Here is a 57,671-nt window from a genome sequence, read left to right as displayed (position 1 = left end):
GTCCTCGCCGTACTGCGCGTACGCGGCGTCCACGCAACTGGCGCCCTCGGGCAGGCCCAGCGAGCCGCCGTCGGCCCGGAAGACGGTGATCTCGCGGTCCTGGGCGAGGTCTTCGCGCAGGGTGGACCAGAACGTGTCGGTGTCGGGCGCGGCCTCCTGCCAGTCGAGGAGCCGGGAGAGCCAGCCCGGGCGCGTGGGGTCGGCACGCTCGCCGTCGCCGTCCGTCTGCTCCTCCGAAGGAGGAGCGTAGGGATTGCCGAGCGCGATGACCCCGGCCTCGGCGACCTTGTGCATCTGGTGGGTGCGGATGAGGACTTCGGCGACTTCGCCGTCCGCGCGCGCGACGGCCGTGTGCAGCGACTGGTACAGGTTGAACTTGGGTACGGCGATGAAGTCCTTGAACTCCGAGACCATCGGCGTGAGACAGGTGTGCAGTTCGCCGAGGACGCCGTAACAGTCGGCGTCCTCGTTCACCAGCACGAGGAGCCGTCCGAAGTCGGCGCCGCGCATCCGGCCGCGCTTGCGTGACACCCGGTGCACGGAGACGAAGTGCCGTGGCCGGATGACAACTTCGGCCGGGATCCCGGCCTCGCGCAGGACCCCGCGTACGTCCTCGGCGATCTCCGCGAGCGGGTCGCCGCCGTGGGCCGCGTTGTCGACGATCAGTTCCCTGGTGTGCTCGTACTCCTCGGGGTGCAGGATCGCGAAGACCAGGTCCTCCAGCTCGGTCTTCAGTGCCTGCACGCCGAGCCGTTCGGCGAGCGGGATGAGGACGTCACGGGTGACCTTGGCGATGCGCTCCTGCTTCTCGGGGCGCATGACGCCCAGGGTGCGCATGTTGTGCAGCCGGTCGGCGAGTTTGATCGACATGACCCGGACGTCGTTGCCGGTGGCGACGAGCATCTTGCGGAACGTCTCGGGCTCGGCGGCGACGCCGTAGTCGACCTTCTCCAGCTTCGTGACGCCGTCGACGAGATAGCAGACCTCCGCGCCGAACTCCGTACGCACCTGATCGAGGGTCACTTCCGTGTCCTCGACGGTGTCGTGGAGCAGGGAGGCGGTCAACGTCGTGGTCTCCGCGCCGAGTTCGGCGAGGATCAGCGTCACGGCGAGCGGGTGTGTGATGTACGGCTCGCCGCTCTTGCGCGTCTGGCCGCGGTGCGAGGACTCGGCCAGGACGTATGCCCGGCGCAGCGGTTCCAGGTCGGCGTCGGGGTGGTGGGCGCGATGGGCCTCGGCCACATGGCCGATCGCGTCGGGCAGCCGGTCACGGGCCGTGGGGCCGAGCAGGGCGGCCCGGCCCAGGCGGCGCAGATCGATCCGCGGACGGCCCTTTCTGCGGTGCGACGGGGACGCCCCCTGCTCCAGCGAAGCCGCGAGCTTGGGGGACGGCATCACTGGGCCTGGCGTCGCGGGATTCGTCGCCTCCGCACTCATGGGCACCTCCGGCTGCGTAGACCGGCGGACGGGTGCCCCATGGCGAACACGGCTCAGGGGATGGCTTCATTCCCCCGTCCGGGCCGGTGCTTGATGCTACCGAGCCCACCACGCCCGGCTGACCGCCTCTCGCCGAGCGTGAAACGGATCACCCATTCGAGCGAAGGTTTCGGGGTTTACGGTTTCGAACCACCCGACGGGTCGGCGGGTACGACGTCGGTCTGTACGGCGGTACGACGTCGGTCTGTACGGCGGTACGACGTCACTCTGCCCGGCGGTACACCGGCTCGGCCGCTCGGCGACACCACGACGCGACGACGCGACGGCTCGGCGGCTCGGTCCGTGCTGGAGCCGGGGCGTTCAGTCCTTCGGTCGCGCAGGCGCCGCGGCGCTCACCGCGGCGAGCCACTCCGCGTCGATCTCGCCCTCGGCCACGATCACCGCGGGACCCGTCATCTCGATCTCGCCGTCCGGGCGCTCGGTGATCACCAGCGTGCCCCCGAGAACGTCGACGGTGTACGTCACCGGGGCCCCGGTGAGGGCCGGGTCGGCGCCGTCCCGGCGGGCCGCGGCGACGACCACCGCGCACGCGCCCGTGCCGCACGACCGGGTCTCGCCCGCGCCGCGCTCGTGCACGCGCAGGGCGACGTGCCGCGGGCCGCGGTCGACGACGAACTCCACGTTCACCCCGTCCGGGTACGCCGAGGGCGGGCTGAAGGGCGGCGGGGTGTACAGGTCACCGGCGTCCGCGAGGTCGTCCACGAAGGCGACGGCGTGCGGGTTGCCCATGTTCACGTTGCGCGCGGACCAACTGCGCTCGCCCACGCGCACGGTGACGTCTCCTTCGGGGAGCACGGCCTTGCCCATGCCGACGGTGATGTCACCCTCCGCGGAGCCCTGGGGGCCGGCCTTGGCGATGTGCACGCTCTTCACGCCTCCGCGCGTGGCGACCGCGATGTCCCCCTCGGTCACCAGGCCGGCGCGCTGGAGATAACGGGCGAACACCCGCACGCCATTGCCGCACATCTCGACGGTCGAGCCGTCCCCGTTGCGATAGTCCATGAACCACTCCGCCTCGGGCGCCATCTCCTGGGCCTCGGGGTGCGCCGCGGACCGCACGACGTGCAGCAGACCGTCGCCGCCGATGCCCGCGCGGCGGTCGCACAGGGCGGCGACGGTGGCCGGGGGCAGGTCGATGACGTTCTCCGGGTCGGGGACGATCACGAAGTCGTTCTCGGTCCCGTGGCCCTTGAGGAAGGCGATCCGCGTGCTCATTCCTCGATCGTACGACGTGCCTGTGACAGCCGACCGCTCACGTCCGGCAGGCGGAATGGGGCAGGTCCGGGATCAGCGGAGGCGCGCGACCCGCCATACGGCGAGCACCGCCACCGCGGCGACCAGCACGGTGTACGCGATCACGACGCGCCAGTCCGGCCGGCGTGCGGAGCCGCGCTGCGGCAGGCCCGGCCAGGTGTAACCGACCCGGCGGGCGGCCATCATGCCCCAGCCCGCGGAGCAGGCGCAGATCAGCAGCCCGAGCATGGCGACGACGGCGCCGCCGTCGCCGAACTCGAAGGCGAGCGGGAAGGCGAACATCAGCGAGCCGATCGCCGCCAGGGTCACGATGGGGGCGAGCTGCCAGATCCGCAGGCGGCGCTGCGGGCGCAGCTCGATCTCGACCTCGGCCTGGGCGGACATCTCGTCCGGGCCGGGACCGTCCGCGGTCACACCGCCCGGGGTGTCCTCGGGTCCGTCGGAACTCAGACGCGCCACGCCGGGTTCGACACCCAGCCCGTCCTCGTCCGCGTCGATGCCCAAACGCTCTCCGTCCGGGTCGACGCCGAAGCGATCGCCGTCTGGATCGGTACCCGGACGGTCTCCGTCCGGATCGGTGTCCTGCTCAGTGTCACGTGCAGTGTCGCGAGGGCCGGCCTCCATCGCCACGCGCCCTCCCAACTCGGACTTTCACTGGTCGATCGAAGCTCGATGATGGCACGACGCCAGAGGCCGGGATGACGGCCGGAGCGTCCCGATGCCATGACGTGATCAGGCTGTGACCGGTCGTTCGATCAACGCCAGTGCGAGCTCGGGGAGTTCTGTGAGATCCGCCGCAGCCCCACTGAGCCAGTGCACCCGGGGATCGCGCCTGAACCAGGAATCCTGGCGGCGCGCGAAGCGCTTGGTGGCGCGTACGGTCTCCGCGCGCGCCTGGTCCTCGGTGCACTCCCCCGCGAGCGCCGCGAGCACCTGCTGGTAGCCGAGCGCGCGCGACGCCGTGCGCCCCTCGCGCAAGCCGAGCGCCTCCAGCGCGCGCACTTCGTCGACGAGCCCCGCGTCCCACATCCGGTCCACCCGGCGGCTGATGCGCTCGTCGAGCTCGGGCCGGGCCACGTCGACGCCGATCTGGACGGTGTCGTAGACGGAGTCGTGGCCGGGAAGGTTGGCGGTGAACGGCCGGCCGGTGATCTCGATGACCTCGAGGGCGCGGACGATACGGCGGCCGTTGCTCGGCAGGATCGCGTGGCCGGCCTCGGGGTCGGCCGCGGCCAGGCGGGCGTGCAGCGCGCCGGAACCGCGCAGCGTGAGCTCTTCCTCCAGCCGGGCCCGTACCTCGGGGTCCGTACCGGGGAACTCCAGATTGTCGACCGCCCCGCGGACGTACAGCCCGGAGCCGCCGACGAGGACCGGCCAGCGGCCCTCGGCGAGCAGCGCGTCGATGCGGGCGCGCGCGAGCCTCTGGTACTCGGCGACGCTGGCCGTGACGGTCACGTCCCAGATGTCCAGGAGGTGGTGGGGGACGCCTCCGCGCTCCTCCGGTGTCAGTTTGGCGGTGCCGATGTCCATCCCTCGGTAGAGCTGCATGGAGTCGGCGTTGACGACCTCGCCGCCGAGGCGCTGGGCGAGGAAAACGCCCAGATCGGACTTTCCTGCCGCGGTCGGCCCGACGACGGCGATGACCCGCGGGGCGGGGGGTGCACTGCTCACCGCACCAGTCTCGCAAACATCACGGCCCCTCCTCGAACGAGCTACGTGACACGACGCGCCCGGGGTCGTTGCCTGTTGCGAGGTTTCAGGCGCCGGTTTCGAGAGCCGGTGACCCGGGCGACGCAAACGGACGCACCGGTCAACGCGGGATTTCGCCCGCACGAGTAACGTATGGAGTGGATATGGGCGTTTTTGCACGACTTCTCCGGAGGTCGAAGGCTACGGAGGAGGCGTCAACCGCCGAGGCGGAGGCCGGCACGCTGACGGCTGAAACCGAGGCGGAGGTGGCGGAAGAGGCGAAGGGTTCGTCCGGGACCGAGGGCGAGGCCACGACGGAGGAGACCTCCGGGGCCACCGCGTCCGACGGTGTGGAGATCCCCAAGCAGCAGTCCGCCGAAGAGGCCGCCGACAGTGAGGCCGGCGAGGGCGCCCGCAAGTAACTGCCCCGCGAGGGAAGGTCAACGATGGGTCTCCTGGACAATTTGAAAGCCAAGCTCGCCCCGGCCAAGGACAAGGTCTCCGACCTCGCGCAGCAGCACGGGGACAAGATCCAGCACGGTCTCGACAAGGCCGCGCGGGTGGCCGACGAGAAGACCAAGGGCAAGTACAGCGACAAGATCCAGACGGGGACGGGCAAGGCCAAGGGCGCCATGGACCGACTCGCGCACAAGGACAGTGGCGGCACCGCGACACCTCCGCCGGATGCACCGTCACCGCCTTCGGCCACCTGAACATCCGGATCGATCGGCGGACGGCCGCGGAGCACCTTCGGCTCCCGGCCGTCCGCCGTGTTCACGCCGGGTACGAGGCCGGGACGGGCGCCGGCACGCGCGGGAGCTTCGAGCCCCCGGCACAGGCGCCGACGGCTGCTCCCCCGAGAACCCGCACGCCTGTCAGACGCCCTGCGACGGGCCGCTAGGACCAGGCCGCCACCAGGTACCCCACCCCGTACGGCGCGTCGTCGTACAACAGAGTGCCGGCCAGTCCTGCGCCCTCCGCCGCACCCGCGAGCACCTGCCAGGGTGCCCGGCCCGCCGCCTTCAGCTCGTACGCCAGCTCGGCGTCCAGCGTCTTGAGGGCCGCCACGTCCGCCGCCCCCAGCGCTCGCGCGACCTCCGCGTCGAAGGCCGCCGCGCGCTCGTCCAAGTACCCCGGCGCCTTGAGCGTCCGGCACGCGCTGGCGTCGCCCATCACCAGCAGCGCCACCCGCCCGGCCTGTGCAGCGATGGTCTGTCCTGCTTCAATACACCGCTCGGCCGCGAGAGGTTCCCCCACGCCCAGGCCCTCCACCGGGGCGTCGGCCCAGCCCGTGCGTTCCAGCAGCCAGGCGGCGACGGCGAGCGACGGCGGGAGCTCCCGCTCGGCCGCCCCCGGGTCCGGCCCGGCAGCGCCGAGCGTCACGTCGAGATCGACGCCGAAGCCACGGAAGGAACCCGGCGTACCCGCCGGATGCGGCCCGCGACCGCTCAGGTCGGCCGGTCCGACGACGACCAGCCGGTCGGGGCGCGCGGCCGCGAGCACCCCCAGCGCGTCCGCGCAGGCGGCGCGCGCGGCGCCCAGCTCGGGGGCGGCTCCGGCGGCGACCTCGGGTACGAGCAGCGGCGGACTGGGGCAGACTGCGGCGGCTACAAGCATGATCGGCAGCGTATCCCCGCCGGGTGCCCGAGCGTCACTCCCCGGTCGGCCCACCGCGAGGAGCGGCGCCGCGTCCGAGGGGGGCGACGTACGCAGGGACAGCGCGGCGGCTCGCGGTGCTCACGCCCCGAACCGCCCGCCGCTCGACCGGGGGCCGCCCGTCACGGCGTACCGGACCCTCAGTCTCGGGCGCATCCGCCGGTGGCGACCGGCAGCGGCTCCGGGGCGCCGATCGTCGGGAGGCCCAGCATCACGCCCGCCGGCTTCGCGGCCTCCGCGGCGTTGCGCTTCTCCCAGGCGTCCCCCGCGCGCGTGCGGCGCACGTCCAGGACGGCGCCCTCGGCGAGCAGGTGGTGCGGGGCGGCGTAGGTGATCTCGACGGTGACCACGTCGCCGGGGCGCACCTCTTCGTCGGGCTTGGTGAAGTGGACCAGGCGGTTGTCGGGGGCGCGGCCGGAGAGGCGGTGGGTGGCACCGTCCTTGCGGCCCTCGCCCTCCGCGACCATCAGCTCCAGGACGCGGCCGATCTGCTTCTTGTTCTCCTCCCAGGAGATCTCCTCCTGGAGGGCGGCGAGACGCAGGTAGCGCGCCTGGACGATCTCCTTGGGGATCTGCCCCTCCATCGTGGCCGCCGGGGTTCCGGGGCGCTTGGAGTACTGGAAGGTGAAGGCCTGCGCGAAGCGGGCCTCGCGGACCGCGTGCAGGGTCTGCTCGAAGTCCTCCTCGGTCTCGCCGGGGAAGCCCACGATGATGTCGGTGGTGATCGCCGCGTGCGGAATGGCGGCGCGGACCTTCTCGATGATCCCGAGATACCGGTCCTGGCGGTACGAGCGGCGCATCGCCTTCAGGATCGTGTCCGAGCCGGACTGCATGGGCATGTGCAGCTGCGGCATCACGTTCGGTGTCTCGGCCATGGCGGCGATCACGTCGTCCGTGAAGTCGCGCGGGTGCGGCGAGGTGAACCGCACGCGCTCCAGGCCCTCGATCCGGCCACAGGCCCGCAGCAGCTTGCTGAAGGCCTCACGGTCGCCGATGTCACTGCCGTAGGCGTTGACGTTCTGCCCGAGCAGTGTGATCTCGGAGACACCCTCGCCGACCAGGGCCTCGATCTCCGCCAGGATGTCGCCGGTCCTGCGGTCCTTCTCCTTGCCGCGCAGCGCGGGGACGATGCAGAAGGTGCAGGTGTTGTTGCAGCCGACGGAGATGGAGACCCAGGCCGCGTACGCGCTCTCGCGGCGGGTCGGCAGCGTCGACGGGAACGCTTCGAGCGACTCGGCGATCTCGACCTGCGCCTCTTCCTGGACGCGGGCGCGCTCCAGGAGGACGGGGAGCTTGCCGATGTTGTGCGTGCCGAAGACGACGTCCACCCAGGGCGCCCGCTTCACGATGGTGTCGCGGTCCTTCTGCGCGAGGCAGCCGCCGACGGCGATCTGCATCCCCGGGCGCTTGGTCTTCATGGGAGCGAGGCGGCCGAGGTTGCCGTACAGGCGGTTGTCGGCGTTCTCCCGTACGGCGCAGGTGTTGAAGACGACGACGTCCGCGTCGCCGTCCGAGCCCTCGGGCGCGCGCACGTATCCGGCGTTCTCGAGGAGCCCGGAGAGCCTTTCGGAGTCGTGGACGTTCATCTGGCACCCGTAGGTGCGCACTTCGTACGTCTTGGATTCCTGGACGTCCACTGCCTGGCTCCGGTCGCTGCTGCTCATGTGACAAGGGTAGGCGGTGCCCGGAGTGCCTCCCGTCCCCTGCCCCACAGCGCAGTCCGCCCCGGTCAGCCGCCTCCCCCGGCGCCCCCGTCGGCTCCGGCCTGGTCAGCACGGTGTCCGGGCTGGCAGGATCGCGCGCATGCTCCAGGCACTCACCCCCATCGGCAGGCGGCGCGCACTGCTCGGCTCGGCGGCCACGCTGGTGGTCCTCGGGCTGCTGCTGTGGTGGCTGCTGCCGCTGGGCGAGGAGTCGCCGAGCGGGGAGATCACCTTCAGTACGGGGACGCCTACCGGGGTCTACCAGACGTACGGCGACCTCCTGCAGAAGGCCGCAGCGAAGGACATGCCCCGACTGGACATGCGCCTGCTGATCAGCGACGGGTCACAGGAGAACGTCCAGCGGGTGGCCACCGGGAAGGCCGACTTCACCATCGCGGCGGCCGACGCGGTGGAGACGTACATCCTGCAGCACAAGCCGGGCGCCGGCAGTCTGCGCGGCTGTGCCCGGCTCTACGACGACTACGTGCACCTCGTGGTCCCCCGCTCCTCGTCCGTGCACTCGGTGGCGGACCTGAAGGGCAAGAAGGTGGCCGTGGGCCCGGGTGGCTCCGGGGTGCGGCTCATCGCGAACCATCTGCTGCAGGCCGCCGGCCTCGATCCGCAGAAGGACATCGAGCCGCTGGCCGAAGGCATCGCGACGATGCCCGGGCTGCTCGAACAGGGCAAGATCGACGCGTTCTTCTGGTCCGGCGGCCTGCCGACCGGCGCCGTGAAGAAGCTGTCGAAGGAGTCCGACATCCGGCTGGTCCCGATCGGCAGCGACGTCGTGAAGAAGTTGCAGGACCAGGGCGGCGCGTCCCGCTACTACCGTGCGGCGGTCATGCCGGCCACCGCCTATCCCGAGGCCCAGCAGGGCTCGACGGTGCAGACGGTGGCGGTGGCGAACCTCCTCATCACCCGGGACGAGATGGGCATGGAGCTCACCAAGGAGCTGACCCGCACGGTGATCGACAGCCGCGACTCCATCGGTGCCGAGGTGCACGCGGCACAGCTGGTGGATCTCCGTACGGCCATCTACACCGACCCCCTGGAACTGCACGCGGGCGCCCAGCGCTACTACAGCTCGGTCAAGCCGTAGGCGCCCGGGCGCGTCAGCAGGCCGGCCCCGACCTCGGTACCGTCACCGTCACCTCGAGTCCGTGCGGCTCGTGGCGGGCGTACGTGATCGAGCCGCCGCCCGCGGCCAGCAGCGTCCGGGAGATCGACAGGCCGAGGCCCGAGCCCTTGATGTTCTGATGTCCGGCGCTGCGCCAGAAACGGTCGCCGACGCGGGCGAGCTCGTCGTCGGTGAGGCCGGGTCCCCCATCCGTGACGACGACGGTCGAGACCTCGCCGTTCGAGGACACGGTCACCTGGACGCTCTGGCCTTCGGGCGTGAACTTGAGCGCGTTGTCGATCACGGCGTCCAGGGCGCTGGAGAGGGTGACCGGGTCGGCCCAGGCGGTGGTGGCCGGGCAGCTGCCGGCCAGCCGGACGCCCTTGCTGTCGGCGACCGGCCCCCAGGACGCCACGCGCTCGGCCGTGAGCTCGCCGATGTCGGTCAGCCTCAGGTCCGCCTCCGCGTGCTCGGCCAGGGCCAGGTCGAGCAGGTCGTCGAGAACCTGGGCCAGGCGCTTGCCCTCGGTGCGGACCGAGGCGATCTCCTCGTTGCCCTCGGGCAGTTCGAGGGCGAGCAGCTCGATGCGGAGCAGCAGCGCCGAGAGCGGGTTGCGCAGTTGGTGCGAGGCGTCGGCGACGAAGGCGCGCTGCTGCTCCAGGACGTCCTCGACGTTGTCGGCCATCTCGTTGAACGACCGGGCCAGACGTCTGAGTTCCGGCGGGCCGCCGGCGGCCGCGACCCGGGACTTCAGGCGGCCGGTCGCGATGTCGTGGGTGGTGGCGTCCAGGACGCGTACGGGCCTCAGGACCCAGCCGGTCAGACGCAGCGCGGCGCCCAGGGCGAGCAGCATCGCGGCGATCTCGCCCGCGCCGATGAGGAGCCAGCCGTACAGGGTCTTCGACCGCATCTGTCCGGTGGGCGAGTCGGTGACGACGACCGCCACGACGTCACCGTCGCGGATGACCGGGGACGCGACGACGAGCCGCCGGCGCTGCCACGGCCAGACCTGTTCCGGGTCATGACTGCGCCGCCCCAGGAACGCCTCGTTGAACGCGTCACGGCCTTCGCCCGCCTCGGGGACGTACCAGTTCTCCGGCGCGTTGGCCATCGGCGCTTCGTCGCGGTAGAAGACGCCGGCCCTGATGCCGTAGACGCGGAAGTACGCGGCGAGTTCCTTGCGGAGGGTCTCGCGGCGCTCGTCGGGGGTCGTGCCCACCCGGGAGCCGATGGGGCGGTCGGTGACGAACTGCGCGAGGGCGGCGAAGCGCGCGGTGTCGTCGATGCGGTCGACGACCACCTTCTGCTGCTGGGCGGCCGCCACACTCGCGGCCAGCGGGATGCCGAGCGCGAGCAGCACGGCGGCCATCAGGACGATGAGCAGCGGAAGCAGACGAGTGCGCACCGGAGCACGCTATGCCGCGGGAGCCACGAGCCGGTAACCGACGCCGCGCACGGTCTCGATCAGGGCAGGCATGCGCAACTTCGAGCGCAGAGAGGCGACATGCACCTCCAGAGTGCGGCCCGTCCCCTCCCAGCTGGTGCGCCACACCTCGCTGATGATCTGCTCCCGGCGGAAGACCACACCGGGCCGCTGTGCCAGCAGCGCGAGCAGATCGAACTCCTTGCGGGTCAGTTGGACAACCGAACCGTCCACGCTGACCTGGCGGGTGGGGAGTTCGATGCGTACGGAACCCAGCCGCAGGGCGGTCTCCCCCGGCCCCGAGGAGTCGTCGGAGACGGTGCGCCGGCTGACGGCGTGGATCCGGGCGAGCAGTTCCCCGGTGTCGTACGGCTTGACCACGTAGTCGTCGGCGCCGAGGTTGAGGCCGTGGATCCGGGAGCGTACGTCCGCGCGCGCGGTGACCATGATCACCGGAGTGCTGGTCCGCTTGCGGATCTTGCCGCAGACCTCGTAGCCGTCCTGGTCGGGCAGCCCCAGGTCGAGCAGGACCACACCGAAGCCGTCGCTCTCCGGGACGAGAGCCTGCAGGGCCTCCTCGCCGCTGCGGGCGTGCGTGACGTCGAAGCCGTGCCGCACCAGGATGGCCGACAGAGCGGCGGCGACATGGTTGTCGTCCTCGACGAGCAGCAGTCTCATCCCGGCCCCCTCCGGTTCATCGGTCGTACGGTCCCGGTTCGGTCGCCGGCCGTACGGTCCCTGTCGGGTGATCGCCGTACGACGGTCCCGGTGTGCGAAGTATGCGCACACGGGCGTGCACCATGGCAGTCACCCCGATGGAGAAGGACGGCGTCAAGGGCCCTCGGGTTGCGCGCGGCTTCCGTTATCCAGCCGGTACGCGCGCGCCCGCGCCTGTTACGGGGCGTATCCGGGCGCTATCGGATCGTTATGCTCAATTTCCCCTCAGATGTAATGACGCTGGTCGTGCTGCCTCACTACTGTCCTCCGCAACCGAGGAGGACGGAGCAAGAGGCACATGACCGATGTATCGGTGACCAAGGACGCCGTGCCGACGGCCGACGATCTGGTCGTGCTGAAGGACGTCAACAAGCACTTCGGCGCGCTGCACGTGCTCCAGGACATCGACCTGACCATCGCCCGGGGTGAGGTCGTCGTGGTGATCGGGCCCTCCGGGTCCGGGAAGTCCACCCTGTGCCGCGCCATCAACCGCCTGGAGACGATCGAGTCCGGATCCATCTCCATCGACGGAAAGCCGCTGCCCGAGGAGGGCAAGGAACTCGCCCGGCTGCGCGCCGACGTCGGCATGGTCTTCCAGTCCTTCAACCTCTTCGCGCACAAGACGGTGCTCGAGAACGTGATGCTGGGCCAGATCAAGGTCCGCAAGGCGGACAAGAAGGTCGCGGAGGAGAAGGCCCGCGGGCTGCTCGACCGGGTGGGCGTCTCCGCCCAGGCCGACAAGTACCCCGCGCAGCTCTCCGGCGGCCAGCAGCAGCGTGTCGCGATCGCCCGGGCGCTGGCGATGGACCCCAAGGTCATGCTCTTCGACGAGCCCACGTCGGCGCTCGACCCCGAGATGATCAACGAGGTCCTGGAGGTCATGCAGCAGCTGGCGCGGGACGGCATGACCATGGTCGTCGTCACCCACGAGATGGGCTTCGCTCGTTCGGCTGCCAACCGGGTGGTGTTCATGGCCGACGGCCGCATTGTCGAAGAGGCTGTGCCGGACCAGTTCTTCAGCAATCCCCGCAGCGACCGGGCCAAGGACTTCCTGTCGAAGATCCTTCACCACTGACGGTCTGCGTCTCCTCACTTCTGAAGGCGTTACCGAAGGCCCGCACCTCTTCACCACTCAAAGGATGTTCACCATGAAGCTCCGCAAGGTCACTGCCGCTTCGGCCGTCGTGCTCGCGCTCGCCGTCACCGCCACGGCGTGCGGCTCCGACGACAAGGACGACAGCGGCTCCTCGGGCGGCAACAAGATCACGGTCGGCATCAAGTTCGACCAGCCCGGCATCGGTCAGAAGACGCCGGACGGCTACACGGGCTTCGACGTCGACGTCGCGACCTACATCGCCAAGCAGCTCGGTTACAGCAAGGACCAGATCGAGTGGAAGGAAGCGAAGAGCGCCGACCGCGAGACCATGCTCCAGCGCGGTGACGTCGACTTCATCGCCGCCTCCTACTCGATCACTCCCGAGCGTGAGGCGAAGGTCGACTTCGCGGGCCCGTACCTGCTGGCGCACCAGGACGTGCTGCTGCGGTCCGACGACAACTCGATCAAGTCGGAGAAGGACCTCAACAGCAAGAAGCTTTGTTCGGTGACGGGCTCCACCTCGGCGCAGAACGTCAAGGACAAGCTCGCGCCCAAGGCGCAGCTGCAGAAGTACCCGACGTACTCGGCGTGTCTGTCCGGTCTGCAGAACAAGGCCATCGACGCGCTGACCACCGATGACTCGATCCTCGCCGGTTACGCCGCGCAGCCGAACTTCAAGGGCAAGTTCAAGCTGGGCGGCTTCAAGATGACCAACGAAAACTACGGCATCGGCGTCAAGAAGGGCAGCGACCTCAAGGCGAAGATCAACACGGCCCTGGAGAAGATGGTCTCCGACAAGTCGTGGGACAAGGCCGTGAAGGACAACTTCGGTCCGGCGAACTACAAGAACGAGCCCGCCCCGAAGATCGGCAACGTCGTCAGCTGATGAAGCGGCCGTTGGTGCGCCGCCCTCGGGGGGCGGCGCACCCGGCCCTCGACACACGCGGAAGCGCGGGAGATCGTGTTCGACTTTCTTGAAGGTTACGACCTGCTGGGAGCGTTCTGGGTCACGGTGAAACTCACCGTCCTCTCAGCCGTCGGCTCCCTGATCTGGGGAACCGTGCTGGCCGCGATGCGGGTCGGCCCAGTGCCGCTCATGCGCGGCTTCGGCACCAGCTACGTGAACATCGTGCGGAACATCCCGCTGACCGTGATCATCCTGTTCACCTCGCTCGGCCTCAGCCAGACCCTGGGGGTGAACCTCGGCGCGAACACGTTCGAGTCCATCAACTTCCGGCTCGCCGTGCTCGGTCTGATCGCCTACACCTCGGCCTTCGTCTGCGAGGCGATCCGGTCCGGCATCAACACGGTGCCCGTCGGCCAGGCGGAGGCGGCCCGTGCCATCGGCCTGAACTTCACCCAGGTCCTCACGCTGATCGTGCTTCCCCAGGCGTTCCGTTCAGTCGTCGGCCCGCTGACGAACGTACTGATCGCGTTGACGAAGAACACCACGGTGGCAGCCGCGATCGGTGTCGCGGAAGCGGCGACGCTGATGAAGGAGATGATCGAGAACGAGGCTCAACTCATCCTGATCTCCGCGGTCTTCGCGTTCGGCTTCGTGTGCCTGACGCTGCCGACCGGTCTGATTCTCGGCTGGGTGAGCAAGAAGGTGGCGGTGAAGCGATGAGCTCGGTCCTCTACGACGCCCAGGGCCCGCGGGCCAAGCGGCGAAACGTTCTCTTCACCGTGGTGTTCGTGATCGTGGCCGCGGCGGTCCTGTGGTGGGTGATCACCAGCCTCAACGACAAGGACCAGCTCGCCTGGGAGAAGTGGAAGCCTTTCGTCCACACCGAGGCCTGGACGACGTACATCTGGCCCGGTCTGCAGAACACGCTCAAGGCCGCGGCGCTCGCCATGGTCATCGCGCTGCCGCTCGGCGCGGTCCTCGGCATCGCCCGGCTCTCGGACCACAGGTGGGTACGCATTCCCGTCTCGGTCGTGGTGGAGTTCTTCCGCGCCATCCCGGTGCTGATCCTCATGATCTTCGGCATCGCCCTGTTCTCCGAGTACACGAACGTCAGCTCGGACGACCGTCCGCTGTACGCGGTCGTCACCGGACTCGTGCTCTACAACGCGGCGGTCCTCGCGGAGATCGTCCGGGCCGGCATCCTGTCGCTGCCCAAGGGCCAGTCCGAAGCGGCGATGGCGGTCGGGCTGCGCAAGAACCAGGTCATGCGGTTCATCCTGCTGCCGCAGGCCGTCACGGCCATGCTGCCGGCGATCGTCAGCCAGCTCGTCGTGATCGTGAAGGACACGGCGCTCGGCGGCGCGGTCCTCACCTTCTCCGAGCTGCTGGCCTCGGTCGGCCCGATGAGCGGCTACTACGGCGCCAACACCATCGCCAGCTTCACGGTCGTGGCCCTGGTCTACATCGCGATCAACTTCTCCCTCACGACCTTCGCGAGCTGGCTGGAAGGCCGGCTGCGGCGCGGTAAGAAGTCCACGGGTGCGGTGATTCCGCCGGCGGCGGTCGGGGGCACGGAGTCCACCGGCGCGGGCGGCGCGGGCGGCTTCATCTGACGGACCCTCACCATGCTTGGCCCGTACGGAGGCAGTGGCGTGATCGCCGCTGCCTCCGTCACTTGACGCAAGCACCGGCAATGGGTTGCATACGTTCTGTGATCGTGCACCCCGCTCCACCTGCCTGTTCCCGAACGTCGCCGAGGACACCGCTCCGGGCAGGGGGCACCGCGTCATGGACCCGGTGATCATCGTCGGAGCGGGGCCCGTAGGACTCACGCTCGCCCTTGCGCTGGCGCGCCAGGAGGTCCCTTCGGTGGTCCTCGACGAGGGGCCGGGCAAGGACGAGCAGCGGCTCGCACGGACCGTCGTGCTGCGTGAGGACACCACCGCGCTCATCGAGCGGCTGACCGGATTCCCGCTCTCCACGGCCGGTCTCCGTTGGGCCGGATGGCGGTCGATGCGGCGCAAGCAGGTGATGCGCGAGGTCACGTTCGACACGGAGGGCGCCGGGGACACCCCCGGTGCGGGTGCCCAGGGAGCCGGCGGGACCGGGCACGGTTTCGGGGACACGGGCGGCGGCGCGCTGGACCCGGACGGCGAGGCGCTGCCCGCCCCGCTGCACATCGCCCAGCACGTCCTGACCGCCGCCCTGCGCGAGGCCATCGCGGGCGAGCGGCTCGTCAAGATCGCGGCGAACAGCCGGCTCGACTCCGTCGAACAGGAGACGTCGGGGATCACGGCCCACACCCGCGGCCCCAAGGGCACGTGGTGGCGCGGCAGTTACCTCATCGGCTGCGACGGACCGCGCTCGACCGTACGCAAGCTCCAGGACATCCGCTTCCCCGGCCGTACGGCTGTGGAACGGCACGCGGTGGCGGCCCTGCGCACGGAACTGCCGTGGCCCGGCGAGGCGCTGCTGCACCGGATGCCGCCGTGGCGGACGTCGGGCCCTTCGGCCGGCGAGGTGTCCGGACGCCCTCTCGCGGACGGCGTGTGGCGCCTGGACTGGCTGCTGCCGCCGGGGAAGGACCTGGTCACCCCGGACCTTCTGGTGGCGCGCGTCCGGGAGACCCTCGCGGGCTGGAGCGGCGGCTCGACACCGCCGTACGAACTGCTCGACACCGGGGTCCACACCGTTCACCACCGGCTCGCCCGGCGCTGGCGGGTCGGCCGGGTCTTCCTCGCCGGGGACGCCGCGCATCTGCTCGGCGCGCTCGGCACCCACGGGCTGGACGAGGGCCTGCGGGACGCCGACAACCTCGCCTGGAAACTGGCCCTGGCCTGGCACCACGGACCGCACGAGGCACTGCTCAACAGCTATCAGGCGGAGCGGCGCGCGATCGTCGCGGCCCGGCTGCGCGTCGCCGACCAGGCACTTCCCGGGCTGCGCGGCGGCGCTGGGCTGCGTTCGTACGTGCCCGGATCGGCCCGTGGCCATGACGCGCTGCTCGCGGACGGTCACCTGGGGCGCGGCCCGCTCGGTGCGCCGGGGGCGTACGCCGAATCGCCGCTCGCGCCTCCGTACGCCGATGCGGAGGTCGCCGTGGGTACGCCGCCCGGCGCGCCCGTGGTCGATGTGCGGGTGACCGCGGAGGACGGTTCCTTCGTACGGCTGCGGGAGCGGCTGGGGCGCGGAGTGCTGCTGGTGGTGCTGATCGCACCCGGGACCGGCGTGTGGGAGCGCAAGCACTGGGTGACGGCCGGGGTCATGCCCCGGCTCGCGGCCGCGGTGACCGCGCTGCCGCACTCCGCCGAGCTCCTGGTCGCCGAGAGCTATCCCGGCGCCGCCGCGCACACCGTGCTGCTGATCCGGCCGGACGGTCACCTGGTCACGGCCTTGAGCGGGGTGCGCCCCGCGGACCTGTACGCGGCCGCGGAAGCGACGCTGGGCGGCCCGGCACGCACCGAGGCGGCGGCCGGCCGGAGCTGACGCGCGCGGTGGGGCCAGGCCTGTGCGGTGGTGGACACCGGCCGGAGCGACGGCCACGCCTCCGTGCAGGCCGGATCGGGTCCGGCCGGAGCCGTCATGACCGTATGCCCTGGTGGGGCCCGTGCTCGCGGTGGACTCGGACCGGAGTGAAGGGCGCACCGGCTGTGATCGCAGGCCCGCGCGGGCCTGCGACCTCCTGGGAGCCGGGCATCCACCCTCCGGCGAAGCCCGGGCGTGGTGCCGGCGCGGCGGCGGAGACATGCTGGGGCGACCGTCCTGTGGACGCCGGCGGCCGCCGCCCCGGACCGCATCCGGGGCGTCCACATAGTGATGGTGAGTTGAACAGGCCGCACGGCCATGGTGTACTCCGGATCGTGACCGACACCTGCGTGCACCTGTGGCGGAGGGTCCATATGGACCTCCTCCGCTATGCGGGCTGCGTGTGTCGTCCGTCCCGCTGAATTCGCATCCCTCTCCTTCGCGCGCCCCTCTGTGCGGTGCCGCGCGCTTCCACGCGAAATAGCCCAGGACGGTACCCGTGTCCGTGTCACCCCTTGTCTCCGCACCCACACAAGCTCCCACCCAGGCCGAGTTGCTCGACTTCGTGCGCCGATCGGCAGCCGACCCCGAACTGATCGCCTCCCTCCCGCTCGACCCCGAAGGCCGTACCTGGGTACGTCTGGAAGGCCCCGGGGGCAGCGAGGCCTGGCTCATCGGCTGGCCCCCCGGCACCGGGACCGGCTGGCACGATCACGCCGAGTCCGTCGGCGCATTCGTCACCGCCTCGGGTGAGCTCAAGGAGAACTCGCTCACCGCGCGGCTGCCCGCCGACGGCTGGCGGACCCTGGAACTCGCCGACGGTGTGGACCGCAATCGGCGGCTGCCGGCCGGCAAGGGCCGCGCCTTCGGCCAACACCACGTGCACGAGGTGCTCAACGAGTCCACCGATGAGCACGCGATCTCCGTCCACGCCTACTACCCGCCCCTGCCGCAGATCCGCCGCTACAGCCGCACGGGTCAGGTGCTGCGCCTGGAGCACGTCGAGCGTCCGGAGGACTGGCAGTGAGCATTCGACCCGAACGTCCCGTCGGAATAGACGAGTTGCTGGACCAGGTCCGCGAAGGGCTCGACCGGGTGGACGCCACGGAGGCGTACGACCTCTTCAAGGCGGGCGAAGCCCTGCTGGTCGACACCCGGTACGCGGCTCTGCGCGAGCGCGACGGGCTGATCCCCGGCGCCCTGGTCGTCGAGCGCAACGAACTGGAGTGGCGGCTCGACCCCCAGGGCAGCCACCGCGCCGCGGAGGCCACCAGCCACGATCTGCGGGTCGTGGTCATCTGCAACGAGGGGTACGCGTCGAGCCTGGCGGCCGTCTCCCTCCAGCAGCTGGGCCTGCACCGGGCGACCGACCTGATCGGCGGTTTCCAGGCCTGGAAGGCGGCCGGATACCCGGTGACGCCCTAGGCCACCGTACGAGGAGTCACTGACGTCGCAGGCAAGGACGGGCGCCCCTGAAGGTAAGGGGCGCCCGTCCTTGCGTTGCGCCCCTTACTCCCTGGCCGTCGCCACGGTGACCGGGCGGGGGCGCAGCGCCATCCGGCCGGGGAGCGAGGTGGCGACCAGGGCGAGCAGTGCGGCGGTCGCGACCACGGAGACGTACACCAGGGGCCGGACGGCCGGTGCCGCGCTGCCGGTCATGCCGGTGCTGAAGGCGGTCAGGACCGCGAGGGCGATTCCGCTGCCGAGCGAGGTGGCGAGCAACAGGACCGACAGCGTCTCGGTGCGCAGCATCCGCAGTACCTGGCGACGGGTGGCTCCCGCGAGGCGGAGCATCGCGAACTCGCGGATGCGCTCGGAGAGCGACATGGCGAGCGTGTTGACGACGGCGATGGCGGTAAAGGCCAGGACCAGCCCCATGGCGAGGTAGTTGACCCCCGCGTTCGCCTGCTGACGCTCGGCCTGGATCGAATCGGCGGCGGCCGGCGCGAGAACCTGAACACCCGGGAACTCACGGAGCGTAGTCGCGAGTTGTGTCTGTGTACGGGCTGTGCTGACGAGGACGGAGGTGGCGAGCGGGTTGTCCACATGGCGTGCGACCAGATCATGGGCAAAGGTGAGATCGCCGAAGCCGAGACCGCTGGCGTAGACGGCGGCGACGGTGAGCCGGACGGGCGTGCCGTCACCGAGGGTGAGTTTCAGGCTGGTGCCGGGCTTCAAGTGAAGCTGGTCCGCGGCGAGTTCACTGACCGCGACCGTGGTGTTCTTCAGGTCGTCGAGGGAACCGGCGGTGACGTCCGGGTCCCAGGTGCGGGTGAGGCCGGCGGGAGTGACGCCCTGGGCCGCGTACTTGTCGAGGCCCACCCGGACCGTCGTACGGACCACTTCGGTGACGACGTCGTGGTCCGCCCGCAGCTGCCGTGCCGCCTCGGCCGGGACACCGGGGCCCTGCGCGGCGACCACCCAGTCCGCGCGGATGCCTGCCCGCGCCTGAGCCCGGGCCGCGTCGCCGAGGGTCGGCTGGACGAACAGGACCGTGCAGGTCATGCCGATGAGGAGGGTGAGCGGAGTGACGACGGAGGCCAGGCGGGCCGCGTTGCCGCGCAGGTTGGCCGCGGCGAGCTTTCCGCCGGGGCCGGACCGGCGCAACGGCCCGCCGAGGACGGCCGCTGCCGCCCTGACCAGCAGCGGGCCCAGCAGGGCGACGGCGCCGGCGAGGACGACCACGGCCAGGAAGGTGACGGGGGTCGAGGCGGGCTCGGTGCGCAGAGCGCTGAGTACGGCGACGAGGACGGCGCCACCGGCCAGCAGCGCGAGGCCGGCCAGGATCCGACCCCAGGATGGACGGCCGCGGTCGGCCCGGCCTCGGCGAGCGCCTCGGCCGGCCGGATCCGGGAGATGCGGCGCGACGAGATACGGGCGGCGGCCCAGGCACCGAGGAGGGTGGCGCCGATCGCGGCGAACATCGGGAAGATACTGGCCGTGTGCTGAAGGGTGACGGGCACGGCACCCATGGCCACGAACCGTCCGTGCAGCCACGCGCCCAGCGGCAGGCCGACGAGAGCGCCCGTCACTCCCGCGAGAGCGCCCACGATCAGGGCCTCACGGCCGAGGAGGGCCCGGATCTGGCCCGGGGTGGCGGCGATGGCGCGCAGCAGGGCGAGTTCGCGGTGACGCTGCTGCACGGAGAGCGCGAAGGTGCCGACGACCACCAGGACGGCCACGAGCAGGGAGGTGCCGCCCATCGCACCCCCCATGCTGACCAGCCGGATACGGGCGGCGGCCGCGTCGAGGAACTCGACCGGACCGCGGTCCTCACCCGTGCTGACCTGCGCGGTGGTGCCGTGCAGTGCCTTGGTGACGGCCTGTTGGAGGTCCGCCGTGTCCGTGCCCTTGACGGGGAGCACACCGAAGGCGGTGACCTTGCCTGGGTGAGCGGCCAGGCGCCGGGCCTCGGCCGTGGAGAAGAAGAGAGAGGTCTGGTGGCGTAGGGCAGTGGCGGGCGCGGCGATTCCGCTGACGCGGTAGCTGCGCGGGGACTGCGTCGACTGGACGGTGAGGCGGTCGCCGGGCTTGAGGTGCGCGCGCTCGGCGAGGCCTCGGTCGACGACCAGATCGCCGTCGGACGCGGGCGCGGTGCCGGCGGTGAGCCGGTACGGGGTGAGGACGGCGGATTCCCAGGCGTGGCCGTAGGCGGGGTTCACCTTCGCTTCGGAGTCGGTGCCGGTGCCGGTGCCGGTGCCGGTGCCGGTGCCGGTGCCGGTGCCGGTGCCGGTGCCGGTGCCGGTGCCGGTGCCGGTGCCGGTGGGCGTCAACGGCTGTGCGAGGAAGGTCAGTTCGGGGACGACGCGACCCACTCCGGGAGCCTCGCGGAGCCGGGCGGCGAGATCGGAGGGGAGCCAGGCCCGCTCGGCGATCGGCTTGGCCTTGTGCTTGACCTTGGTCTTGCCCTTCTTGTGCTTGACGGTGGTCTGGTGGACGTTCTGGTCGGCGGAGACCACGACGGGGGTCGCGGCATACCGTTCCGTACTGATCGCGCCGCGCAGTCCCGTTTCGAGGAGAGTGCCGCACGCGGTGATGAGGGCGGCCGCGCACATCAGGGCGAAGAACGCGCCGAGAAAGCCGCCCTTGCGCGCCCGCACGGTCTGGAGGGCGTATCGCAGCATCATGAGGGGTCGGCCTTTCCTCTGTTGTGGTGGTGGTTGTGGGGCGCGGGGTGGTTGCGCGAACGCGCGGCACCAGGGGCCTCGGCGGGGGTGGCCTCCGGTACTTGGGCGGCCGGGGCGCTTTCGGCGTCGGGGTCGGGGTCGGGGCCGGGGTCGGGGTCGGGGCCAGCCTCGGGGTCGGCGCCGGCGTCGGCGTCGGTGGAGGCCGGAAAGGCCAGGAATCGCGTGAGCACGGTGCGGGCGTTGGCCGGGGTCTCGGCTTCGGGGCGCTTGTAGCGGTTGAGGAGTGCGACGTACTCCTCGAAGAACGCCTGGAGTTCGGAGAGCGTCAGCCGGATCGTGCCCCGCGAGTACGGGAAGGCGTCGGCCCAGCGGTCGTCGGCCGCACCCTGCTGGAGCTGCATCCGCTCGAAGAGCTCGAGGTCGGCGGCGTACGCGTGATGATTCAACTCGTCCATCACGAGCCGCATTTCGGGGCTCTGACGGCTGCGCGGCGGGAAGCGCCGGTCGCCGGGGACGGCCCGCCACCAGCGTTCGCGGCCGTGACCGCTCGCTTCTGCCGTCTCCGTCGTCTCCTCCACGAAGCCGAACCGCGCGAGCTCACGCAGGTGGTAGCTCGTGGCCCCCGTGTTGAGTCCGAGTGCCCGGGCGAGCGTCGCCGAGGTGGCGGGCCCGTGCACGGTGAGGTGCTGGAGCATGCGCTGCCGCCGGGGCTGAGCGAGCGCCTTCAGGGCGGCGAGATCGGAGAGCTCAATGGGGGCCTGCGGGCCCACCGGCGGGCTCTTCGCACCGGGTTTCGCACCGGGTTCCTGTGCCATGGGTACACAGTCGTCTGTGCACAGGCATCTGGGCATTGCGGCGGACCGGTGTCTCGGGTGGGGGGTTAACCCCAGGTGGGGGGTTGGGGGTTGGCGGGTAAGGGGCTCGGGGTTGGGATGTTGGGCGCCGGGGCTGGGGGGTGGCGAGCTGGGGAGCGGGGTGCTGGGCGTGTGGGCTGGCCAGGGCCTGAGCTTGGGGTGGGGCTGTTTTGGGTTGTGAGAGCGGTGGCGTTGGAGCGCTGAGACGTTGGGCGCTGAGACATTGGGCGCTGAGACATTGGGCGTTGGAGCGCTGAGACGCTGAGGCAGCTATTCCGGTTGTTAGATCGGTGGGTGCCGTGAGCCCTGCTTCGGCTGTGGCGGCTGTGGGCGCTGTGGGCGCTGGCGCTCTGGGGTGGCCGAACCTTCGAACTGCCGCGTGGCCCGGACCGCGCCGACTCACGCCGATCCGACTCGCGCCGGCTCGGCCTCACCCCCCGGGGTCCGGAAGGGGCAGTGGAGCCCGGCACGCCAGACGAGTCGGAGGGCCCAAGGGCGCCGGAGACCAGGGGGTCCTGAGGGTCCTGAGGGCCAGGAATCATCCGAGCCAGGAAAGACCCGAGACCGGGAAGGACCGAGACCAGAGGGTCCTGAGGACCGGGAAGAACCCGAGCCAGGTAAGACCCGAAGCCAGGAAGGACCCGAAGCCAGGAAGGACCCGAAGGGTCAGAACCCCTCGTCCTCCAACCCCTCCGCGTCCTCGCCCTCTTCCTCCAGCGCCTGTCGGACCACCCGTAGGGCCATGCCCTCGGGGTACCCCTTGCGGGCGAGCATGCCGGCGAGGCGTCGCAGCCGCTTGTCACGGTCGAGGCCCCGCGTGGAGCGCAGCTTGCGAGCCACGAGCTCGCGCGCGGTCGCCTCCTCCTGCTCGGAGTCGAGCTGCCCGACGGCCTCGTCGATCAGCGTCGAGTCCACGCCCTTGGTACGCAACTCCCGTGCGAGCGCCCGCCGGGCCAGCCCGCGGCCGTGGTGCCGGGACTCCACCCAGGCGTCCGCGAAGGCACCGTCGTTGATCAGTCCGACCTCCTCGAACCGTGACAGCACCTCGTCCGCCACGTCGTCGGGGATCTCACGCTTGCGCAGCGCGTCCGCGAGCTGTTTCCGCGTGCGCGGGGTCCCGGTGAGCAGGCGCAGACAGATCGCCCTCGCCCGCTCAGCCGGGTCCCCTGGGGACTCCCCCTTCTCGGCCCTCGACGAGAAAGGGGGGCCTCCGTCCTGTGGGTCGCCGGACAGGTCGCTCGCCGGATCGCCGGTCGGTTCGCCGAAGCCACCGCGCCCGCGGCGGCCACGGCTACGTCCGCCCCCGCGCGGACCGCCGTCACCACCACGCCGGCCGCCCCTGCGCGAGCCGCCCGCCGAGGAACCCTCGCCGTCCGCGCCCGGACCACCGCCGTACGGCCCAGCACCGTCGGCGCCACGGCCGTACAGCCCGTCGCTGTCGTACGCCTCCTCGCCGTACGACCCTCCGCCGTCTCCGGTCGAGGCGCCGTCCCCCCGGGAGACCTGTCCTCCGGGGGTGACGGGATAGGCGGACTCGGCCCAGTCGGTTCGCCGTGTCACTGACTAGCTCTTCGCCGCCGTGGCTTTGGACTTGGTGACCTTGGCCGCCGGAGCGGGCACCGTCTTCGCGGCCTCGTCCGCAGGGGCCGTGACCGCCGCGTCCGCGACCGGCTCGACAGTGGGCTTGGGCTCCTCCGGCCGCACGCCGACGCCCAGCTTCTCCAGGATCTTCTTCTCGATCTCGTTGGCGAGGTCGGGGTTGTCCTTCAGGAAGTTGCGCGCGTTCTCCTTGCCCTGGCCGAGCTGGTCGCCCTCGTACGTGTACCAGGCGCCGGCCTTGCGGACGAAGCCGTTCTCCACGCCCATGTCGATCAGGCCGCCCTCACGGCTGATGCCCTGCCCGTAGAGGATGTCGAACTCGGCCTGCTTGAAGGGCGGCGCGACCTTGTTCTTGACGACCTTGACGCGGGTGCGGTTGCCGACCGCGTCGGTGCCGTCCTTCAGCGTCTCGATACGACGGATGTCGAGTCGCACCGAGGCATAGAACTTCAGGGCCCGGCCACCGGTCGTGGTCTCCGGCGAGCCGAACATCACGCCGATCTTCTCGCGGAGCTGGTTGATGAAGATCGCGGTGGTCTTCGACTGGTTGAGCGCGCTGGTGATCTTTCGCAGCGCCTGGCTCATCAGACGGGCCTGCAGACCCACGTGCGAGTCACCCATCTCGCCCTCGATCTCCGCGCGCGGCACCAGGGCCGCGACCGAGTCGATGACGATGAGGTCGAGCGCGCCGGAGCGCACCAGCATGTCGACGATCTCCAGAGCCTGCTCGCCGTTGTCCGGCTGCGACAGGATCAGGTTGTCGATGTCGACGCCGAGCTTCTTCGCGTACTCGGGGTCGAGGGCGTGCTCGGCGTCGATGAAGGCCACCTGGCCGCCGGCCTTCTGCGCGTTCGCCACCGCGTGCAGCGTCAGCGTCGTCTTGCCGGAGGATTCCGGTCCGTACACCTCCACCACTCGGCCGCGTGGCAGACCGCCGACGCCCAGGGCCACGTCGAGCGCGGTCGACCCGGTGTGGATGACCTCGATGGGCTCGTTCGGTCGCTCACCGAGGCGCATCACCGCGCCCTTGCCGAATTGCCGTTCAATCTGTGCGAGCGCGGCGTCCAACGCCTTCTCGCGGTCGGTACCTGCCATGGGTTCCACCCGATTTGCTTGAGTCGATCGCTTCACGTCAATGACGCTAGCGCCTGCCACTGACAATGCGCCTCGACGGCCGCCCGGCCTGTGGATAACTCGGACACTTCCGCCGGAAATCCCCGCCGAAAGCCCTGCCGAAGACTCCATAAGAATAGATGTTCGATTTTGGTGTCAAGCGCACCACGCGCAAGCCGCGCACCATTGGCTGCCCTGTGACACGAACCCTGAGCGTGGGCCATCGGACCTTGATGGATGCGGGTTTGTGCACGGTCCTCGGTGCGGGAGTGGCCTCCGTGGTCATGTCCGGGGAGGTGCAGGACACGTTGAGTCGGTCGCGAGCGGGTCCGGCTCGGGGACCGCACCTCCGACCGCTCCCTGGATCAGGGCCAGCCCACCAGCGCGCCTCCTGCCAGGACGACGCAGAGCGCCAGCTGGATCGTCCCGACGACTCGGTACCCGACCCGCAGCAGCATGATGGCCGTCACGCCGACCGCCAGGGCCAGAGCGCCGAAGCACAGCACCGGCGCCCAGTCTGCGGGCGGTGGGCCGGCCACCGCCCGCCCGGCGCCGGCGTCCATGTGGCCCAGCGCTCGTAGCGCGAGCACGATGATGACCACCAGCCCGGCCACCGCGTCCGCCACCAGCACGAGCAGCAGGAGACAACCCTCGGTGAGGGCATCCTTCCAGCGGGAGGACTGCTCGTCGACAGGTTCAGGCATGCCCGTACGGTCGTGCGGAATTCACCCCTCCAAACGGGCCGTTGCCGACCCGCAACCCAGGCGTACCCCGGGCTTGATGGGCCCGCCCCGCCCGGGCACCCCCGGGCATGACGGGTCTGCATTCGTGGACGGGGCCGAAGGGCTCCCCGGCTCCCGGCCCCGCGGCCCCCTCCGTCCCCAAGCTCCCGCTCATCGCACATCGCCCCGCGCGCGGAGGGCGCTCAGATCCACCCGCCAGTCGTTGGACGTGATCCAGTGGCCCTTCGGGTACTCGAACTCGACCGGGCCGAGCAGCTCGAACCCCGCCTTGCGGCACACCGCGTTCGACGCGGGGTGGTCCACACCGGGAAACGCGTGGAGGTACTGATTCCTCCCGGTAGCCCTCGCTGCCTCGGCGACCGCGCGGGCCGCCGCCGCGGCCAGACCCCGCCCCTGGAACTCGGGCCACATCGCCCACCCGGTCTCCCACACCGTCCCGTCCCGCCACGCACGCTCCCAGAACCCGATCGAACCGACGGTGTCGCCGGGCACGCCGGTGCTGGTGCCGGGGATGCCGGTGCTGGTGCCGGGGATGCCGGTGCTGGTGCCGGGCACGCCGATGCTGGTGCCGGGGATGCCGGTGCTGGTGCCGGGGATGCCGGTGCTGGTGCCGGGGATGCCGGTGCTGGTGCCGGATCCGCTGGTGTCCGCCAGTGTGACCCGGTACATCTGTCCCCGCCCCGGCTCCAGATCGACGTACCGCCGGTGCCGCGCGACGAGTTGCTCCGCGGTCTCGGGGCCGCCCAAGTGTTCCGTCATCTCGGGGGTGTTGTTCCGTTGCAGAACCCAGAAATCGCCTTCGCCCCAGGGCTCCAGCCTCACCCGCCGTGCATCCGAACCGTCCATGTCCGCCACCCTAGGACGGGGGTCCGACAGCCGACGCGAGGGCTGTGGACAGTCGGACAGTCAGGAAGACCCGTCCTCCGACTCCGCGTCCCGCGGCCCCCACAGCCGCCGCGCACGCCGGAGCAGACTGCCCGGCCGCCGTATCCGGTGTCCGTGGACACGGGGGTCGTCCGTGACGTCGTACCGCTTCACGTACGCGCCGAGGAAGGCCTGGAGCGTGGCGACCGCCGGGATGGCGATGAGCGCGCCGACGGCGCCGAGGAGCGCGGTGCCCGCGATGACGGATCCGAAGGCGACCGCGGGGTGGATGTCCACCGTCTTGGAGGTCAGCTTGGGCTGCAGCACGTAGTTCTCGAACTGCTGGTAGATCACGACGAAGATCAGCACCCACAGCGCGTACCAGGGATTGACCGTGAAGGCGATCAGCATCGGCAGGGCACCCGCCAGGTACGTACCGATCGTGGGGAGGAACTGTGAGACCAGGCCGACCCAGACGGCGAGCACGGGCGCGTAGGGGATGCCCAGCGCCAGCAACAGGACGTAGTGCGCGACACCGGAGATCAGCGCCATCAGTCCGCGCGAGTACAGATAGCCGCCCGTCTTGTCGACGGCGATCTCCCACGCGCGCAGCACCTCGGTCTGCCGGGCGGGCGGCAGGACGGAGCACAGCGCGCGCCGCAGCCGCGGACCGTCGGCGGCGAAGTAGAACGAGAACAGGGTGATCGTCAGTAGCTGGAACAGGCCGCCGAGGACCTGCGCGGACACGTCCAGGACGCCCGTGGCGCTGTTCTGCACGTACTTCCGCAGCCAGTCGGAGTGGACCAGGCTGTCCTGGATGTCCACCCGTCTGAGCTCGGTGTGGAAGGTCGTGTTGACCCAGTTGATGACCGAGTCGAGATATCCCGGGAAGCCCTCGACCATCCTGATGATCTGGCCGGCGAGCATCGAGCCGAGCAGCGTGATGAAGCCCGCCGTCACGATCATCGCGCCCAGGAAGACGAGGAAGGTGGCCAGCCCTCTGCGCATGCCGTGCGCGGCCATCCAGCTCACCGCCGGCTCGATCGCGAGCGCCAGGAAGAACGCGATGAGGATGTTGATCAACAGGCCGGTGAGCTGGTGGAACGCCCAGCTGCCGAACTGGAAGACAGCGACGAGTGCGAGGGCGAGCACCATGGCGCGCGGGAGCCAGCGGGGCATGCGGCCGCCCCGCCCGGCGGCGTCCTCGGCGGGAGGGCCGGCCGGCGGTGTCGTACCGAACGGCGATGCGTGCTGGGGGACCTGCGAGGTCTCGTCTGTCGGGGCCACGGTGCAAGTCTCGCCCACACCACCGACAATCGGCCCCCGTCGGGGGATCTTCGTGGCCCGCGACACGATCTTCGTGGCCGCTCAGACCTCCCCCAACGGTCTCCCACGCGCTCAGGCTCGCGTCGTCAGCGGTTCTCCTGCGGAACGTTCATGGTCGAGCACACCACGCGCCACACGTCCTTGGCCTCCCAGCCGGAGTCCAGCGCTTGATGCACGGTCCGCTCACCGAGCTCCGTCATCACATGATCACGTGCGAACGTTTCGGCGTACCCCTCACCGAAGTGATCCGCCATCCGCTGCCAGAAGACCGTCAACCGCATGACTCCAGTATCCCGCCCCTGAGAGTGGGCCCGGGCCGGGACCACTTGTCGAGAACGCTTTCCGTCCTACGGTCTGACCCATGGCCGAAACAGGAGCATCCCCACTCCCCCCGACGCCCCCGGCGCACACCCCGCTCTCGCGCGCCGAGCACTTCGTCTGGCTCACCGCGCGCGTGCTGGAGCAGCGGCGATTCGAGCACCACTTCCTCGACGGCGGCGAAAGCGGCGCCGACGCGGTCGAGACCGCGCTCGCCGCCTACCGCAACGAGGACGAGGGGTACGGTCACGCGCTCGAACCCGATCTGCGCGGTCCGGTCAGCCAACCCCTGCACACCGCCCACGCGCTGCGCGTCCTGGACTCGATCGGGCGCTGCGGCGGACAGCGGGTGGAGCGCGTGTGCCGCTATCTGACCGCCGTGTCGAGCCCGGACGGCGCACTGCCGGCCATCCTTCCCAGCCAGCGCGGCTATCCGACGGCCCCCTTCGTACCGATCGTCGACGACCCGCCGAGCGAGCTTCTCGCCACCGCTCCCGTAGTGGGCCTTCTGCACCGCAACGAGGTGTGGCACGCCTGGCTGTTCCGGGCCACCGACTTCTGCTGGCAGGCGGTGGACTCCCTGGAGAAGTCCCATCCGTACGAGATCGAGGCCGCGGTGGCCTTCCTGGACTCCGCGTCCGACCGCCCGCGCGCGGAGGCGGCCGCCGACCGGCTGGGCCGCCTGGTCCGCGAACAGCGGCTGGCCGTACTGGAGCCTCGCCGTCCGGCGGCCTATCCGGTCGCTTCGGGATACGCGCCGGGCGAGCATCACTTCCCGTACGACTACGCGAGGACTCCGGGATCACTCGCGCGCGCGTGGTTCACGGACGAGGAGATGGCCCGCGCGCTGGACCACCTGGCGAGCGAGCAGCAGGCGGACGGCGGCTGGCCGGTCCGCTGGCGCCAATGGGCGCCGGGCACGGCCCTGGAGTGCCGCCCCATGGTGACGATCGAGGCGCTGCGCACCCTGCGCGCGTACGGCCGGCCCATCGCCTGAACCGGTCTGCAGACGGGCCGTTGGTGCCGACGGGCCCACGGGGCCGACGGGCTGACCGCACAGGCCAAGCCGCCGGCCCGGGAGACCTCAGCCCGTCATCGCCCGCACCCCCGCCGTCACGACCACGGCGGCGGCGACCACGAGCAGGAAGGGCGCGCGCAGGATCAGGGCCACCGCGGCCGCGGCGAGCCCGGCCGCCTTGGCGTCCAGCACCAGTGCGCGCCCGTCCGCGAAGGTCTGCTGGGCTGTGAGGGCCGCCAGGAGGGCGACGGGCAGCAGCGCCGCGAGACGCTGGACCAGAGGCCGCTCCAGGACCCCCGCCGGGATCAGCAGCCCGATGAGCTTGACGACGTAACAGCCGACGGCGGTCGCCGCGATCGCGATCCAGATGTTCATCGGTCTTCCCCAGGGGCTTCGTTCCGTACGCTGTCGTGCGCTCCGTCGTGCGCTCCGTCGTGCGCATCGTTCTGCGCTTCGTTCTGCGCCCGCTTCTCCGCTGCGTGGCCGGATGGCGGCCTGCGGCGCCCCTCCACGTAGAGAACGGCCGGAGCCGCGAGCGCTGCCACCAGGACCGGTACACCGGCGGGCAGGACGGGCAGCAGGGCGAGCCCGAGGACGACGGCGATGCCGGCCACGGCGCGCTCGGTCACGGACTTCAGCATTGGCGCGAGAAGGGCCAGGAAGACGGCGGGGCCGGCCGCGTCCAGCCCCCACGCGTCGGTGTCGCCGATGGCCTCGGCTCCGATCGCGCCGAGCAGTGTGGTGAGGTTCCACAGCACGTAGAGGGTCAGCCCGGTGACGGTGAAGCCGAGGCGGACGCTGCGCCGCGTGGGCTGGGCGAGCGCCACGGCCGTGGTCTCGTCGATGACCCAGTGGGCGGCGAACGGCCGCACCGCGCGCGGGAGGGCCAGCAACTGCGACAGGCGCAACCCGTAGAAGGCGTTGCGCACCCCGAGGAAGAACGCTCCGGCGGCTGCCGTGAGCGGATTGCCCCCGGCCGCGAGCGCACCCACGAGCGCGAACTGCGAGGCGCCGGTGAACACCAGGAGACTGAGCGCGCACGTCTGCAGCAGCGTCAGGCCGCTGCCGGCCGAGGTCACCCCGAAGGCGAAACCGGACAGTCCGACGGCGACCCCGACTCCCAGGGCGTCTCGTACGACGGCGGAGTCGGGCTTCCCGACCCCCTCACCGTCTCGGTGGCTCCGGTCGTCGTGGCCGAGTCGGCCGTCCGGGTCGTGTCCGTCGTCCGGGTCGTGTCGGCCGTCCCGGTCGCATATGTCTTCGACTGCTGTCTGTTCTCCCACGCCTCGAACGGTAGGACGAGGTCGCCTCGTGAGTCTTGTACGTTCTTGCGCTCGCCCGCCTCTCCCCCTGAGAACCTGCGTTCGCGCTGGTAGGCGCCCGGCGGCACGCCCACGATCCGTGTGAAGTGGCGGTTGAGGTGCGGCTGGTCGGTGAAGCCGACGGCGACAGCCGCCTCCGCGGGTGCGGTGCCGGCGTCCAGGAGGTGGCGTGCCGTGCGGACGCGGGCGTCGGTCAGCCAGGTGTGGGGCGGCATTCCGTAGGTGTCCCGGAACGCCCTCAGGAGCGCGAACGGGCTGGCGCCGAGGTCGGCAGCGAGCCTTTCCAGGGTCGGCGGGTCGGCCATCCGCTCCTGGAGCACGGCACGCGCGCGTGCGGCGATGCGGGCACCGGCGGTGCGCACGGCACGGCCTGGCATCGGGCCGCCGTTCAGCCGCAGGAGGCGGGTCACGGCGACGCGCAGCAGGGTGTCGGCGGCGAGTGCGTTGCCCTCGTCCGCGGCCCGCAACACCTGGTGGACCAGGCCGGCCGCGTACGGATCGTCGAGCACCGGGTTCGTGAATCCGGGCGTTCCGCGAATCACGGTGGTCTCGGCGGCTATCTCGGCCACCAGTTCCGGCGACGGATAGACCGCCCCGTACCGCCAGCCCTCGGGAACACCGGCGCGGCCCGTGTGGGGGGTCTCCGGATTGACCAGAGCCAGGGCTCCCGGGCCCGCGTACTGGTCGGCGCCGCCGTGATGGAAGACCTCGACCCCTTCGGAGATGGCGGCGATCACGAAGTTCTCGTGGGTGTGCCGCACGAAGATCTTCTCGACGTAACTGGCACGGAGCAGATCCACCCCTGGCAGTTCCTCGTACTGCCAGTGCCGTGCCCGCTCCCCGGAACCTGCCATGGCGTCCATTCTGCGCCATCCGGCTCGGGCGCCGGAGGGCCACGACTCTGTGGCACCGGAACCGGGAGACCTCGAGCCACGACAGCGTCTTCGCAGGTCAGGCGCATTGTCGGTGGCTGGGTGCAGGATGGACGCATGGTCAGCTCCGCACACCGAGCCCTCGACGGCTTCTCCCCCGCGACCCGCGGCTGGTTCACGGGGGCCTTTTCCGCGCCCACCGCGGCCCAGGCGGGGGCGTGGGAGGCGATCCGTCAGGGCTCGGACGTGCTGGTGGTGGCCCCCACGGGCTCCGGAAAGACCCTGGCCGCCTTCCTCGCCGCGCTCGACCAGCTGGCCTCGACCCCGCCCCCGGCCGACCCCAAGAAGCGCTGCCGGGTGCTGTACGTATCACCGCTCAAGGCCCTCGCCGTCGATGTGGAGCGAAATCTGCGCAGCCCGCTGACCGGCATCCGGCAGGAGGCGGTCCGGCTGGGCATGCCCGAGCCCGAGGTGAAGGTGGGCATCCGCTCCGGGGACACCCCGCCCGCCGAGCGCAGGGCCCTGTCCACCCGCCCTCCGGACATCCTGATCACCACCCCGGAGTCGCTGTTCCTGATGCTGACGTCGGCCACGCGCGACGCGCTGACCGGCATCGAGACAGTGATCCTCGACGAGGTGCACGCGGTCGCGGGCACCAAGCGCGGCGCCCACCTGGCGCTCTCCCTGGAGCGGCTGGACGAGCTGCTGCCCAGGCCCGCGCGCCGCATCGGCCTGTCGGCGACAGTGCGCCCGGTGGACGAGGTCGGGCGTTATCTCTCACCGCGCCGCAAGGTGGAGATCGTCCAGCCGCCGTCGGACAAGGAGTTCGACCTCTCCGTGGTCGTCCCGGTCGAGGATCTCGGCGAGTTGGGCGGCTCCCCCGTCGCGGACGGGAAGGAGGGCGCCGAGAAGCCCTCCATCTGGCCGCATGTCGAGGAGCGGATCACCGACCTCGTCCAGTCCCACCGCTCGACAATCGTGTTCGCCAACTCCCGCCGCCTGGCCGAGCGCCTGTGCAACCGGCTGAACGAGATCGCGTACGAGCGGGCCACCGGCGAGCCGCTGGACGAGCACCACTCCCCGGCCGAGCTGATGGGCGGCTCGGGGGCCGCCCAGGGTGCCCCCGCGGTCATCGCCCGCGCCCACCACGGATCGGTCTCCAAGGAGCAGCGAGCCCTGGTCGAGGAGGACCTGAAGGCGGGTCGCCTGCCCGCGGTGGTCGCCACGTCCAGCCTCGAACTGGGCATCGACATGGGCGCGGTGGACCTGGTCATTCAGGTCGAGTCACCCCCGTCCGTGGCCTCCGGCCTCCAGCGGGTGGGCCGCGCGGGCCACCAAGTGGGTGCGGTCTCCACCGGAGTCGTCTTCCCCAAGTACCGGGGCGACCTCGTCCAGGCCGCCGTGGTCACCGAGCGGATGCGCACCGGCTCCATCGAGTCCCTCCGTGTTCCCGCCAATCCCCTCGACGTGCTGGCCCAGCAGCTCGTCGCCATGACCGCCCTGGACACCTGGCAGTTCGACGACCTGCTCGCCACGGTCCGCCGTGCCGCCTCCTTCGCCTCGCTCCCCGAGTCGGCGTTCACGGCCGTGCTCGACATGCTCGCCGGCCGCTATCCGTCGGACGCCTTCGCGGAGTTGCGCCCGCGCGTGGTGTGGGACCGCGTCGCCGGCACGATTACCGGGCGCCCCGGCGCCCAGCGCCTCGCCGTCACCTCCGGGGGCACGATTCCGGACCGCGGCCTCTTCGGAGTCTTCCTCGCCGGATCCGACCCCAAGAAGGGCGGCGGCCGCGTCGGCGAGCTCGACGAGGAGATGGTCTACGAGTCGCGTGTCGGCGATGTCTTCACGCTCGGCAGCAGCTCCTGGCGCATCGAGGACATCACCCGCGACCGCGTCCTGGTGTCCCCTGCCCCCGGTGTCCCCGGCCGGCTGCCCTTCTGGAAGGGCGACCAGCTGGGCCGTCCGCTCGAACTGGGGCGCGCGTTGGGCGCGTTCCTCCGCGAGGTCGGCTCGCTCTCCCAGGAGGACGCCCGCCTCAGGCTGCTCGCCGCAGGCCTGGACACCTGGGCGGCCGACAACGTCCTCTCCTACCTCGCGGAACAGCGCGAGGCCTGCGGTCACATCCCGGACGACCGGACGATCGTCGTCGAGCGGTTCCGTGACGAGCTGGGCGACTGGCGGGTCGTCGTGCACTCCCCCTTCGGAGCCCAGGTCCACGCCCCCTGGGCGCTCGCGCTCGGCGCCAAGCTCTCCGAGCGGTACGGCATGGACGCCCAGGTCATGCATGCCGACGACGGCATCGTGCTGCGACTGCCCGACGCCGACCTGATGGGCCTGGACCTGCTCGACCAGGAGCCCCGGAAGCTCGGCACGGAGTACGACGCCGAGCAGGCGCCCCTCGGTGCCGCGGACGTCGCCTTCGACAAGGGCGAGGTCAACCAGATCGTCACCGACCAGGTCGGCGGCTCGGCCCTGTTCGCGTCCCGGTTCCGGGAGTGCGCCGCCCGCGCGCTGCTGCTGCCGCGCCGCAGCCCCGGCAAGCGCACCCCGCTCTGGCAGCAGCGCCAGCGCGCCGCCCAACTGCTCGAGGTGGCCAGCGAGTTCGGCTCGTTCCCGATCGTCCTGGAAGCCGTCCGCGAGTGCCTCCAGGACGTCTTCGACGTCCCTGGACTCACGGAACTGATGGGCGACATCGAGTCCCGGAAGGTGCGCCTCGTCGAGGTCACCACCCCGGAGCCGTCACCGTTCGCCCGCTCCCTGCTCTTCGGATACGTCGCCCAGTTCCTGTACGAGGGCGACTCACCGCTCGCCGAGCGGCGAGCCGCGGCCCTCTCCCTGGACTCACACCTGCTGGCCGAGCTGCTGGGCCAGGCCGAGCTGCGTGAGCTGCTCGACGCCGACGTCCTGACCGAGCTCGAGCGAGAGCTCCAGTGGCTCACCGAGGACCGTCGCGTCAAGGATGCCGAGGGTGTCGCGGACCTGCTGCGTCTCCTGGGTCCCTTGACGGACGCCGAGCTGACCGAGCGGGGTGCCGATCCGCAGTGGGCGCAGGACCTCGCCGGAGCCCGCCGCGCCATCAAGGTCCGAATCGCCGGGGCCGACCACTGGGCGGCGATCGAGGACGCCGGCCGGCTGCGCGACGCACTGGGCACGGCGCTGCCCGTCGGTGTCCCGGAGGCCTTCACCGAGCCGGTCAAGGACCCGCTCGGCGACCTCCTCGCCCGGTTCGCGCGCACCCACGGCCCGTTCACCTCGGCGGCGGCCGCGGCCCGTTTCGGGCTGGGGCCGGCCGTCACCGAGGGAGCACTGCAGCGGCTCGCGGCCAACGGCCGGGTGGTACAAGGCGAGTTCCATCCGGCGGGCATCGGCCAGGAGTGGTGCGACGCGACAGTCCTGCGCAGGCTGCGACGCCGCTCGCTGGCCGCCCTGCGCCACGAGCTGGAGCCCGTGCCGCCCGCCGCGCTCGCGCAGTTCCTGCCGCAGTGGCAGCACATCGGCCGCGGGCACGGCCTGCGGGGCGTCGACGGACTGGTGCGCGCCATCGAGCAGTTGCAGGGCGCCTCGGTGCCCGCCTCCGCCCTGGAAAAGCTCGTCCTGCCGTCCCGCGTGGCCAACTACACCCCGGCGATGCTCGACGAACTCACCGCGGCCGGAGAGGTGGTCTGGGCCGGCGCCGGCGCTCTGCCCGGCAAGGACGGCTGGGTCTCCCTCTATCTCGCGGACGCGGCTCCGCTGCTCCTGCCGCCCCCGCACCCACTGGAGCTGACCGCGCTCCAGCAGTCCGTCCTGGACACCCTCTCCGGCGGCTACGGCCTGTTCTTCCGCCAGATCGCCGACCAGGTCCGCGCCACCACCCATCCCGACGCCACCGACCCCCAACTGGCCGACGCCGTCTGGGAGCTGGGCTGGTCCGGCCGGCTCACGAACGACACGCTCGCGCCGATGCGCTCGGTCCTGGGCTCCGGGCGCACGGCCGGCTCCACGGCCCACCGCGCGAAGCGTTCGGTCCCGCGGGGGCGGTACGGCTCCCTGACCGGCGCCGCGCGCCCCCAGTCCCGTACGGGCCCTCCGACCGTCGCCGGCCGCTGGTCTCTGCTCCCGGACCGCGAGCCCGACCTCACCATCCGCAGCCACGCGCTGGCCCGTACGCTGCTTGACCGCCACGGCGTGGTGACCCGGGGGGCCGTAGCCGCGGAGGGCGTCGAGGGCGGTTTCTCGGCGGTCTACCGCATCCTGTCCGCCTTCGAGGACAGCGGTCAGGCCCGCCGTGGATATGTGGTGGAGGGCCTCGGCGCCGCCCAGTTCGCGATGGACGGCGCGGTGGACCGGCTGCGCGCGGTGGCGAACGCCCGCGAACGGGGCGAGACACTCCAGCCGGACTACTCGTCCGGCTTCTCCACGCCGGACAAGGCCGGCAGTCAGCCCGGCTTTCCGGCGGAAGCGCCGGGCTGGCCGGGCTCGGGGCCGAGTTCGGGGTCAGGTTCGCTTTCGAGCTCGAGCCTCGGCTCACCCGGAGTGTCCGGGACGCCCGCAGGCTCGGCCTTCCCGGACGACCTCGACGCCCCGCCAGGCTCCGGCTTCCTGGACGACCCCACTTCCCCGGGAGACTTCACGTTCCCCGGCGACCTCGACGTACCGAACGGCAGCGACCCCTTCGCCACCCGTCCCCGTTCCGCAGGCCCAGGCAGCGCTCGCGGCGACCGCGGCTTCCCGACCGGCTCCGGCCACCCGTACGCGAATGGTTACCCCGGCAGCCGGTCCCGCGCCGACGGGACCGGCCGAGCCGTCGTCCTCGCCGCCGCCGACCCGGCGAACGCCTACGGAGCCGCCCTGTCCTGGCCCGAGCCCCCGACGGGTGCGGGACACAAGCCGGGCCGCAAGGCGGGTTCCCTGGTCGTCCTCGTCGACGGCGAGCTGACGCTCTACATGGAGCGCGGCGGCAAGACGCTGCTTGCCTGGCCCACCGAGCCGGACGGCGTCGCCACGGAGGATCCCCGCCTGCGGACGGCGGCCGAGGCCCTCTCCGCGGCCGCTCGCGCCGGCTCCCTCGGCACGGTCACCGTGGAGCGCGTCAATGGCGCCTCCGCCCTGACCTCCCCCTTCGGCACCCTCCTGGAAGGAGCGGGCTTCATCGCGACACCGCGCGGCCTGCGCATCCGCGCCTGAGCCGCCGCCCCCTCCACCACGAGCCGCACACCCGTCCCCGAGCCGGACGCCCGCGACCTGCGCACCCGCGCCCGACCCGCCGCCGCTCGCCCCTCGCCCCTCGCCCCTCGCCCCTCGCCCCTCGCCCACCAGCCGGATGCCCGCGACCTGCGCACCCGCGCCCGACCCCTCGACCCTCGCCCTCGCCCTCGCCCACCAGCCGGATGCCCGTCCCCGTGCCAAACGCCCATCCCCGAGCCGGACGCCCATCCCCGAGCCGGACGCCCGTCCACGAACCGAACACCCCAGCCACTCAGCAAGGCGGCCACTCCCGGCCCCCTGGGAGCCGCCGGCTGCCGGCCCACGCCGAGCGCCCCAGCAAAGCCCCCGAGCCCGTGCCACCCTTGACCTCATGCCCGAAGGAGACACCGTCTGGCAGGCCGCAAGGCGGCTGCACAACGCCCTCGCGGGCAAGGTGCTGATCCGCTCCGACCTGCGCGTGCCGAAGTTCGCCACGGCCGACCTCACCGGTCGCACCGTTCTGGACGTGACCCCGCGCGGCAAGCACCTCCTGACCCGCATCGAGGGCGGGCTGACTCTGCACTCGCATCTGCGCATGGACGGCTCCTGGCGGGTGTACGAGCACGGCCGGCGCTGGAGCGGCGGCCCGGGACACCAGATCCGCGCGATCCTCGGCAACGCCGAGCGCACAGCCGTCGGCTACCGGCTCCCCGTACTGGAGCTGCTGCGCACCGCCGACGAAGAGCGCGCCGTCGGCCACCTCGGCCCCGACCTCCTGGGCCCCGACTGGAACCCTGACCAGGCCCTGGCCAACCTCCTGCGCGACCCCGACCGCGCCCTCGGCGAGGCCCTGCTCGACCAGCGCAACCTCGCCGGAATCGGCAACATCTACAAGAGCGAGCTCTGCTTCCTCCTCGGCGCCACCCCCTGGCTCCCGGTCGGCGCACTCCCCGCCTCCCGCGCCGCTCAACTGCCCGCGCTCGCCAAGAAGCTCCTCGAAGCCAACCGCGACCGCCCGTCCCGCAGCACCACGGGCCACCGCGAACAGCTCCTGTTCGTATACGGCCGCGCACCCCGCCCCTGTCTGCGCTGCCGCACCCCCATCCGCGTCGCGAACCAGGGCGACGGATCCCGCGAGCGGCCCACCTACTGGTGCCCGGCCTGCCAGCTGGGCCCCGCCCCTTCCCGTACCAGCGGACCGAACCGCGCCACGCCCCGGGGCGCCACCGGACGCCGGTGACGCAGGGTCCGGTCCCGCCTCGCTCGCCCCTGCTCCGACCTCACAACTCAACTCCGTACGACTAATTGACGACCCGTCAGAAATGCTCGTACCGTCCCTTCATGCCCCTCACGGCGTACGACCTCACCGGACGCACCGCATTCGTCACCGGCGCTGCCAGCGGCATCGGCCGCGCCTCCGCCGTCCTGCTCGCGGAGGCCGGAGCCACGGTCCACTGCGCGGACCGCGACGAGCAGGGCCTGCACGAGACGGCAACCCTGATCAAGGACGCGGGCGGCACCGCCCACACCCACCACCTGGACGTGACCGACCGGGCGCAGCTCAAGCAGGCCGTCGAGTCCTGCGGTCGCCTCGACGTCATGGCAGCGGTCGCGGGCATCATGCACAGCAGCGCGGTCCTGGACACCCGGGACGAGGATCTCGACCGGGTGCTGAGCGTCAACTTCAAGGGCGTTCTCTACGCGTGCCAGGAGGCGGCGCGGCGCATGATCGCGCAGCGCGTGCGGGGCAGCATCATCACGATGGCCTCGGGGGCCATCGACACCGGCGGCCCCGGACTGCTCTGCTACGGCGCCGCGAAGGCAGCCGTCGTCCAGCTCACGAAGACGCTCGCGAACGAGATCGGGGCGCACGGGATCCGCGTCAACGCCGTCGCGCCGGGCTGGGTCCGCACCCCCATGACCGACCACCACGGGGAGACGCAGGCGCACACCGAGGCGTTCATGGCCCGTATGTCACCACTGGGCCGGGTCGGCGAGCCCGACGACATCGCCCACGCCGTACTCCACCTGGCCTCCGACGCGTCGTCCTTCACCACGGGCCAGATTCTCCGCCCGAACGGCGGCGTAGCGATGCCCTGGTAACCGCCCTCAGAACGGCCCCCAGCCATGCCTGACGCGCCTCACACACCCCGCCGCGCGCCTGGCGCGCCCGCGTACCCCCGACCGGCGCGCGCCCCCTCCCCGCCTCGCACGCCGTCACATCACGCCGGCGCCCCGGCTCACCATCCCCGCGCGACCCGCACGCCCGCCGGCCCCGCTTCCTCCCCGCAAGGTCCTGCGCCCCCTCCCGCCCCGTTCACTCCCCCGGGGCCCCCCGCTTGCCCAGCCCCCCTCTCTCCCACGGCCCGGGGATCCGCATCCCCCAATGGTCCGAGCCCGCCGCCCCCGCAGCCTTTGTCTTCGGCACGCAGTGCACGGGCAGCAGGCTCAGCCCCCATCCCCCAGCCGCCACGGCTCCCTCCAGCACCCCCGCGTCGGGTGCCAGTGCGAGCCGGAGGATGCCCCACCACCACAGCCCCCCAAGCGCCAGCGTCGCCCCCCAGCGCGCTATCCGCCCTGCCATGGTCGCCACCTCCAGCCAGACGCTAGACCCGCGCTCCTCCCGGTCGGGAGGGCGCACCACCGGCACAGAGGCGCACCCCACGCACACAGCGTCCGGTCACCACCAGGACTCGGGCACGAGGCCACGCCCGGCGCCACATGCCAGGCATCACGCGCCCGCCACGCGCCCCGCGCCTCGACGAGCCCCGCCGGCCCGCGCAGACACCACGCCCCGCCGCGCTCCCGCCCCGACCTCAGCCGTTCTCTGCCTGGAACATCCAGTGGTGCTTCTCCAGATCCCCCGTGATCCCGATGAAGATGTCCTGGCTCACCGGATCCGGGTCGGCGGTCGATACCACCCGCTCGCGCATCCTGACGATCACCGCACCCAGTGCGTCCACCAGCGCCCCCACCGCGTCCGCGTCCTTGATCCAGCCGTCAGGAGTGGCGCCGATTCCACTGCCGGAGGCGACCGTGGCGGCCCGCCCGTCCGGCGGGACGCCCAGTGCCGAGGCGCGCTCCGCCACGGTGTCCGAGTGCAGCCGTGCGGTGTCCACGACCTCGTCCAGCTGGAGATGGACGGAGCGGAAGCGCGGTCCTACGACGTTCCAGTGGATCTGCTTGGCCACCAGGGAGAGGTCCACCAGGTCGACCAGCGCGCCCTGCAACGCCTCGGACACGGTCTTCAGGTCCGCGTCGGACAACGGGCTCTTCACGACGTACATCCGAATCCTCCGATTCACGATCGCTTCGCACGGCCCCGAGCCCCCGCACCTCCACCATGACCGCCCCACGACACCCCGGCAAACGCGCTCCCGCAAGATCCGCACCCCGGCACCACCCACCGGCACCCGCGCCCCCACCCACGACCGATCGTCGCGACCCCCACCCCCCGCGAGAGCGCCCCCGGCCTGCCCCGGAAAACACGAAAGCCCCGCCGACCCCCTCCGGTTTCCCGGAGAAGCCCCGGCAGGGGCTGTCGTACAGCTCTCAGCTCTTCAGCTCACGAGCGCGAACCTCAGGTTGCTCAGGCTCGGCATCTCACTCGCCTCAGGCGATGACACCTCACGCGGCGACGACGTCGACCGCTTCGGCGGGTGCCTTGATCGTGACCCGTTCCGGCGGCACACCGGCCACCGATACGGAATTGAGCATCGGGCGACGCACCGGTGCGGGCACCGGTTCGGTGGCCGCAGCCGACCGTGCCAGCTCGGCGAGAGCGAGTTCGTCGCTCACTTCCCGCATGAGCTCGGACATCCGTACGTCAAGCGCGTCGCAGATCGCGGAGAGCAGCTCGGAGGATGCCTCCTTCTGCCCCCGCTCCACCTCGGAGAGATAGCCGAGTGAGACTCGGGCGGACGAGGAGACTTCGCGCAGAGTACGGCCCTGGCGCTGGCGCTGCCGACGCAGCACGTCACCCAGCAGGCGACGGAGCAGGATCATCGGTGGCTCCCTCCTCGGACCGCGTAGCCGCATCCTTCACGCCCCACCGTACCGCCTTGCGCCGCGGCCGTGCGGGGAGCGATGTCGTGTTCACTCAGGGCTGCAAACATCAAGTCCCCCCGTTCTGTTCCGTATCCTGTGCCCGCTCATTCCCGGTCTGTTCGCCCGCGAGCTCCTTCAGGAGCAGCGCGAGTACGCTCCGTACACTCTCCATACGGATTTCCGCCCGGCCGCCGTTCAACCGCAGCGAGGCCACTTTCCGGCCATCGACGGCATCGGAATTCTTCGTCGCGGGACCGTCGACGGCCACATACACCGTGCCGACGGGCTGCCCGTCCTGGGGCTCGGGGCCGGCGACGCCCGTGGTCGCGATCCCCCAGTCCGCGCCGAGCGCCTTGCGCACTCCGGCCGCCATCTGTGCCGCGACCTGCGGATCCACCGCCCCGCGCTCGGCCAGCAGAGTGGCGTCGACGCCGAGCAGTTCATGCTTGAGTTCGGTGGCGTACACGGTCACCGAACCCCGGAAGCCCTTCGAGGCACCGGGTGCCGCGGTGATCTCCGCCGCCACCAGACCACCGGTCAGCGACTCGGCGACAGCGAGCGTCTCGCCCCTCACCGTGAGTAGTCGCAGCACTTCAGTGGCCAGGGAATTCACGATTCCGCCTCCTCGGCAGCCGCTCGGCGTGCGGCGATTCCCTGCCCCCGCAGCACAATGGCCTGTCTTACATAGTCGAGGCCGGTCACCACGGTCAGCGCGACCGCCACGGCCATCATCCAGAACCTCAGCGTCGCCAGGGGTCCCGTCAGCGCCAGGACGTACATCCCGACCGCCGTGCCCTGCGCCAGGGTCTTCAGCTTGCCGCCGCGGCTCGCCGGGATGACCCCGTAATGGATCACCAGGAAGCGCAGCAGAGTGATCCCGAGCTCACGTCCGAGGATCACGCATGTGACCCACCACGGCAGATCGCCGAGCGAGGAGAGGCAGATCAGCGCAGCGCCCATGATCGCCTTGTCGGCGATGGGGTCGGCGATCTTCCCGAAGTCGGTGACGAGGTTGTACGTCCGGGCCAGATGGCCGTCGAAGATGTCGGTGATCATGGCGACCGCGAAGGCCGCCCAGGCCCACGCGCGCCAGACGGGGTCATAACCGCCGTCGGCCAGCATCAGTGCCACGAAGCCGGGCACGAGCACGAGCCGGAGCATGGTGAGGAGGTTCGCGACGTTCCACAGGCTGGCCTGATCCACGGCCACAGCGCCCAGCTTCCCGCCCCGGGCCGTCGGCTTCGCGCCCTCCGGAGCGCCGGAGGCGCCGGCGGCACCTTTCGCGCTGGGGGAGCTACTCGCCGCGGATGCCGGGACTCCGGTCATCTGCCCGCCTCCTCAGTACACCCGAGTGAGCCCAGGAGCGGCTCGGCCACCAGGTCGACACCCTCCGTACCGACCACCTTCGCCTCGACCATACGACCGACGGTCAGACCTTCGCCGCTCGTGAACAGCACCTGGCCGTCCGTCTCGGGCGCCTGGTGCTCGGCGCGGCCGGCGGCCGGCCACTCGTCGTCGGCGGAGTCGACGGACTCGACCAGGACGTGCACGGTCTCGCCGACACGCTCCTCCGCGCGCTGCGCGACCAGCTCCTCGGCCAGCCGGGACACGCGCGCGAGGCGCTCGGCGACGACGTCCTCGTCGAGCTTGTTCTCGTACGTCGCCGCTTCGGTGCCGTCCTCGTCGGAGTAGCCGAAGACGCCGATCGCGTCGAGGCGGGCGCCGGTGAGGAAGCGCTCCAGCTCCGCCAGGTCGGACTCGGTCTCACCGGGGAAGCCGACGATGAAGTTGGACCGGACGCCGGCCTGCGGGGCCTTGCCGCGGATCGTGTCGAGCAGCTCCAGGAAGCGGTCGGTGTCACCGAAGCGCCGCATCGAGCGCAGCACGTTCGGAGCGGAGTGCTGGAAGGAGAGGTCGAAGTAGGGCGCGACGTTCGGCGTGGAGGTGAGCACCTCGATGAGGCCGGGGCGCATCTCGGCCGGCTGCAGATAGCTGACGCGCACCCGCTCGATGCCCTCGATCTCGGCGAGCTCGGGCAGCAGGGTCTCCAGAAGGCGGATGTCGCCGAGGTCCTTGCCGTACGAGGTGTTGTTCTCGGAGACCAGCATGACCTCCTTGACGCCCTGCTCGGCGAGCCAGCGGGTCTCACCGAGGACGTCGCTGGGCCGCCGCGAGATGAAGGAGCCGCGGAAGGACGGGATGGCGCAGAAGGTGCAGCGCCGGTCGCAGCCGGAGGCGAGCTTCACGGAGGCGACGGGCGAGCCGTCGAGGCGCCGGCGCAGGGGCGCGCGGGGGCCGGACACCGGGGCCACGCCCTCCGGCAGATCTGACGGGGCGCCGTGACCGGGCAGGGCCACGTCGGAGGCGGACTGCCGCTCCGCGGGACTGATCGGCAGCAGCTTGCGGCGGTCGCGCGGGGTGTGCGAGGCGTGGATGCCGCCGTTCAGGATGGTCTGGAGGCGGTCGGAGATGTCGGCGTAGTCGTCGAAGCCGAGCACTCCGTCGGCCTCGGGCAGCGCCTCGGCGAGCTCCTTGCCGTATCGCTCGGCCATGCAGCCCACGGCCACTACGGCCTGGGTTCTGCCGTGCCCCTTGAGATCGTTGGCCTCCAGGAGGGCATCCACGGAGTCCTTCTTGGCGGCTTCGACGAAGCCACAGGTGTTGACGACGGCGACGTCCGCTTCCTCGGCGTCCTGCACGAGGTGCCAGCCGTCCGCCTCCAAGCGGCCTGCGAGCTCCTCCGAGTCCACCTCGTTACGGGCGCAGCCAAGAGTGACGAGTGCGACGGTACGGCGTTCAGGCATGGACTCAAGACTACTTCGTCCCGCTGACAGCCCACGTCGACGGGGTTGGCCGATCTTGGCCAACCCCGTATGCGCGTTGCCTCTTGAGCCGGTTATCCGACCTCGGGGTCGCCCTTGGTGTACGTCAGACGCTCGACCTGACCGGGCTGGAAGTCGTCCTCGATCTTCTTGCCGTTGACGTAGAGCTGGATCGCGCCGGCGTCGCCGAGGATGAGGTTGATCTTCGTACTGTCCTGGAAGGTCTTGGACTGGCCCTGCTTGAGCAGCCCGTCGAAGAGCATGCGGCCGTTGTGGTCCTTGGCGGAGATCCAGCTGCGGCCGTCGGTGGCGCTCACCTGGACGGTCACCTTGTCCTGGGGGGCGGCCGCGATGGCGCTGTCGGAGGGGTCGGGCTTCGGGTCGGCCGGCTTGGTGGGGGTCGGCTTGGTCACGGGCTTGCTGGCGGTGGGCGTGGACCCCTCGGCAACCTGGGTCTTCGCCCCGTCGCCGCTGTCGCTGCCCTTGACCATGGTGAAGCCGACGAAGCCGATCACCGCGACGATCGCGGCGACCATGGCCGCGGTCCAGTTCGGCCCGCGACGCTCCGGACGGATCCGCTCCGCCTCGAAGAGGGGGGCCGCCGGCGTCGGCGCGGGGCGCCCGCCGTGGTCGGCGTCGTACTGCGCGAGCAGGGGGTCGGGGTCGAGGTGGACGGCGCGGGCCAGGGTCCGGATGTGGCCCCGGGCGTAGACGTCGCCGCCACAGGGTGTGAAGTCGTCCTGCTCGATCGCGTGCACGATGGCGATGCGGACCCGGGTGGCGTTGCTGACGTCGTCGACGGTCAGCCCGGCCTCGATGCGCGCCTGTCGCAGGGCGCGACCGATCGAGAGGCGTTCCGCCGCAGGGTCGTCTTCGAACGGACGCTCGTCTTCGGGGGAGTTGCCGTCAGGGGAGTTGCCGATGGACACGGGGGCGCCTTTCGAGCGTGTAGCCACCTGTGCTGGGGGTTCAGTCTAGGGGGGGTACGAAAGGGTGGGGCAACCGGGCGGTGGACTTTCTACGCCATCAGAATGGCCGGTCATCCTGATGTCGGGGCAGGTGCGTGCCCCCTCCCTCAACTTGACGTACGCCGAAGGGAAACGGTTGCTCACAGATCCCTTACGGGTGAGTCACGTTCGAATACCCGCGATCAGCGGACTCACCCGTGGGGCGATCGGTCAGTCCCCGGTTTCTACGATTCAGTTTCCCCACGGATCACGGCCAGCACTCCGTCCAGCTCGTCGGCCTTCACGAGAACGTCACGTGCCTTGGAGCCCTCGCTGGGGCCGACGATGTTGCGCGACTCCATGAGGTCCATCAGGCGCCCCGCCTTGGCGAAACCGACCCGCAGCTTGCGCTGGAGCATCGACGTGGAGCCGAACTGCGTGGAGACGACCAGCTCGGCCGCCTGGCACAGCAGGTCGAGGTCGTCGCCGATGTCCTCGTCGATCTCCTTCTTCTGCTTGGTGCCCACGGTGACGTCGTCCCGGAAGACGGGCGCCATCTGGTCCTTGCAGTGCTGCACGACCAGCGCGACCTCGTCCTCCGTGACGAAGGCGCCCTGCATACGGGTCGGCTTGTTCGCGCCCATCGGCAGGAAGAGCCCGTCGCCCTTGCCGATCAGCTTCTCGGCGCCCGGCTGGTCGAGGATGACCCGGGAGTCGGCGAGCGAGGAGGTGGCGAACGCGAGCCGGGAGGGCACGTTCGCCTTGATCAGACCGGTGACGACGTCCACGGACGGCCGCTGGGTGGCGAGCACCAGGTGGATGCCGGCCGCACGCGCGAGCTGCGTGATGCGCACGATCGAGTCCTCGACGTCCCGTGGCGCGACCATCATCAGGTCGGCCAGCTCGTCGACGATCACCAGCAGGTACGGATAGGTCTTCAGCTCCCGCTCGCTGCCCTCGGGCGTCTTCAGCTTGCCGTCGCGGATGGCCTGGTTGAAGTCGTCGATGTGCCGGTAGCCGAACGCCGCGAGGTCGTCGTAGCGCAGATCCATCTCCCGTACGACCCACTGCAGCGCCTCGGCGGCCCGCTTCGGGTTGGTGATGATCGGCGTGATCAGGTGCGGGATGCCCTCGTACGCGGTCAGCTCGACGCGCTTGGGGTCGACGAGGACCATCCGGACGTCCTCGGGGGTCGCCCGGACCATGACGGACGTGATCAGGCAGTTGATGCACGAGGACTTGCCGGAACCAGTGGCTCCGGCGACGAGTACGTGAGGCATCTTCGCGAGGTTGGCCATCACGTAGCCGCCCTCGACGTCCTTGCCGAGCGCCACCAGCATCGGGTGGTCGTCCTCGGCCGCGTCCGCGAGGCGCAGCACGTCACCGAGGTTGACCATCTCGCGGTCCGTGTTCGGGATCTCGATGCCGACCGCCGACTTGCCGGGGATCGGGCTGATGATCCGCACATCGGGGCTGGCGACGGCGTACGCGATGTTCTTGGTGAGTGCGGTGATCCGCTCGACCTTCACGGCGGGGCCGAGCTCGACCTCGTACCGCGTGACCGTCGGACCGCGCGTGAAGCCCGTGACGGCCGCGTCGACCTTGAACTCCATGAAGACGTTCGACAGGGAGGCGACCACCGCGTCGTTCGCGGCGCTGCGCGTCTTGCCGGGACCGCCGCGCTCCAGCAGGTCCAGCGAGGGCAGCGAGTACGTGATGTCGCCGGAGAGCTGGAGCTGCTCGGCGCGCGGGGGCAGGTCGCGGGGCGCGGCGGGCGCGGCCTTGGTGAGGTCGGGCACCGCGTCGGACTTGAACGTCTCCTGCCTGGGGGGCCTGGCGGCCGGGCTCGCCTTGACCCCCGGAACGGCCTTCGCGCGGGCGGCCGGGACCGGGGTCGTCTCCTCGTACCCGTCCCGCTCCGCGCTGACGCCCTGCGTGAGGTCGGCCACCAGCGGCGAGGGCGGCATCCCGTGCAGCACGGCACCGTCCAGCGCGGCCGCGGCGGCCGCGGCGACGTCGACGGCGTCCATCGGGCGGTGCATGTCGGGCTGCTGCACGGCCGAGCGCCTGGGACGCCCACGACGCTTGCTGAGCGCCTCCTGCTCCGCGTTCTCGGGGTCGTACGCCTCCGGGGCGCGCGAGCGCCTGCGGGAGCGCGCAGGCAGCCCCTCGCGCCACTGCTCGTCGTACCGCTCCTCGTCGGCCTCCAGGTCCGCCAGATCCTCTTCGGACTGCAGGATGCCCAGATGCTGGCCGAGCAGCCGCAGCCGCTGGGGAATCGCGTTCACCGGGGTCGCCGTGACGACCAGCAGCCCGAAGACGGTGAGCAGCACGAGCAGCGGTACGGCGAGGACGTCACCCATGGTGTACGTCAGCGGGGTGGCCGCGCCCCAGCCGATGAGACCGCCGGCATCCCTTATCGCCTGCATGCCGGCGCTGCGCGCGGGCGCCCCGCACGCGATGTGGACCTGGCCGAGCACGCCGATGACGAGCGCGGACAGACCGATCACGATGCGGCCGTTGGCCTCGGGCTTCTCGGGGTGCCGGATCAGGCGCGCCGCGACGATGCCGATCAGTATCGGGACGAGCAGGTCGAGGCGCCCGAAGGCACCGGTCACCAGCATCTCGACGAGGTCGCCGACCGGACCGCGCAGGTTCGACCAGGTACCGGCCGCGACGATCAGCATGATGCCGAGCAGCAGCAGCGCGAGACCGTCCTTGCGGTGCGCCGGGTCCAGGCCCTTCGCGCCCCGCCCTATGCCGCGGCACATCGCTCCGACGCCGTGCGCGACACCGAGCCAGAGAGCGCGTACGAGTCTGTACACGCCCCCGGTCGGATTGGGCGCGGGCTTGGGAGCGGCCTTCTTGGCGGGCGCCCTCTTGGCGGCGGCCTTTTTCGCGGGGGCCCTCTTCGCCGCAGCCTTCGTCGGAGCAGCCGCCTTCTTCGCGGGCGGCTTCTTGGCTGCGGACTGACGTGAGGCCATGTGTGTGAGGTTACCGGTGGAGACGACAGCGGACACGTGTGCCCACTGCTTCACCCGTTCGTGTCGCCCTTGGTGAGGACGGGAACTGACGCCGGCTCACGGGTCCGCAGCGGCCGCTGCGGACCGCGCAGGCGCCGGGACGGGCCTTCGGCAGACCACGTCCCCACGCCCCGCACCGGCATCGTGAAGGGAAACCGCCTTGTCCCCCGCGGGGGCCGGTCAGTTCTGCGACGGCAGTGAAGCCGCCCCGGTGCCGGTGCCCGGTTCCAGCGCGTCCAGCGCCCGGCGCAAGCCCGTGAGTTTGCGTTCGAGATGGGCCGCGGTCGCCACGGCCGCCGCGTCCGCGGAGTCGTCGTCGAGCTGTTTGGACAGCGCTTCGGCCTGCTCCTCGACGGCCGCGAGCCGCGCCGAGAGCTCGGCCAGGAGTCCGGCCGGTTCCTTGGTCTCGCCGACCGCCGCCTTGCCGCCCCCACCCTCCAGCTGGAGCCGCAGCAGGGCCGCCTGCTCCCGGAGTTGGCAGTTCTTCATGTAGAGCTCGACGAAGACCGAGACCTTCGCGCGGAGCACCCATGGGTCGAACGGCTTGGAGATGTAGTCCACCGCACCCGCCGCGTACCCCCGGAATGTGTGGTGCGGGCCGTGGTTGATGGCGGTGAGGAAGATGATCGGGATGTCCCGGGTCCGCTCCCGCCGCTTGATGTGCGCGGCGGTCTCGAAACCGTCCATGCCCGGCATCTGGACATCCAGCAGAATGACCGCGAAATCGTCCGTCAGCAGCGCTTTGAGCGCTTCCTCCCCGGACGATGCCCGCACCAGTGTCTGATCGAGCGCGGAGAGGATCGCCTCCAACGCCAACAGATTCTCCGGCCGGTCATCGACCAGGAGGATCTTGGCCTTCTGCACCATGGCCCGCCCTCCTCGCCCCGGCAGTGCACCGGGCGCCGCCCCAGGGGACGACTCCCTTGCGCCGCCCGTCCTTGTGCCGGTCATGGTAGCCGCACCCCGCCTGTCGCCACACCCTGTCACCGCGATGTCACTGTGCACGTAGCAGAAACGTAGCGGGAGACCAGAAGGTTCCCCGAATCCCGGGTTTCTACACGGCTTCGGCCACCGTCAGTCATGCCACGTCGGGCGCCCCCGGCCGACCACCCGCCCGCTCCCGCCGGCCGCCCGGGCGGCCCGGCGCGAAGTCCGGCCGGCCCGTCCCGGCGCAACGGCCGCTGACACCGCGTAGCGACCCGCCCGCCGGTCACTGCCCACGCATCCACTGCTCCATCACGGACAGCAGGTGATCGGGATCGACCGGCTTGGTCACATAGTCGGAGGCACCCGACTCGATGGCCTTCTCCCGGTCACCCTTCATCGCCTTCGCGGTGAGCGCGATGATCGGAAGACCGGCGAACTGCGGCATCCGGCGGATCGCCGTGGTCGTCGCGTACCCGTCCATCTCCGGCATCATGATGTCCATCAGAACGACCGTCACATCGTCGTGCTGCTCCAGGACTTCGATGCCCTCGCGGCCGTTCTCGGCGTACAGCACGGACAGGCCGTGCTGCTCCAGGACGCTGGTGAGAGCGAAGACGTTGCGGATGTCGTCGTCGACGATCAGCACCTTCTCGCTGTCGAAGTGAATCCCCTTGCGCGGCTGCGGCGACGGCTCCGGCCGGCCCGTGGACGCCCACTGCTCCTGCCCCGAAGCCTGCGAGGCGCCCTGCTGCCCCGCCGCCCCGTTGCGCTGCTCCGGAGCGGGCAGCGCCTTGCGGCGCCTCCTGAAGAGCGCGGCGGGCCCGTTCTGGGCGTCCTGGTACGACCTCACCTCGGCCGGCGTCTCGACGCCCGTCCCGGCCAGCTCCGCCTCGGAGGCCAGCAGCTCGCCGGCCTCCAGCGCCGGCGCCAGCTGCCCGTAACCCTGCGGCGGCAGTTCGCTCGGGTGCAGCGGCAAATACAGCGTGAACGTCGAACCGCGTCCCGGTTCGCTCTGCGCGTGGATCTCACCGCCGAGCAGCCGCGCGATCTCCCGCGAGATGGACAGCCCCAGTCCCGTGCCGCCGTACTTCCGGCTCGTGGTGCCGTCCGCCTGCTTGAACGCCTCGAAGATGACCCGCATCTTGCTGGCCGCGATCCCGATGCCGGTGTCGGTCACGGAGAACGCGATCAGATCCGCGCCCGCGTCCCGCAGCGAGCCCGCTTCCAGGAGCTGCTCCCTGATCGCCACCGGCACGTCCGCTCCGGCGGGCCGGATGACCAGCTCGACGGCTCCGGAGTCGGTGAACTTCACCGCGTTGGAGAGCAGGTTGCGCAGCACCTGCAACAGGCGCTGCTCGTCGGTGTGCAGCGTGGCGGGCAGTTCCGGCGAGACCCGTACGGAGAAGTCGAGGCCCTTCTCCGCGGTCAGCGGGCGGAACGTCGCCTCTACGTAGTCGACGAGTTGCACCAGCGCGATGCGGGTCGGCGACACGTCCATCTTGCCCGCCTCGACCTTCGACAGATCGAGAATGTCGTTGATCAGCTGGAGCAGGTCGGAGCCCGCGCCGTGGATCGTCTCGGCGAACTCGACCTGCTTCGGAGTGAGGTTGGAGTCCGCGTTGTCGGCGAGCAACTTGGCCAGGATCAGCAGGGAGTTGAGCGGTGTGCGCAGCTCGTGCGACATGTTCGCCAGGAACTCGCTCTTGTAGCGCATGGAGACCGCGAGCTGCTCGGCGCGCTCCTCCAGGACCTGCCGCGCCTCCTCGATCTCGGTGTTCTTGACCTCGATGTCGCGGTTCTGCTGGGCGAGTTGCTCGGCCTTCTCCTCCAACTGGAGGTTGGACTCCTGGAGTGCCTTCTGACGGCTCTCCAACTCGGCCGACCGCTCCTGGAGTTGCTCGGTCAGCTCCTGCGACTGCTTCAGCAGCACCTCCGTCTTGGTGTTGACGGAGATGGTGTTGACGCTCGTCGCGATCATCTCGGCGATCTGGTTCAGGAAGTCCTTCTGGATCTGCGTGAACGGCGTGAACGACGCCAGCTCGATCACCCCGAGCACGGTCCCCTCGAAGAGCACCGGAAGGACGATCACCTGTGCCGGCGGCGCCTCACCGAGCCCGGAGGAGATCTTCAGGTAGCCGCTCGGCGCGTTCTCCACCAGGATCGTGCGCTTCTCCTGGGCCGCCGTCCCGATCAGCGCCTCACCGGGCCGGAACGAGGTCGGCATGGAGCCCATCGAGTAGCCGTACGAGCCGAGCATGCGCAGCTCGTACGCCTCCGGGTCGTCGACGCTCGCGTCCTTGCCGTCGACCAGCGGCATGGAGAGGAAGAACGCGCCGTGCTGCGCCGAGACGACCGGCGTCAGCTCGCTCATGATCAGCGAGGCCACGTCGTCGAGGTCACGGCGGCCCTGCATCAGGGCGGAGATGCGGGCGAGGTTGCCCTTGAGCCAGTCCTGCTCCCGGTTGGCCACGGTGGTGTCGCGCAGGTTGGCGATCATCTTGTTGATGTAGTCCTGAAGCTCCTGGATCTCCCCGGAGGCGTCCACGTCGATCTTCAGGTTGAGGTCGCCACGGGTCACCGCGGTGGCCACGCGCGCGATGGCGCGCACCTGCCGCGTCAGGTTTCCGGCCATCTCGTTCACCGATTCGGTGAGGTCGCGCCAGGTGCCGTCGACGTCCCGCACCCGCGCCTGGCCGCCCAACTGGCCGTCGGTGCCCACCTCCCGGGCGACCCGGGTGACCTCCTCGGCGAAGGACGAGAGCTGGTCGACCATCGTGTTGATGGTGGTCTTGAGCTCGAGGATCTCGCCGCGCGCGTCGATGTCGATCTTCTTGGTCAGGTCACCCTTGGCGATGGCCGTGGTGACCATCGCGATGTTGCGCACCTGACCGGTCAGGTTGGACGCCATCCCGTTCACGGACTCGGTGAGGTCCTTCCACGTACCGGCGACTCCCGGGACGTGCGCCTGACCGCCGAGGATCCCGTCCGTACCCACCTCGCGGGCCACCTTCGTGACCTGCTCGGCGAACGAACTCAGCGTCTTCACCATGGTGTTGAAGGTGTCGGCGAGCTGGGCGACCTCGCCCCGCGCCTCGATCGTCACCGTCCGCGTCAGGTCGCCGTTGGCGACCGCCGCCGCGACCTGGGAGATGTTCCGCACCTGCATGGTCAGGTTCTTGGCCATCAGGTTGACGTTGTCGCTGAGGTCCTTCCAGATGCCCGTGACGCCCTGTACGTGCGCCTGGCCGCCGAGGATGCCCTCGGTGCCCACCTCACGGGCCACGCGGGTCACCTGCTCGGCGAACGACGACAGCTGGTCGACCATCGTGTTGACCGTGGTGACGAGTTCGAGGATCTCGCCCTTGGCGTCGACCGTGATCTTCTTCGACAGATCGCCCTTGGCGACCGCCGTCGTCACCTCGGCGATGTTGCGCACCTGGATGGTCAGGTTGTTGGCCATGAAGTTCACGGACTGCGTGAGGTCCTTCCAGGTGCCCGAGACGCCCTGCACCTCCGCCTGCCCGCCCAGGATCCCCTCGGTACCCACCTCACGGGCCACGCGCGTGACCTGCTCGGCGAAGTTCGAGAGCTGGTCCACCATCGTGTTGAGGGTGTTCTTCAGCTCCAGGATCTCGCCGCGCGCGTCCACGTCGATCTTCTGCGACAGGTCACCCCGGGCCACCGCCGTCGCCACCTGCGCGATGTTGCGCACCTGGGCGGTGAGGTTGCCGGCCATGCCGTTCACGGAGTCCGTCAGGTCGCGCCACACGCCGGCCACACCGGGCACCTGCGCCTGACCGCCGAGACGGCCCTCCGTACCCACCTCACGGGCCACCCGCGTCACCTGGTCCGCGAAGGCCGAGAGCTGGTCGACCATCGTGTTGATGGTGTTCTTCAGCTCCAGGATCTCGCCGCGCGCGTCCACGTCGATCTTCTGGGAGAGATCACCCCGGGCCACGGCGGTCGTGACCTGCGCGATCTGCCGTACCTGTGAGGTCAGGTTCCCCGCCATGAAGTTGACGGAGTCGGTGAGTTCCTTCCACGTACCGGATACGCCGTCCACGCGGGCCTGACCGCCGAGGCGGCCCTCCGTACCCACGTCACGCGCCATCCGCGTCACCTGGTCGGCGAACGACGACAGCTGGTCCACCATCGTGTTCACGGTGTTCTTCAGCTGGAGCATCTCGCCGGAGACGTCCACCGTGACCTTCTGCGAGAGGTCACCGTTGGCGACCGCCGTCGTCACCTGCGCGATGTTGCGCACCTGACCCGTCAGGTTCTGGAACGCCGTGTTGACGGAGTCGGTGAGGTCCTTCCAGGTACCGGCCACTCCCGGGACCTGCGCCTGGCCGCCCAGTTCACCCTCCACACCGACCTCGCGCGCCACGCGCGTGACCTCGACACCGAACGACGACAGCTGGTCGACCATCGTGTTGACGGTGTTCTTCAGCTCCAGCATCTCGCCGGCGACCTCGACGCTGACCTTCTGCGAGAGATCACCGTTGGCCACGGCCGTCGTGACGGCGGCGATGTCGCGCACCTGGGTCGTGAGGTTCCGGAAGACGGTGTTGACGGAGTCCGTCAGGTCCTTCCACGTACCCGCCGCACCCGGCACGTTCGCCTGGCCGCCGAGCCGCCCCTCGCCACCGACCTCGTTCGCCACGCGGGTGACCTCGTCTGCGAACGTCCGCAGCGTCTCGGTCATCTGGTTGATCGTCTCGGCGAGCTGGGCGACCTCACCGCGCGCCGACACGGTCACCTTCTGCGACAGGTCACCGCTGGCGACCGCCGTCGTCACCTGCGCGATCCCGCGCACCTGGGCCGTCAGATTGCCGGCCATAAGATTCACCGAATCGGTGAGGTCCTTCCACACTCCCGCCACACCCGGCACCTGCGCCTGGCCGCCGAGCTCACCCTCCGTGCCCACCTCGCGGGCGACTCGCGTCACCTCGGAGGAGAAGGAGGACAGCTGATCCACCATCGTGTTGACGGTGTTCTTGAGCTCCAGCATCTCGCCGGCCACGTGAACGGTGACCTTCCGGGACAAGTCACCCTTGGCGACCGCCGTCGTCACGAGAGCGATGTCACGCACCTGAGCCGTCAGCCGGTACGCCATGGTGTTGACCGAATCCGTGAGGTCCTTCCACGAACCGGACATGCCACGCACCCGCGCCTGGCCACCCAGCTTGCCCTCGGTGCCCACCTCGCTGGCCACACGCGTGACCTCGTCGGTGAACGTGGACAGCTGATCGACCAGGTTGTTGACCGTGCGCCCGACCTTGAGGAACTCGCCGCGCAGCGGATGCCCGTTCCCGTCCGCCGCCTGCGCCCGCAGCTCCATCCGGGGCGACAGATCGCCCTCCGCGACCGCGGACAGCACCCGGCCGACCTCGGAGACCGGCCGTACGAGATCGTCGACCAGCGCGTTGGACGCGTCGATCGCGGCCGCCCAGGAGCCCTCACAGGCCCCCGTCTCCAGCCGCTCCGTGAGCTTTCCCTCACGTCCGACCATGCGCCGGACCCGCGAGAGCTCGCCCGTCAGCTGCAGATTCCGGTCGGCGACCTCGTTGAAGACCGCCGCGATCTCCGACATCACACCGTCGCCGGAGACTGTCAGCCGCTTGCGGAAGTTGCCGTCCCGCATCGACACCAGAGCCGCCAGCAGCCGGTTCAGGGCAGCGGTGTCCACCGCGGTGGTCCCGTTGCGCGGTTTGCGCTCGTTACTCAGGGATTGTCCGCCCTTCGCGCGCGTTTTCGTGCCCCGCGTCGCTGCGCCAGACTCCACTGTGTCCCTCCCGCAGGGGTCGACCATTACTGCTCTGCGTGCTCAGGTACCTACGCTCGGCGTACCAGGTTCTTGGTGTTCTGCGTGTTCTGCGTGTTCTTCGGGGTCCCGCTGCTCGGCATACTGAGAAGGCACCCGACCTGCCGGACCCTCTCATGGAGCCTGCCCAGTGTTTCACCCTGTCCGAACCAGGCCATAACAGTTCGGCAGCTTCGCACATCGTCCGCACACCCTCCGGACGGAAACACTGGTGACCGGCATCCGTATGGACGGCGAAGGTAAGTAACCTTGCATGCGGCTGTCCAGCCATGCCGGTGCCGTCCGGCCTGGGCGGTGGCACGAGCACGAGCGGGCAGGCATCGGAGGGGCGCCGCACCATGACCACCGGACTGCATCCTGGGGGACAGCCCCAGGATCCCCGGCCGACGGGGAACCAGCCCCTGCCCCGGCAGGAGCGGGGCCACGGACCCTCGCACGCCGACAACCGGACAAGGAGTGCTGTGATCACCGCGCGCGCGGCCGCCAGTTTCGAGCCCTTGGGGCGATCGGTCGCGACCGCCCGCTCCTTCGTCCGTGACACCCTCCAGGGCTGGGGCTTCGCCGACATCGTCGACGACGCCGTGGTCCTCACCAGCGAGCTGGTCACGAACGCAGTGGTGCACGCGGGTACGTCCGCCGATGTCCTGTGTCTGCGCAGCGACGACGGCGTACGTATCGAGGTGGCGGACCGCTACCCAGAACGTGAGGTTCCACTCCAGGGCTCGTCCTCCAACACGGGCAGTCTCGACCGCGAGGGCGGCCGCGGCCTCCAGCTCTGCGCGGCCCTCGCCGACCGCTGGGGCGTCGAGTACACGCCCACCCACAAGCAGGTCTGGTTCCAGCTCGAACTCCCCGAGCGCCAGGTCGGCACCCGCAGCGCCGGCCCCGCCCTCCCCGCCGAACTCCTCCCCCTCGCCGACGGCCGGGTACGCGTCGCGGTCGCCCAGATCGACCGCACCGGCGCCCTCACGTCCTGGAACGAGGACGCCGAGGAACTCTTCGGATACTCCGCCGAGCAAGTCCTCGGCAAGCCCCTCACCGACCTGGCGGCCTGGCCGCACACCCCGGGCACCGGCACCGGCATCGTCGAGGCCCTCCAACTCTCGCGCTGGGAGGGCAGTTACGGGATCCGCGACGCCGTCGGCCGCGTCATTCCCGTCTACGCCTCCCACCTCCGCGTACGCGACACGGGCGGCGAACCCTCGACGGTCTGCCTCCTGGTCCACAACCACGAACGCGCCGTCCTGCAGACCCCGTTGCGCGGCGCCTCCTCCGACGGCACCTCCATGGCCGAGGGCCAGAGTGCCGACCCCTTCGAGGTCTTCATCGGCTCCCCCGCGCCGGACGACCTGGACGGACTCCTCCAGCGCACCGTCGAGCGCGCCCGCGACATGCTCGACGCCGACTCCGCCTTCCTGCTGCTGGCCACCGACGACGAGACCGAGTTGGAGGTCCGTGCCTCGACGGGCCTGCCCTCCGCGCGCCAGCGCTTCGCCCGCGTCCCCGTCGAAGCGGGCCCCGGCCGCTACGGATCGGCCCGCATGCCGGCCGTCCACGACGACCTCACGGCCGTCCCCGGCGCCGTACCCCTGCTCAGCGGCACCGGAATGCGCTCGGTCGTCACGGTCCCGCTGAAGGTCGAGGGCCGCCTCACCGGCTCGCTCGGCGTCGCGGCCGAGTCCCCCGGCAGATACTCCAACGAGGAGGCCCTGCGCCTCCAGTTCGCCGCCGACCGCATCGCCCTGGCCGTCGAGTCCGCCCGCCTCGGCGAACTGGAACGACTGCGCCGCGGCTCCCTGTCCTTCCTGGTGGAAGCCTCGGACCTGCTCGCCGGCACGCTGGACCGCGACCAGACCCTGGCCCTCATGGCCCAGATGACGGTCCCCACCCTGGCCACCTGGTGCGCCGTCTACACGATCGCCGACCAGGCCTCCGAGCCCTACCTCTCGTACGTCCTGCACGAGGACGAGGAACGCATCGACGGCCTCAAGGCCCTGCTCTCCAAGATCGCCCCGCCGGACCCGGTCCCCACCCCAGGCGCCCGCGTCTGGTCGGCTCCCGCGGCAGCGGCCCACCAGGCAGCCCTCCGCACCTCCATGCGCAGCCTCGGCCTGGGCGAGCACACCACGGTGAGCTCCGGCATCGGCACCACGCTCGCCACGGCAGCGGCAGTCGGCGGCGAGACGGTCGTCCTCCCCCTGGTCGCCCGCAACCGCGTCATCGGCATGCTCACGCTCGGCAAGCCGTCGGACGAACACTTCCGCCAGGAAATCCTGGAACTGGCCGAGGACTTGAGCCGCCGAGCCGCCCTCGCCCTGGACAACTCCCGCCTGTACTCGGAACGCATGGCCATCAGCCAGTCCCTCCAGCGCAGCCTGCTGCCCCCGGAGCTCCCGCACATCGAGGGCGTCGAGGTCGAGGTCATCTACCGCGCGGCCGGCGAGGGCAACGAGGTCGGCGGCGACTTCTACGACCTCTTCCCCATCCGAGACGGCGCCTACGGCTTCGCCATCGGCGACGTCTGCGGTACGGGCCCGGAGGCGGCCGCGGTCACGGGCCTCGCCCGCCACGCCCTTCGTCTCCTCGCCCGCGAGGGCTTCGGCGGTCCCGCCGTCCTGGAGCGCCTGAACTCCGCGATCCTCGACGAGGGCGCCCGCAGCCGCTTCCTGACGCTCCTGTACGGCGAGTTGTGGCCCCAGGAGGACGGCAGCGCGGTCCTCAAGGTGGTCTGCGCCGGCCACCCGCTCCCGCTGCGCCTGCGCCAGGACGGCACGGTCGAGCCGGCCGCCGAACCCCAGCCGCTGCTGGGCGTCATGGACGACCTGGAGCTGTACGAGCAGACGGTCACCCTGGATCCGGGCGATGTGCTCCTGTGCGTCACGGACGGCGTCACCGAACGCCGTGAGGGCACCCGCATGCTCGGCGACGACGGCCTCGCGGACGTCCTCACCACCTGCACCGGCCTGACCGCCGGCGCGGTCGCCGCTCGCATCATGCGCGCGGTCGAGCGCTTCGCGTCCGACGCCCCGTCCGACGACATGGCGATCCTCGCGATGCGCGTCCCCGGACTCCGCAAGGACTGACAGCAACAACTGGCCATACGAGAAAGGCCCCCGCCCATCAGGGCGGAGGCCTTTTCTTCTGCTGGAGCCCCCAAACGGAATCGAACCGTTGACCTTCTCCTTACCATGGAGACGCTCTACCGACTGAGCTATAGGGGCCTGTCGCCTTTTCGAGGTCTCCCCCGCGGCAACGGAATAGATCATACCCCGAACAGAAGCGTGCTCCCAACAGTCCCGCTGGGTCAGAAAGCAGGCTGCAGCAGTCCACCGAGCGCATTGCACGCGGAGACGATCCGGTGCATCTCACGCTTCGTCAACGACGCGTCCACCGGCAGCGCGAGCGTCTCGTCCGCGGCCCGCTCCGTCTCGGGAAGGCATACGTCCCGACGGAACCCGGGCATGCGGTGCACCGGCGTCTTCACCGGCACCCGGCAGTCAACTCCCTTGGCCCGTACGGCCCGCGCGAAGGCATCCCGGTCCGGCCGCCCATTTCCGGGCACCCGCACCACGTACTGCTGATAGGTGTGCCCGTCGCCCCCGTCGGGCGTCCACACGCCGCTCAACCGCCCGTCGAGATACGCGGCCCGCTCCCTGCGCTGCGCGATCTCGGTGTACGGCGCCTCGGATTCACCGTGTTCCAGCACCAGCAGCCCGTGCCGCTGCCCCACCTCGTGCAGCCGCGCGACATCGGCCGACCGCCCGAAGCGGTGTACGACGACGACAGCCGCCGTCTGCGCGGTCACCGCGTCCTCGACCGCCCTTGCGTCGAGGCAGTACGTCCCAGGATCTATGTCGGCGAACACAGGCGTCGCGCCGGCCAGCGTCACGGCCTCCGCGACCTCGACGTTCCCGAACGCCGGCACGACGACCTCGTCACCGGCTCCGACACCCGCGGCCCTGAGCATTGCAGCAGTACCCATGCTTCGGATGGTGCTGGCGCAACGTGAACTGCAAGTGACGCACAACAAAAAAGAGCTGGTCCCCGAACCGAAGTTCGGGGACCAGCTCTTCTAATAATAGTTCGGCGGCGTCCTACTCTCCCACAGGGTCCCCCCTGCAGTACCATCGGCGCTGTGAGGCTTAGCTTCCGGGTTCGGAATGTAACCGGGCGTT

General features: G+C 70.8%; 44 protein-coding genes, 1 tRNA gene, 1 rRNA gene and 1 pseudogene (1 of these 47 running past the window's edge). 16 read left to right on the top strand and 31 right to left on the bottom strand.

Going from position 1 to position 57,671, the window contains the following annotated elements:
* The 4 genes from ACFVYF_RS32060 to miaA all read right to left on the bottom strand — a co-directional run.
* A protein-coding gene (locus ACFVYF_RS32060; RefSeq protein WP_389461040.1) for a RelA/SpoT family protein crosses the window boundary here: on the bottom strand, positions 1 to 1,437 show its 5' portion. 726 nt of this gene lie to the left of the window's left edge; 1,437 of the gene's 2,163 nt are visible here — the first part of the coding sequence; its start codon is at positions 1,435 to 1,437; the stop codon falls past the left edge of the window.
* 360 nt (positions 1,438 to 1,797) lie between these two features.
* Positions 1,798 to 2,712: a diaminopimelate epimerase gene (dapF, locus tag ACFVYF_RS32055; RefSeq protein ID WP_389461038.1), complete on the bottom strand. Its 915-nt coding sequence runs from the start codon at positions 2,710 to 2,712 to the stop codon at positions 1,798 to 1,800.
* A gap of 72 nt (positions 2,713 to 2,784) precedes the next feature.
* Positions 2,785 to 3,375: a hypothetical protein gene (locus tag ACFVYF_RS32050; protein WP_389461170.1), complete on the bottom strand. Its 591-nt coding sequence runs from the start codon at positions 3,373 to 3,375 to the stop codon at positions 2,785 to 2,787.
* Between the two features lie 108 nt (positions 3,376 to 3,483).
* Entirely contained in the window at positions 3,484 to 4,422 is a 939-nt protein-coding gene (gene miaA, locus ACFVYF_RS32045; RefSeq protein ID WP_389461036.1) for a tRNA (adenosine(37)-N6)-dimethylallyltransferase MiaA, read from the bottom strand.
* A gap of 182 nt (positions 4,423 to 4,604) precedes the next feature.
* On the opposite strand from miaA, the gene ACFVYF_RS32040 reads away from it, so the two are divergent.
* Positions 4,605 to 4,862 carry a hypothetical protein gene (locus ACFVYF_RS32040; RefSeq protein WP_389461034.1) on the top strand — a complete coding sequence of 86 codons (258 nt, stop codon included), beginning with the start codon at positions 4,605 to 4,607 and terminating at the stop codon, positions 4,860 to 4,862.
* 24 nt (positions 4,863 to 4,886) lie between these two features.
* Positions 4,887 to 5,153, top strand: a complete 267-nt coding sequence (locus tag ACFVYF_RS32035) for an antitoxin (RefSeq protein WP_383288976.1) — start codon at positions 4,887 to 4,889, stop codon at positions 5,151 to 5,153.
* 184 nt (positions 5,154 to 5,337) lie between these two features.
* On the opposite strand, the gene ACFVYF_RS32030 is transcribed toward ACFVYF_RS32035, so the two are convergent.
* Positions 5,338 to 6,057 carry a class III extradiol dioxygenase subunit B-like domain-containing protein gene (locus ACFVYF_RS32030; RefSeq protein WP_389461032.1) on the bottom strand — a complete coding sequence of 240 codons (720 nt, stop codon included), beginning with the start codon at positions 6,055 to 6,057 and terminating at the stop codon, positions 5,338 to 5,340.
* A gap of 179 nt (positions 6,058 to 6,236) precedes the next feature.
* Entirely contained in the window at positions 6,237 to 7,760 is a 1,524-nt protein-coding gene (gene miaB, locus ACFVYF_RS32025; RefSeq protein WP_389461031.1) for a tRNA (N6-isopentenyl adenosine(37)-C2)-methylthiotransferase MiaB, read from the bottom strand.
* 139 nt (positions 7,761 to 7,899) lie between these two features.
* Between miaB and ACFVYF_RS32020 the strand changes: the two genes are divergently transcribed.
* On the top strand, positions 7,900 to 8,898 hold the full coding sequence (locus ACFVYF_RS32020) for a TAXI family TRAP transporter solute-binding subunit (RefSeq protein WP_389461029.1): 999 nt from the start codon (positions 7,900 to 7,902) through the stop codon (positions 8,896 to 8,898).
* A gap of 13 nt (positions 8,899 to 8,911) precedes the next feature.
* On the opposite strand, the gene ACFVYF_RS32015 is transcribed toward ACFVYF_RS32020, so the two are convergent.
* Together ACFVYF_RS32015 and ACFVYF_RS32010 are read right to left on the bottom strand one after the other, a co-directional pair.
* The gene (locus ACFVYF_RS32015) at positions 8,912 to 10,321 is read right to left on the bottom strand and encodes a sensor histidine kinase (RefSeq protein ID WP_389461027.1); all 1,410 of its coding nucleotides are present in this window, start codon (positions 10,319 to 10,321) and stop codon (positions 8,912 to 8,914) included.
* Between the two features lie 9 nt (positions 10,322 to 10,330).
* Positions 10,331 to 11,017 (bottom strand): response regulator transcription factor, encoded by a 687-nt coding sequence (locus ACFVYF_RS32010; protein WP_389461025.1) that lies wholly within the window; start codon positions 11,015 to 11,017, stop codon positions 10,331 to 10,333.
* 337 nt (positions 11,018 to 11,354) lie between these two features.
* Here ACFVYF_RS32010 and ACFVYF_RS32005 point away from each other — a divergent pair, with 337 nt between their 5' ends.
* From ACFVYF_RS32005 to ACFVYF_RS31970, 8 genes are all read left to right on the top strand, one after another.
* Positions 11,355 to 12,131 carry an amino acid ABC transporter ATP-binding protein gene (locus tag ACFVYF_RS32005; protein ID WP_389461023.1) on the top strand — a complete coding sequence of 259 codons (777 nt, stop codon included), beginning with the start codon at positions 11,355 to 11,357 and terminating at the stop codon, positions 12,129 to 12,131.
* A 73-nt stretch (positions 12,132 to 12,204) separates the two neighbouring features.
* Complete coding sequence (locus tag ACFVYF_RS32000; protein WP_389461021.1) at positions 12,205 to 13,038, top strand: glutamate ABC transporter substrate-binding protein; 834 nt, start codon at positions 12,205 to 12,207, stop codon at positions 13,036 to 13,038.
* A 75-nt stretch (positions 13,039 to 13,113) separates the two neighbouring features.
* Positions 13,114 to 13,779 carry an amino acid ABC transporter permease gene (locus ACFVYF_RS31995; RefSeq protein WP_389461019.1) on the top strand — a complete coding sequence of 222 codons (666 nt, stop codon included), beginning with the start codon at positions 13,114 to 13,116 and terminating at the stop codon, positions 13,777 to 13,779.
* A complete protein-coding gene (locus ACFVYF_RS31990) occupies positions 13,776 to 14,672 on the top strand; it encodes an amino acid ABC transporter permease (protein ID WP_389461017.1) in 897 nt (298 codons plus the stop codon). Before ACFVYF_RS31995 ends, ACFVYF_RS31990 begins: the two co-directional genes overlap by 4 nt.
* Positions 14,673 to 14,847: 175 nt before the next feature.
* Positions 14,848 to 16,545, top strand: coding sequence for an FAD-dependent monooxygenase (locus tag ACFVYF_RS31985; protein ID WP_389461015.1), 1,698 nt, complete (start codon positions 14,848 to 14,850; stop codon positions 16,543 to 16,545).
* Between the two features lie 104 nt (positions 16,546 to 16,649).
* Positions 16,650 to 17,006, top strand: coding sequence for a putative leader peptide (locus ACFVYF_RS31980; RefSeq protein WP_389461013.1), 357 nt, complete (start codon positions 16,650 to 16,652; stop codon positions 17,004 to 17,006).
* Positions 17,007 to 17,083: 77 nt separating this feature from the next.
* Entirely contained in the window at positions 17,084 to 17,611 is a 528-nt protein-coding gene (locus tag ACFVYF_RS31975) for a cysteine dioxygenase (protein ID WP_389461011.1), read from the top strand.
* Positions 17,608 to 18,009 carry a rhodanese-like domain-containing protein gene (locus tag ACFVYF_RS31970; protein WP_389461010.1) on the top strand — a complete coding sequence of 134 codons (402 nt, stop codon included), beginning with the start codon at positions 17,608 to 17,610 and terminating at the stop codon, positions 18,007 to 18,009. The genes ACFVYF_RS31975 and ACFVYF_RS31970 overlap by 4 nt, the downstream gene beginning before the upstream one ends.
* An 84-nt stretch (positions 18,010 to 18,093) precedes the next feature.
* Here ACFVYF_RS31970 and ACFVYF_RS31965 read toward each other — a convergent pair.
* From ACFVYF_RS31965 to ACFVYF_RS31930, 8 genes and pseudogenes are all read right to left on the bottom strand, one after another.
* A pseudogene (locus tag ACFVYF_RS31965) lies at positions 18,094 to 20,711 on the bottom strand (FtsX-like permease family protein).
* On the bottom strand, positions 20,708 to 21,526 hold the full coding sequence (locus ACFVYF_RS31960; protein ID WP_389461008.1) for an ArsR/SmtB family transcription factor: 819 nt from the start codon (positions 21,524 to 21,526) through the stop codon (positions 20,708 to 20,710). Before ACFVYF_RS31960 ends, ACFVYF_RS31965 begins: the two are co-directional and overlap by 4 nt.
* 705 nt (positions 21,527 to 22,231) lie before the next feature.
* Entirely contained in the window at positions 22,232 to 23,125 is an 894-nt protein-coding gene (gene recX, locus ACFVYF_RS31955) for a recombination regulator RecX (protein ID WP_389461005.1), read from the bottom strand.
* Positions 23,126 to 23,128: 3 nt separating this feature from the next.
* On the bottom strand, positions 23,129 to 24,259 hold the full coding sequence (gene recA / locus ACFVYF_RS31950; protein ID WP_389461003.1) for a recombinase RecA: 1,131 nt from the start codon (positions 24,257 to 24,259) through the stop codon (positions 23,129 to 23,131).
* A gap of 383 nt (positions 24,260 to 24,642) precedes the next feature.
* A complete protein-coding gene (locus ACFVYF_RS31945) occupies positions 24,643 to 24,981 on the bottom strand; it encodes an inner-membrane translocator (protein WP_389461002.1) in 339 nt (112 codons plus the stop codon).
* A 189-nt stretch (positions 24,982 to 25,170) separates the two neighbouring features.
* The gene (locus ACFVYF_RS31940) at positions 25,171 to 25,866 is read right to left on the bottom strand and encodes a GNAT family N-acetyltransferase (RefSeq protein WP_389461000.1); all 696 of its coding nucleotides are present in this window, start codon (positions 25,864 to 25,866) and stop codon (positions 25,171 to 25,173) included.
* Positions 25,867 to 25,926: 60 nt separating this feature from the next.
* Positions 25,927 to 27,171, bottom strand: coding sequence for an AI-2E family transporter (locus ACFVYF_RS31935; RefSeq protein ID WP_389460998.1), 1,245 nt, complete (start codon positions 27,169 to 27,171; stop codon positions 25,927 to 25,929).
* A gap of 125 nt (positions 27,172 to 27,296) precedes the next feature.
* Complete coding sequence (locus ACFVYF_RS31930; RefSeq protein WP_389460996.1) at positions 27,297 to 27,491, bottom strand: DUF3046 domain-containing protein; 195 nt, start codon at positions 27,489 to 27,491, stop codon at positions 27,297 to 27,299.
* A gap of 80 nt (positions 27,492 to 27,571) precedes the next feature.
* Here ACFVYF_RS31930 and ACFVYF_RS31925 point away from each other — a divergent pair, with 80 nt between their 5' ends.
* A complete protein-coding gene (locus ACFVYF_RS31925) occupies positions 27,572 to 28,525 on the top strand; it encodes a hypothetical protein (RefSeq protein WP_389460994.1) in 954 nt (317 codons plus the stop codon).
* An 87-nt stretch (positions 28,526 to 28,612) separates the two neighbouring features.
* Here ACFVYF_RS31925 and ACFVYF_RS31920 read toward each other — a convergent pair whose 3' ends face one another.
* The 3 genes from ACFVYF_RS31920 to ACFVYF_RS31910 are packed head-to-tail and all read right to left on the bottom strand — an operon-like array spanning position 28,613 to position 30,722.
* Positions 28,613 to 28,921: an AzlD domain-containing protein gene (locus ACFVYF_RS31920; RefSeq protein WP_389460992.1), complete on the bottom strand. Its 309-nt coding sequence runs from the start codon at positions 28,919 to 28,921 to the stop codon at positions 28,613 to 28,615.
* Positions 28,918 to 29,670 carry an AzlC family ABC transporter permease gene (locus ACFVYF_RS31915; protein ID WP_389461169.1) on the bottom strand — a complete coding sequence of 251 codons (753 nt, stop codon included), beginning with the start codon at positions 29,668 to 29,670 and terminating at the stop codon, positions 28,918 to 28,920. The genes ACFVYF_RS31920 and ACFVYF_RS31915 overlap by 4 nt, the downstream gene beginning before the upstream one ends.
* Positions 29,622 to 30,722, bottom strand: coding sequence for an AraC family ligand binding domain-containing protein (locus tag ACFVYF_RS31910; RefSeq protein WP_389460991.1), 1,101 nt, complete (start codon positions 30,720 to 30,722; stop codon positions 29,622 to 29,624). The genes ACFVYF_RS31915 and ACFVYF_RS31910 overlap by 49 nt, the downstream gene beginning before the upstream one ends.
* Positions 30,723 to 30,857: 135 nt before the next feature.
* Between ACFVYF_RS31910 and ACFVYF_RS31905 the strand changes: the two genes are divergently transcribed.
* From ACFVYF_RS31905 to ACFVYF_RS31895, 3 genes are all read left to right on the top strand, one after another.
* Positions 30,858 to 35,906 (top strand): ATP-dependent helicase, encoded by a 5,049-nt coding sequence (locus ACFVYF_RS31905; protein WP_389460989.1) that lies wholly within the window; start codon positions 30,858 to 30,860, stop codon positions 35,904 to 35,906.
* A 391-nt stretch (positions 35,907 to 36,297) separates the two neighbouring features.
* Positions 36,298 to 37,146, top strand: a complete 849-nt coding sequence (locus tag ACFVYF_RS31900) for an Fpg/Nei family DNA glycosylase (RefSeq protein ID WP_389460987.1) — start codon at positions 36,298 to 36,300, stop codon at positions 37,144 to 37,146.
* A gap of 101 nt (positions 37,147 to 37,247) precedes the next feature.
* The gene (locus ACFVYF_RS31895; RefSeq protein WP_389460985.1) at positions 37,248 to 38,009 is read left to right on the top strand and encodes an SDR family NAD(P)-dependent oxidoreductase; all 762 of its coding nucleotides are present in this window, start codon (positions 37,248 to 37,250) and stop codon (positions 38,007 to 38,009) included.
* 713 nt (positions 38,010 to 38,722) lie between these two features.
* On the opposite strand, the gene ACFVYF_RS31890 is transcribed toward ACFVYF_RS31895, so the two are convergent.
* The 9 genes from ACFVYF_RS31890 to ACFVYF_RS31850 form a co-directional block, all read right to left on the bottom strand.
* Entirely contained in the window at positions 38,723 to 39,193 is a 471-nt protein-coding gene (locus tag ACFVYF_RS31890; protein ID WP_389460983.1) for a Dps family protein, read from the bottom strand.
* Between the two features lie 340 nt (positions 39,194 to 39,533).
* A complete protein-coding gene (locus ACFVYF_RS31885) occupies positions 39,534 to 39,911 on the bottom strand; it encodes a helix-turn-helix domain-containing protein (protein WP_383289058.1) in 378 nt (125 codons plus the stop codon).
* Positions 39,912 to 40,020: 109 nt separating this feature from the next.
* The gene (locus tag ACFVYF_RS31880; protein ID WP_389460982.1) at positions 40,021 to 40,566 is read right to left on the bottom strand and encodes a CinA family protein; all 546 of its coding nucleotides are present in this window, start codon (positions 40,564 to 40,566) and stop codon (positions 40,021 to 40,023) included.
* Positions 40,563 to 41,279, bottom strand: coding sequence for a CDP-diacylglycerol--glycerol-3-phosphate 3-phosphatidyltransferase (gene pgsA / locus ACFVYF_RS31875; protein WP_389460980.1), 717 nt, complete (start codon positions 41,277 to 41,279; stop codon positions 40,563 to 40,565). Before pgsA ends, ACFVYF_RS31880 begins: the two co-directional genes overlap by 4 nt.
* Positions 41,276 to 42,757 carry a 30S ribosomal protein S12 methylthiotransferase RimO gene (rimO, locus tag ACFVYF_RS31870; RefSeq protein WP_389460978.1) on the bottom strand — a complete coding sequence of 494 codons (1,482 nt, stop codon included), beginning with the start codon at positions 42,755 to 42,757 and terminating at the stop codon, positions 41,276 to 41,278. The genes pgsA and rimO overlap by 4 nt, the downstream gene beginning before the upstream one ends.
* Positions 42,758 to 42,849: 92 nt before the next feature.
* Positions 42,850 to 43,704 (bottom strand): helix-turn-helix domain-containing protein, encoded by an 855-nt coding sequence (locus ACFVYF_RS31865; RefSeq protein WP_389460976.1) that lies wholly within the window; start codon positions 43,702 to 43,704, stop codon positions 42,850 to 42,852.
* 263 nt (positions 43,705 to 43,967) lie between these two features.
* Positions 43,968 to 46,706, bottom strand: a complete 2,739-nt coding sequence (locus ACFVYF_RS31860) for a DNA translocase FtsK (protein ID WP_389460974.1) — start codon at positions 46,704 to 46,706, stop codon at positions 43,968 to 43,970.
* A 219-nt stretch (positions 46,707 to 46,925) separates the two neighbouring features.
* Entirely contained in the window at positions 46,926 to 47,612 is a 687-nt protein-coding gene (locus ACFVYF_RS31855; protein WP_383289074.1) for a two-component system response regulator, read from the bottom strand.
* 343 nt (positions 47,613 to 47,955) lie between these two features.
* A complete protein-coding gene (locus tag ACFVYF_RS31850; RefSeq protein ID WP_389460972.1) occupies positions 47,956 to 53,457 on the bottom strand; it encodes a HAMP domain-containing protein in 5,502 nt (1,833 codons plus the stop codon).
* Positions 53,458 to 53,834: 377 nt separating this feature from the next.
* On the opposite strand from ACFVYF_RS31850, the gene ACFVYF_RS31845 reads away from it, so the two are divergent.
* Complete coding sequence (locus ACFVYF_RS31845) at positions 53,835 to 56,579, top strand: SpoIIE family protein phosphatase (RefSeq protein WP_389460970.1); 2,745 nt, start codon at positions 53,835 to 53,837, stop codon at positions 56,577 to 56,579.
* Between the two features lie 62 nt (positions 56,580 to 56,641).
* Here ACFVYF_RS31845 and ACFVYF_RS31840 read toward each other — a convergent pair.
* The 3 genes from ACFVYF_RS31840 to rrf all read right to left on the bottom strand — a co-directional run.
* A tRNA-Thr gene (locus ACFVYF_RS31840) sits at positions 56,642 to 56,717 on the bottom strand.
* A gap of 83 nt (positions 56,718 to 56,800) precedes the next feature.
* Positions 56,801 to 57,463, bottom strand: coding sequence for a DegT/DnrJ/EryC1/StrS family aminotransferase (locus ACFVYF_RS31835; RefSeq protein ID WP_389461167.1), 663 nt, complete (start codon positions 57,461 to 57,463; stop codon positions 56,801 to 56,803).
* Positions 57,464 to 57,577: 114 nt separating this feature from the next.
* Positions 57,578 to 57,671: ribosomal RNA gene (rrf, locus tag ACFVYF_RS31830) — 5S ribosomal RNA — on the bottom strand; the annotation flags it as partial.

The organism is Streptomyces sp. NPDC058274 (assembly GCF_042881375.1).
Classification (GTDB): domain Bacteria; phylum Actinomycetota; class Actinomycetes; order Streptomycetales; family Streptomycetaceae; genus Streptomyces.
Note: the sequence above shows the minus strand (reverse complement) of the source record. Positions and strands in the feature narration are given on the sequence as shown.

Bases quoted from the DNA above. Each gene is read 5' to 3' on its own strand.
- dapF (WP_389461038.1), bottom strand. From the start codon at position 2,712: ATGAGCACGCGGATCGCCTTCCTCAAGGGCCACGGGACCGAGAACGAC.
- ACFVYF_RS32050 (WP_389461170.1), bottom strand. From the start codon at position 3,375: ATGGAGGCCGGCCCTCGCGACACTGCACGTGACACTGAGCAGGACACC.
- ACFVYF_RS32040 (WP_389461034.1), top strand. From the start codon at position 4,605: ATGGGCGTTTTTGCACGACTTCTCCGGAGGTCGAAGGCTACGGAGGAG.
- ACFVYF_RS32035 (WP_383288976.1), top strand. From the start codon at position 4,887: ATGGGTCTCCTGGACAATTTGAAAGCCAAGCTCGCCCCGGCCAAGGAC.
- ACFVYF_RS32030 (WP_389461032.1), bottom strand. From the start codon at position 6,057: ATGCTTGTAGCCGCCGCAGTCTGCCCCAGTCCGCCGCTGCTCGTACCC.
- miaB (WP_389461031.1), bottom strand. From the start codon at position 7,760: ATGAGCAGCAGCGACCGGAGCCAGGCAGTGGACGTCCAGGAATCCAAG.
- ACFVYF_RS32020 (WP_389461029.1), top strand. From the start codon at position 7,900: ATGCTCCAGGCACTCACCCCCATCGGCAGGCGGCGCGCACTGCTCGGC.
- ACFVYF_RS32010 (WP_389461025.1), bottom strand. From the start codon at position 11,017: ATGAGACTGCTGCTCGTCGAGGACGACAACCATGTCGCCGCCGCTCTG.
- ACFVYF_RS32005 (WP_389461023.1), top strand. From the start codon at position 11,355: ATGACCGATGTATCGGTGACCAAGGACGCCGTGCCGACGGCCGACGAT.
- ACFVYF_RS32000 (WP_389461021.1), top strand. From the start codon at position 12,205: ATGAAGCTCCGCAAGGTCACTGCCGCTTCGGCCGTCGTGCTCGCGCTC.
- ACFVYF_RS31990 (WP_389461017.1), top strand. From the start codon at position 13,776: ATGAGCTCGGTCCTCTACGACGCCCAGGGCCCGCGGGCCAAGCGGCGA.
- ACFVYF_RS31985 (WP_389461015.1), top strand. From the start codon at position 14,848: ATGGACCCGGTGATCATCGTCGGAGCGGGGCCCGTAGGACTCACGCTC.
- ACFVYF_RS31980 (WP_389461013.1), top strand. From the start codon at position 16,650: ATGCCCTGGTGGGGCCCGTGCTCGCGGTGGACTCGGACCGGAGTGAAG.
- ACFVYF_RS31960 (WP_389461008.1), bottom strand. From the start codon at position 21,526: ATGGCACAGGAACCCGGTGCGAAACCCGGTGCGAAGAGCCCGCCGGTG.
- recA (WP_389461003.1), bottom strand. From the start codon at position 24,259: ATGGCAGGTACCGACCGCGAGAAGGCGTTGGACGCCGCGCTCGCACAG.
- ACFVYF_RS31945 (WP_389461002.1), bottom strand. From the start codon at position 24,981: ATGCCTGAACCTGTCGACGAGCAGTCCTCCCGCTGGAAGGATGCCCTC.
- ACFVYF_RS31940 (WP_389461000.1), bottom strand. From the start codon at position 25,866: ATGGACGGTTCGGATGCACGGCGGGTGAGGCTGGAGCCCTGGGGCGAA.
- ACFVYF_RS31930 (WP_389460996.1), bottom strand. From the start codon at position 27,491: ATGCGGTTGACGGTCTTCTGGCAGCGGATGGCGGATCACTTCGGTGAG.
- ACFVYF_RS31925 (WP_389460994.1), top strand. From the start codon at position 27,572: ATGGCCGAAACAGGAGCATCCCCACTCCCCCCGACGCCCCCGGCGCAC.
- ACFVYF_RS31920 (WP_389460992.1), bottom strand. From the start codon at position 28,921: ATGAACATCTGGATCGCGATCGCGGCGACCGCCGTCGGCTGTTACGTC.
- ACFVYF_RS31910 (WP_389460991.1), bottom strand. From the start codon at position 30,722: ATGGCAGGTTCCGGGGAGCGGGCACGGCACTGGCAGTACGAGGAACTG.
- ACFVYF_RS31905 (WP_389460989.1), top strand. From the start codon at position 30,858: ATGGTCAGCTCCGCACACCGAGCCCTCGACGGCTTCTCCCCCGCGACC.
- ACFVYF_RS31900 (WP_389460987.1), top strand. From the start codon at position 36,298: ATGCCCGAAGGAGACACCGTCTGGCAGGCCGCAAGGCGGCTGCACAAC.
- ACFVYF_RS31895 (WP_389460985.1), top strand. From the start codon at position 37,248: ATGCCCCTCACGGCGTACGACCTCACCGGACGCACCGCATTCGTCACC.
- ACFVYF_RS31890 (WP_389460983.1), bottom strand. From the start codon at position 39,193: ATGTACGTCGTGAAGAGCCCGTTGTCCGACGCGGACCTGAAGACCGTG.
- ACFVYF_RS31885 (WP_383289058.1), bottom strand. From the start codon at position 39,911: ATGATCCTGCTCCGTCGCCTGCTGGGTGACGTGCTGCGTCGGCAGCGC.
- pgsA (WP_389460980.1), bottom strand. From the start codon at position 41,279: ATGACCGGAGTCCCGGCATCCGCGGCGAGTAGCTCCCCCAGCGCGAAA.
- rimO (WP_389460978.1), bottom strand. From the start codon at position 42,757: ATGCCTGAACGCCGTACCGTCGCACTCGTCACTCTTGGCTGCGCCCGT.
- ACFVYF_RS31860 (WP_389460974.1), bottom strand. From the start codon at position 46,706: ATGGCCTCACGTCAGTCCGCAGCCAAGAAGCCGCCCGCGAAGAAGGCG.
- ACFVYF_RS31855 (WP_383289074.1), bottom strand. From the start codon at position 47,612: ATGGTGCAGAAGGCCAAGATCCTCCTGGTCGATGACCGGCCGGAGAAT.
- ACFVYF_RS31845 (WP_389460970.1), top strand. From the start codon at position 53,835: ATGACCACCGGACTGCATCCTGGGGGACAGCCCCAGGATCCCCGGCCG.
- ACFVYF_RS31835 (WP_389461167.1), bottom strand. From the start codon at position 57,463: ATGCTCAGGGCCGCGGGTGTCGGAGCCGGTGACGAGGTCGTCGTGCCG.